Below are 57,671 nucleotides of genomic sequence, written 5' to 3'. Positions count from 1 at the left end.
TGCTGGACGCCGGCTTCGGGGACGACCCCTGGCTCGAGAAAGTCCTTCACGAGTACTTCCCCGAACCCGTCACGGAACGGTTCGGACAGCACTTCGGCGAGCACCCTTTGCGCCGCGAGATCATCTGTACACGCGTTGCCAACGAGATCGTGGATACAGCGGGCATCGTCTTCGCTTTCCGGGTCATGGAAGAGACCGGTGCGTCGGTCGTGACCGTCGCGCGCTCCTTCCTGGCGATCCGGGAACTGTTCGACGTGCGGAGACTGCGCAGACTCCACCGGGAGATCCCGGCCGACGCCGACCCCGAGGCGTGGCGGACGGTCATCCAGGACATTCAGCGGTTCACGGACAGGGCCGTTCGCTGGGTCATTCGCCACGGGCTCGTCGCGAAGGGCGACGATACGCGGGCGGGGCGCGACGTTATCGCTTCCGTCATCGACGAACTCCGCCCCGGCGTCGCACTCCGCGACGACGTGTTGGAGCTCGTGGGGCAGAAGTCCGAGGCCTCGATCCGCCGCCGTTTCGACCAAGCCGAGGAGTGGGGCCTCAACGACGAGCTGGCACGTTCCTGGGCGCAGCTCTGGGAATCGCTGACTCTCCTGGATGTCGGGCTGGTTGCGGAGGAAACCGGCGTCGAACCTCGTGAGGCGGCGTTGGTGTACTTTGCAGTGATGGACCGGTATGCCGTGCACGAATTGTTGAGGGCGGTCACAGAGCTGCCCCGTGTCGGCCGGTGGGAATCGATCGCCCGCGCATCGTTGCGCTCAGACCTTTACCGGGCCACCGAAGAGTTCACGAAGCGGGTGCTCGAGGACCTTCCCGGGACCGCCGGGATCACAGGACCCGAAGAAGCCCGTTCGGCGTTGCTCGAATGGGAAGACGCCCACCCGGCCTATGCTCCGAGCATCGCGAGGCTGACCGACGAGATGGACCTGGAAATTCGGGGCTACTCGGAAGGCTCCCAGCAGGTCGACTTGGCGACGCTCTCGGTCGCGGTTCGAACACTGCTCCACCCGACGGGGGAGTTCTAGAGTGCACCCTTGAGGGGCGTCCCGATGAGGGTGTGCCCCGCAAGCCGATTAATCAGGAGAGGGACAATGACGACCCCAACAGGCTCTGCGGCCAGTATTGACGCGTTGAAAGATCGCCTCGGCGGCCGGCTTCTCACGGATCCGGCAACCCTCCGTGACTTTTCGGACGACCGTTCACTCGCCGTGCCGGAAGGCGCGCCGCTGGGCGTTGTTCTCGCACGAAACGCCGAACACGTTTCCGCGGCCTTGGCATGGGCTAACGAGACAGGCACTCCTGTTTCCGTGCGGGGCGCAGGCTCGGGCCTCTCAGGAGGGGCGGTCTCCTACCCGGAAGGGCTGGTCATATCTCTCGAGGCAATGAACCAGGTTCTGGATATCGACGTCGAAAACAGGTTGGCCGACGTCGAACCCGGCGTCATCACCTCGAAGCTGGACGAGGAAGTTCGGCGGCACGGCCTGTTCTTCGCCCCGGATCCGGCAAGCGTGCATTTGTCCACTGTCGGCGGCAACATTGCAACCGACGCGGGCGGGCTGAGGTGCATTGCTCATGGAACCACTGCCGCGGCGGTTGCGGCACTCGAGGTGGTCCTGGCGGACGGCAGCATCATTCATACCGGTGCACGGACCATCAAGAATGCGACAGGGCTCAACATGACACCGCTTTTCGTGGGCTCGGAAGGGACCCTCGGTGTCATCACGCGGGCCACCGTGCGCCTCAAACCGGTCCCAGAAGGGACACCGCGGACGTTCTTCGCGAGCTTTGACGATATCGAGTCGGCGGGCAGAGCCGTCACCTCGATCGTCTCGACCAACCCGCGACCGGAAGTCCTCGAGCTGATTGATTCCGTCTGCGCTCGCCTGATCGATGAATTCGAGCCGAGTGGGCTCCCCCAGCCCGAGGCCGCGTTGCTTCTAGGCCAGACCGTGGGGCCGACGGCGCAGCGCGACGCGGAAATTCTGTCGGCAACCTGTGAACGCCTGGGGGCAACGCGTACGCACGTGCAGGAGGGCAATGACTTGCTCGAGGCGAGACGACTGGCCAACGGGGCGCTCATGGCGGGGAAATACGCGGTTCATTGCGACGTCGGCGTCCCGGTCGGCCAACTGGTCGAGATGATCCGAGGCGTTGAGGCAATCGCGGAAGAATCCGGGCGTGGAATCAGTATCCTGGCCCACGCGGGGGACGGGAACCTGCACCCGGCCATCGAATCCGATGAGACGCCCGAGGACCGAGCCCGCGCCGAAGAAGTGGTCGACCGCATCACGGAACTCGCGATCAGTCTGGGCGGCGTGATCACCGGAGAGCACGGTGTCGGGTCGATCAAGCACCGCGAGCTTCCTCTCCAGTTCGACGAGCCGACCCTCCGCGCGCAGCGGGCACTCAAAGCGGCCCTCGATCCCAATGGGATCCTCACCCCCGGCCGAGGCATTTAGCGCGCGGCTCCCACCAGCCCTATCGCCAGGTCGCCGAAAAGGCCCCATCGGGTATTCTGATGGGGCCTTTTCGGCGACCTGGCGAGCGAAGTGCGGCGCTAGATGAGGCTCTCCGCGGCCCGCTCGGCGACCATGATGGTCGGAGCGTTGGTGTTGCCCGTAGGAATCAACGGCATCACCGAAGCGTCCACGACGTGCAGACCCTCCGTGCCCTTGACCGCCAGACGATCGGGGTCCACGACCGCGCCCTTGCCGTTGCCCATGGCGCAGGTTCCCACCTGGTGGTGGTACGTCACGACCGAGTCGCGAACATATTCCTCGAGGTCTTCGTCGGCGACATCGGGACCCGGCCATATTTCTTGAGCGCCCCACGCGTCCGCGAGAGCCGGTTGCCGCCCGATCTCCCGGCAGTGGCGTACCGATGCGACAAGGGCATCGACGTCGGTCTTCTGACTCAGCGCGCCCAGATCTACTTCGACCGGGTCATCGAGGCCCGAGCCGGTCAGGGTCACAGACCCTCGGCTGACGGGCCGCACGAGTCCGCCCAGCAGGCTGAACGCCTTCTCCGGCCCGTTCATCGTGCCCTTGCTGTACCCCTCCGAATACATGGGAACCGAGAAGAAGATCGGTTGCGTGTCCGGAACCGCCAAATCCGGGCGAGACTTGGCGAACAGGTGAACCTCTGCCGGAGCCACATTCGGGTCCGGGACGGGGTGCGAGTCTTCCGTCGTGAAAATTACGGGGGACAACAAATGGTCCTGAAGGTTCTTCCCGACCCCGGGAACATCAGTGACGACGTCGACCCCCAGGTCTTCGAGCTCTTCCCGCGGCCCCACGCCCGAGCGCAGGAGGACTTCGGGGCTTCCCAAGGCTCCCGTGCACAGTATGACCGTGCCGCCGTGAACTTCCTGTGTGGCCCCACCCTGGTCGTACTCGACCCCGACCGCCCGCGTTCCCTCGAAGAGAACCCTTCGAACACGGGCACCGGTGATCAGAGTCAGCGATTCGTGGGAAGCCACGGGCTCGAGGTATGCCTGCCACGTGTTGTAGCGCTCCCCGTCCCGGACGTTGAGCTGCATGCGGGAAACGCCCTCAGGGTCACCGGAGTTGTAATCCGGGTTCAACGGGAAACCTGCCTCTTGGGCGGCGTCGACCATGGACTCCTGGATAGGGTTCCGCTCGAACTCCGTCCGAACGTCCAAGGGGCCGTCCGTCCCATGGAGGTCCGAGGCTGCGCCGTCGAAGTTCTCGATCTTGATGAAATACGGCAGGACATCGTCCCATGTCCACCCGGGACATCCCAGGTAGGCCCACGTGTCGTAGTCCTGCCTGGCTCCTCTGACCCAGATGCAGGCATTCAATGCGTGCGAACCGCCCATGACCTTGCCGCGCGGTAAATGTATTCGGCGTCCCGAGCAACCTTCCTGGGGGACCGTGAAGTAGTCCCAGTCCTGGGGGCTGTGCCATATCTTCCCCAGGTCGTAGAGGTGCCTAATATCAGGGTTGGTCTCTTCGCCTCCGGCCTCGAGAAGAGTCACGGAATGACCGGCGTCGAGAAGCCGGCGGGCCAGAACGTTGCCGGCCGATCCGGCGCCAACGATCACATAATCAGTGGTACTCATGATTTCTCCTAACCGTTGATGACCTGGGGGACGCCCAGAGCTTTGAGCCCTTCTACCCCGAACTCGAGGCCGTAACCCGACTTCTTGATACCGCCGAACGGAATCCTGGGGTCCACGCCGCCGTGTCCGTTGATCCAGATCGTGCCGGATTCGATGCGGGAAGCAACCTCGCGGGCCTTGTCCGTATCGGAGGACCACACGGAAGCTCCGAGTCCTACGTCGACCGAGTTCGCGGCCTCGATCGCTTCCTCGACCGTGGAATACCGAATGATCGGCAACGCCGGCCCGAATTGTTCCTCGGTGACCAAAGGATTCTCCGGGTCGATGTCCGCGACCAGAGTGGTGGGATAGAAATAACCCGACTGGTCGGCAGCGGGGTCACCGCCCATCAAGACGCGGCCGCCGCCGTCCTTTGCGGCCTCCACGAGTCGGTGCACGACGTCGTACTGTGCCTTGTTCTGCAACGGACCCAGTACATTGCCTTCGTCGAGCCCGACGCCCATCGGCATCTTGTGTGCGATGTCCACGAGGGCCTGGCAGACGTCGTCGTAGATCGAATCCGGAACGTAGAGGCGTTTGAGGGCGGCGCAGGTTTGGCCCGTGTTGATGAATGCGCCCCAGAACAGTCCTTCGGCGATTTCGGACGGGTCGACGTCGTCGAGCACGATGCCCGGGTCGTTGCCGCCCAACTCGAGGGTGAGACGCTTGACGGTTTCGGCCGAGGACTCGATGATCTTTTGCCCGGTCGCCGTGGAACCGGTGAACATGATCTTGTCGATATCCGGATGGCCGCTGAGGGCAGCTCCGACCTCCCGTTCACCCGAAACAACCTGGAGCAGACCGTCGGGCAGAACGGAATTGAGGACAGAGCACAACGCCAGGACGCTGAGGGGCGTGTATTCGGACGGTTTCACCACGACGGTATTTCCCATGCGCAGGGCCGGGGCAATCTGCCATACGGTGATCATCATCGGCCAGTTCCAGGGACCGATCGCTCCGACGACGCCGATCGGCCGATACCGCAGGATGGCGTGCGTATCCTCGTCGTCGACCAAGGTGGCCTCGTCGAGTTCGAAATTCGCGTTGGCGCGCAACCAGGATGCGGCGGCACCGACTTCGAAGCGGGCATTGGGACCGTTCAACGGCTTTCCCTGCTCTCGGGAGAGCAGCTCGGCCAATGGCTCTGCGCAGGAGTCGACCGCATCGGCGGCCCGTAGAAGGAGGTTGCTGCGCTCTTGGTGACTGACACGGCCCCAATCGGGCTGCGCCTTTCGTGCCGTGGATACTGCGCGGTCGAGATCGTCGGTGGTGTGCCGAGGAGCATGACCGACCAGCTCCCCGGTGGCCGGATCATGGATTTCGCGGCCTGGGGGGCCCGCGTCGACACTCGACAGAAGCTCATTGTAGGTGGACGGCAGCTTACTCATGGAGGTTCCTCGCTTCATTGGGATGAGATGTTTCCATGCTCTCGGTATTCCCGTGCCGACCAGTTGCTTTACAGTGCAGGCTTTTTGGCCTGAAGCGTGTTCCAGGTCACTGCGATGATAAATTCGACAAGGAATGGCCGGCGTGCAGACTCCGCCGCAGCGACGGGCAATGAGGCATCGTCGGAGAGCTTGGAAGGTGATGAGGTGACCCAATATCCGGCAGATGCGACCCGTGCTTCACGATCCGGACTGACGAAGCAGGAGTGGCGGGAATTCGCGGCCGAATTCTTCGCCCCGCTGCGGATGTCATTTCCTCCGGGGCATGACTTCCGTGCCGAAGTCCATCAGGTTGCGGTGGGGGATGTGCACCTGCATGACATGGTGACTGACCCGCACATCGTGACCAGGAGCCCCGACCTCATTTCCGGCAACGAAGCGGCCTTCTGCAAGTTGAGTCTGCAGCTCGCGGGGACGTCGAGGCTAGCCCAGGACGACCGCGAGTGCGTCCTGTATCCGGGGGACTTGGCCCTGTACGTCACGCAACGGCCTTATGAGCTGTCCTATACGGAGCCTCAGCACGGATTGGTGGTTCATTTCCCGGCATCGTACGTCCAGATGCCTCCGGACCAGATGAGCATGGTGACCGCGCGGCCCATCAGCCGCGATCAGGGGCTGGGAAAAGTGGCGGTACCGCTCTTCGAGCAGTTGGCGCAGAATATGGACCTGCTCCATGGGGCGCACGCGATGAATCTCATTCGTTCGGCCTTGGACATGTTGGTCACGGTCCTGTCGGCCGAATCCCAGGAGCACGGTCAGGACCTGGCGGACAGTTTCCTGCTCCACGAGGCGATGTCCTTTATCGAGCACCACCTCTCGGACCCCGATCTCGGGCCCAGCCGGATAGCCGCACATCTTTACGTTTCGGTGCGTCAGCTGCACAGTCGATTCGCGTCGCACCGGCTGACGGTTGCCTCGTACATCCGCAATCGACGGTTACAAGCGATTCGGCAGGATCTCGCGAACCCGCTGTTGAGCAACGAGACGGTGCACACCATCAGCGCCCGATACGGGTTGTTGGATCCCTCGCACGTCAGCAAGGCGTTCAAGGCCGAATACGGAGAATCACCGTCGGTCTACCGAACGCGTGTCCTCCAGGACGACGCCGCCTGACGAGGCCGGCCGCCTGGCGGGCACTCGCCGCAAAGGACCCGGTTTCGGAAGAAAACGGGTCCTTTGCGGCGTCTCGATCGGACGGGACGGCAGCGGTGAGAGCCTCTATGCGGCGTTCAGGCGTTCGAATGCGAGGGTTGCCAGTGCCGCGGATTGGGTCGGGAGGACTGCGTCGTCGAAACGGACTTCTGCTGAATGATTCATCGGCTGGGTCATGGGGTCCACCCCCGGGTAGCTTGCGCCGACGAACATGAACGTCCCCGGTATCTCTTCCAGAACGAAGGAGAAGTCTTCCGAGCCCATGCGGGGTTCGGGGATCTCCCGGGTGGAGTCCTCGCCCAGTGCATTCCGGAGGGCTTCGGCGGCCCACTCCGTCTCGGCCTGGTTGCATACCGTCGGCGGATAGAGGGTCGAGAACTCGACCTCTGCCGTGCAACCGTGTGCCGCGGCAATGTTTTCTGCCAGGCGGTGAACGACGACGCCGAATTTGTCACCTGATTCGCGGGACATGGCGCGGACCGTTGCCCCGAGGCGGGCGTCGTCGCCGATGACGTTGACCGCCGCAGTTCCCGCTTCGAGCTGGGTGATCGTCGCAACCACCGGATCGAATACGCTGAACTGCCTGGTCACTGCATTCTGAAGGGCCGAAGCGATCTCGGTGAGCGGTGGCACGGGGTCCAGGGAGGATTGCGGGGCCGAACCGTGACCGCCTTTGCCGTGCACCGTGATGCTCAAATTGTAGGCGCCCGCCATGACCGTGCCGGATCGGTATGCGAAAGTACCGGGTTCGCCCGGGGCCACATGGAAACCGTAGGCGGCGACCGGGCGTTCACCGGTGACCTCGAGGAGCCCCTCGTCCAGCATGGGCTTCGCGCCGCCTGGGCCCTCTTCTCCGGGCTGAAACATGAAGACGACCTTGCCGGGCAACTCGTCCTGATGCGCGCTGAGCAGTTTGGCGGCTCCCACCAAACCTGAGGTGTGGAGGTCGTGTCCGCACGCATGCATGTTTCCGTTGGTGGATGAGAACTCTTCGCCTGAGTTCTCCCGGACGGGCAGGGCATCCATATCGCCCCGGAGGAGAACGGTCGGGCCGGGCTTTCCTCCCTCGAGGACCGCGACGACGGAAGATACGTTCTTGCCGCGGTGGACCTCGAGCGGCAATCCGTTCAAGGCTTCGATGACGGTCGCCTGGGTCTGGGGCAGATGATTGCCGAGCTCCGGGTTCTGGTGAAGGGTCCGTCGGAGATGGCTGAGCTCGTTGGCGATCGCGTCTGCTTCCGAAAGGAAGTTGGGGGATTTGTGTTGCGGATTTCGGCTCTCGGCCATGTTTCACTCCGTCGTGTACAGACATTGGATTATCAGTCCATCATGTCCACGTGCGCCGGACGTGTCCACCAACTCGCCGGTCGGGGCAGGCCGTCAGAATTTGATCAGACGCCTATCGGCAGGATTGAGGGGCAGAGGAACGGAACTGCCTGAAATGTTAAGCGTAGCTATGTTTCTGGCATGGTCGTTTTGCCTTCGGCAGTTTCCGATTCCGCCCCTCGAAGTGCTCGTGGAACCAAGCCTGACCCGGGAGACCCCGTGCCCCGTCGGATCGCCCGGGTCGGCTTCGGCCCGATCAGCGTTCCACGAGGATCTGCTCGAAGAAGGCCGCAAGGCCTTGCCTGTCGTTCAGAGGCAGAACTGCGGACACGTACTGGTCCGGGCGCACGATGATAATCGCTCCGTCCTTGCTGATCCCGCGTTCGACGAAAATGTTGTCGTCCGGGAGCGTCGCATAGACCTTCTCCAAGCTGGTCAGACCAAATTCTCCGACCGACGGTTTGAAGATCTGGGGAACCCGCATGATGTCGACCTCCGTGTGAGGCTGCTGGTACACGACCTTGGTGTCGAAGACCGCGTCATCATCACCGGTCCGCGGTGTGTACCTGGCCTGGGGCGAGGCCGGATCGTGAGCGAACCAGTCCGCGAATTCGGTGAGCTGGGAATCCTCGCCAGCGGCCGGTGAATCGGCAAAAACATAGATGCGCCACCGTCCGTCCGCTTCGGCCAGGTGCCCCAAGTGCAGCGGGTTGGCATCGCAGACTCGGTTGACCCTGGCCGACTTGAAGCGCTTGCCGATCGGGAAGCCACTGGCCAGCTCCTGATGATCTCTCCCTGCCGTGACCATCGACGGGGCATACTCCGTCATGAACCCCGCGGGGAACTCTGCCGTTTTGACGTAGAAGTCCTCCAGAGAGGATTCGTCGGGAAGGTCCTCGGGTTTGGCGGCCATGAGGGTCGACCACTCTTTGTCGAAGTCGATGAGGTTCTTCGCGATGACCTGCCGTTCCTCGGAGTAGGTGGACAACAGCGATTCCGGACTCAGGCCCGTCAAGACGTGCCCGAGCTTCCAGCCCAAGTTGAACCCGTCCTGCATCGAGACGTTCATGCCTTGACCGGCCTTGGCCGAGTGCGTGTGGCAGGCATCGCCGGTAATGAACACGCGAGGTGTGCGCTGACCCGTTTCCTCGTCGGGGACGTCGTCGAACTTGTCCGTCAGTCGATGGCCTACCTCGTACACGCTGTGCCAGGCCACAGACTTCACGTCGACCGAATATGGGTGCAAGATCGCGTTGGCTTTGGCGATAATCTCGTCCAAGGTTGTGTTCCGCACGGCGTGGTTGTCGTCCACGGGTACTTCGCCCAGATCCACGTACATCCGGAACAAGTGTCCGCCTTCGCGGGGGATGTGCAAGATCGAACCGTTCACCGACTGAATTGCACATTTGGTGCGAATGTCCGGGAAATCGGTCGTGGCCAGCACATCCATGACGCCCCACGCGTGATTTGCCGCGTCTCCGGTGAGCTTCCGACCGATCGAGGTGCGGACAGGGCTGCGCGCGCCGTCGCACCCGACAACGTATTTGGCGCGGACCGTGTGCTCCTGGCCGTCACGCTCTCCGGCGGTATACCGCAACCGGGCGGTGAGGGGGTATTGCCCTTCGCCCGTGTTCTGGAGGTCCAGGAACTCGATGCCGTAATCGGGGGTTATGCGTCCCGGGGCCTGCCGCGCGAAATCCGCGAAGTAGTCGAGTACCCGTGCCTGATTGACGATCAGGTGAGGAAATTCGCTCACGCCTTGGGGATCGTCGCTGGGGCGGGCGGCGCGAACAATGTTCTCGGGATTCTGGGGATCCGGTTTCCAGAAGCACATTTCGGTGATGTGGTATGCCTCGTCGATGATCTGACGGGCGAATCCGAAAGCCTGGAAGGTCTCGACGCTGCGTGCCTGAATGCCGTCCGCTTGGCCAATCTCGAGACGCCCGGGGCGGCGCTCGATGATGCGGGTATTGACCTCCGGGAACTGCGAGAGCTGAGCAGCGAGGATCATCCCGGCGGGCCCCGTTCCGACAATGAGAACATCCATCTCGTCGGGCAGTTCCTCGGATCGGTCGATACCGTAACCGGCTGGTTCCTTGATCTTCGGATCCCCCGAGACGTATCCGTGATGGTGGAACTGCATGTGAGACGAACTCCTTCCCCAACCACGCTGTTGGAGTTTGATTGATATTCGATGTTCTATATGCGAACGTAATGTTCACATAGCGAATCTGGAGCAAATCATATACGAGCTGCGTCACACGTGGCAAGGATCTCAGCGAAGGTGAAATATGCCCGTTTCCTCCGCACCGAATGGAGCCGGATCGCAAACCCTCAGCAGGGGGCTGAGGGTCCTGGAGATCCTCGCGGATGCCTCTGGACCCCTGAGCATCGACGACGTTGCCCGGCAGCTCGAGGTGCACCGTTCGGTGGCCTATCGTCTCATTCGCACGCTTGAAGAGCACGGACTAGTGGTTCGAAAAGGTGCCGGCGGATTGGCTCTGGGGGCTCGGCTCGCGGCGCTCGCGGCCGGCGTCGAGCGGGACTTGCAGGCAGTCGCCGTGCCCGAGCTGACCCTCGCCGCGCGCGACCTGAGGATGACGTGTTTCCTGGCGGTTTACGATCGGGGCGAATGCCTGACGTTCGCGAGCGTGGAGCCGCCCCAGACCGTCGCCGTTGTCGCCCAGCGCCCAGGAACCCGCCACCCGGTGACGTTGGGTGCTCCGGGCAAAGCGATCCTTTCGATACTCCCGGAGGAGCAATGGCCCGACGGAATCACTCGGGAGCAGAGAGTGCAGGTGGAGAACGCAGTGGCCAAAGGCTGGGCCGAGACGACCGATGAGGTCATTATGGGGCTGCATTCCGTGGGTGTGCCCCTCACCTTGGACGATGGTCAACCGGCTGCCCTTGCGGCAGTTTTTGTGGGGGAAGGCGACCGAGCGGAAATCGCCGCCAGGCTGGCACGGGCGGCGGCCGTGATCTCGCACGGAGGGGCTCGGATTCCCGAGGCGGGCTTGCGCGAGGCGATAGTCGGCAATCGCACGGGACTGCCTTCTTGATGCTGTCGTGCGGCGCGGTTGCACAATCAGTCGGAAAGGCCTATGTTAGGCGTGTCCGACATCACAGGTTATGTCCGGTGTTCGAAAAAGGGACACTCAGCTACGGCGATCCCGGAGCGAGACATATATGGCTTACAAGTTCATATGTGGTTCCGGAGGAACATATGCAATCCGTATCCGAAACGGTTGCGCGCGCCCTGACGCGCTATGTCGATCATTTTTTCTGCCTCATGGGCAACGGCAACGCCTATTTCATCGACGCCCTCGAACGTCTGGGCGTTCCACCCATCCCCGTCCGCCACGAGACCGCTACCGTGGCTTCGGCCGATGCCTATTACCGGATGACCCGCAAAGTCGCGGTTGCGACCGCCACCTACGGGGCAGGGTTCACCAACGCGTTGACCTCCTTGGCCGAGGCCTCGCTGGCCAAAATGCCGCTTGTCCTGGTCGTGGGTTCCAAGCCGACCACGGGCCCGCGGCCGTTGGACATCGACCAGACCATGACCGCCGAATCCATGGGCGTGCCCACATACACGGTGGGGGTGCAGGACGCGGGCAGCGTGACCATTGAGGCGCTCGCGGACGCGATCAACAATTCGCGCCCGGTCGTCCTGGCGATCCCCTACGACCTCGCGCCGGAATTGATCGGGGAACGTGGTGAAATCATTCCGGATCTTCCCGAGGCAGAGACGTTGCCTCGGGCCGACCAGGTGCTTGCAGCCAAGATCGCCCACACACTCGCCGACGCACAACGTCCCCTGATTCTCGCCGGACGTGGGGCTCTGGAGGCTCGTTCCGATCTCCGATCGCTCGCGGAAGTCCTCGGGGCCGACGTCGCAACGACCGTCCCGACGCAGGGGTACTTCTCCGTGGCGGCAGACCGGGTCCCCAATTATCGTGACCTCGGCGTATGCGGCGGATTCTCCGCTCCGTTGGCGGCCCGGGAAATCGCGGCGGCCGACGTCGTCCTCGTGGTCGGTGCGGGGCTCAACCAGTTCACGATGGCTCTGGGGAATGCGTTCGGGGAAAAGGCATTCGTGATTCAGATCGGCATCACCGACGAAGCCACGAACTCCCGGGTGGACCAGTATTGCCGGTCCGACTCCCGCGATGCTATTCGTTCAATTCGCGAGAACCTCGACCAGCTGGGCGTCTCCGGGCGTAAGCCGATCAGTTCCCCCACATCGGATGAGGCGCAGGAACGGACCGACGGGGTCGAGATCGCACCGGATGGTCGGCTCGATCCTCGACGCATCATGAGCCGCCTCAATGAGGTTCTGCCCGAGGATCGCGTGATCTTCACGGACGGAGGTCATTTCATGCAGTGGCCGCTGACCTATCTCCGCGTTACCGAGCCTGACAGTCACATCACCGTGGGCACGCAATTCCAGTCGATCGGGTTGGGTTTCCCTTCGGCTGCTGGCGTCGTGTCCGCCGCTGGCGACCGTTTCCCCGTGCTGGTCTCTGGTGACGGCGGTGGTCTCATGGGGATCGCAGATGCGGAGACTTTCGTGCGAACGACCCGTCGCGGTGTCATCGTTTTCCTGAACGACGCCGGATACGGAGCCGAGGTGCATCAATATGCAGCGCGCGGACTGGCCCCGGAGCCCATGCTGATTCCCGATATCGACTTCGCGGGTATCTTCACGGCTCTCGGTGCGCGAGGGAGCACCGTTCGCAACCTGGGCGACCTCGCCGACTTCGAGCGATGGGTTGCCAGTGGCGAGGAAGGAACGTACGTCCTGGACTGCCGCATCACCAATAGCATCCGAGCAACGTGGATCGTCGAGGCCGTCGAAGAATCCCGCCGGACCTCGCCGCACGTCGAAGAAATGTTGGGAATGGACCGGCCTTCCACGGAATCGCCAGAATCAGCCGGAAGCGCCGCCCCGCGACGCGACGACGAGGGGAGATCGGACGGGGCCGGTGACCGGCGCATGCACGTCTAGTCCGCTACGACACGCGCCTTCATGAGCAGGCGGCCAGGAGCCTCGAGTTCCTGGCCGCCTTGTTCTTGCCTGCCCTATCTGCGCTCGGCCGTGATCGGGCGGTCCTTGTGCCAAGTCACGGTTCCGTGCTGGAACGTTTGCCGGACACCGCCGTCGCCCGTGGGGGACTCTTCACCGGTCGGGTAACCGAGCCAACCGTTTTCCCAACCGGAGCCGGCCCAATAGGACTTGATCGCACCGCCGGTGGCATGTGCGCCCGTGCTCGGCGACCAGTGGATCTGGCCCCCATCGAAGACCTGGGAGGCTCCATTCCTGAGCTTCTGCTCGCCGGTACGGGGGTATCCGAGTTTTCCGGATTCCCACTGATATTGACCGTATCGCCCGAGGATCGCGCCGGTGACAGGGTGTACCGCGCCCGTGCGAGCGTCCCAGAAGAGGGTTCCGTTCTGGAAAGTTTGGGATGCCCCGCCTCCTGCGAGGCCCGTGAACTCATCGCTGGTCGGATATCCGAGCCAACCGTTCTCCCAGCCCTGACCTGCCCAGTACGCCTGAATGGCCCCGCCGCTCGCGTGTCCGCCCGTGCTGGGCGACCAGTGGACCTGACCGCCTTGGAAGCTTTGCGACGCGCCACCCTTCAGCTGGCGTTCGTCCGATGTGGGCAGGCCGAGCAGGCCGCCCGCCGCACCGTGGGCTTCAAAGGACCCCTTGATGCCACCACGGACGGGGTGAGCCCCCGTGGCCTCGGACCAGTAGACCAAACCGTTCTCGAAAGTCTGGACCCTGGACCCCGGTACTTCTGCATCGCGTTCACCCGTCACCGGTGCTCCGAGCCAAGCGGATTCTTTCCACTTGGACTTGATGGCGCCGGTCGGGAAGACATCCTCGCGGGGTGACATGCGAATGTAGTCGACCTTGTCCACTCGTGCAGGGAACGGCCGGTCGGAGCGGGGCGGGTTGATCCAGCTGGTGTCGGTCGGGAAAGCCAGCGAATCGATGATCGCCTGATAGGGGTTCTCGTTCAGGGTCGCGCGGAACTCCTCGTCGCTCATCCCTACCGTGGAACTCGTGGTTTCGGGGGTTTGACCCCAGCTGGAGGGAACCAGCTGACCGTCCAGGTAATACCGGATCGCGTACCCGTCCCACGTCATTTTGAAGTTGTGCCAAGCGCCTGCGATCTGGGTATCGAGCTTGTGGGCATCGCGCTTGGTCCCGCTTCCTCCGTCCTCTTGTTTGGTGCACGAGATGTGTGAGGTGTTGGTCGTGTAGGAGTGCTGGCTGAACACCTCCATGGTGTCCAGCTCCGAAATGGCCGATTTCTCGATCCCTGCTTGCGTGCAATACGGCTGGTTGTTGCGGATCCATGCCGCGAAGTGGAGACCATCGACAACGTCATCCGACATTCGCGCTCGAACGTCCATCTCGAAGGGTGCGTTGTAAATGAAGTCCGTATTGATCCGGCCCGAGGTGTATACCGTTCGGGTTCCGCTGGGACACACGGCACCGCCCGGACTGACGGTTTGGGTCGAAGGCTCCTGCGAACCGGCCAGGCAGTGGCGCTCGGTCCTGATCTCAAGGTTTCCGTCCTTGACCGAAACATTTTCCGGCGTGTACACGGTGTTGCCGTTGTTTCCGAGGTTCGCAGCACGGGTCGTGTAGACCGACCATTGGCTGGATGGCAGCGTGGAGGGGTCGTTGAACTCATCCCCGGACTCGAGGGAATAGGAGGGGCGATCTCGATACGTCGCCTCCCACCGTGTGGTACCGGTCAGGACGGTCGTCGATCCCGCCGATTTGGCAGTTACCGTGATGGGGGCGCCGGGGGCTATGCCCTCATCCTGGGTGTAGGTGCCGGGTTTGGCGTAGGGTAGGCCCTCTTTGGTGATGTTCTTGCCGGCTACGTCGATGTAGTAGCGGACCCCGGCGTCTGACGGGATATAAACGGTTCGAGCGATTTCGTTGAACGTCGGTCCCTTGGGGGTGACTTCGGTGGCAGCGGCGGTAACCGACTCGACGGCTTGGGCAGGAGCGGATACTGCAGGAGCCGGACCGTATGACAGGGTGATGGCAAGGACCGCTGCGACGCTTATGCGCGTGATCCTCCTCGACAGTGGGGAGAAATTCATTGTGGACTCTTCACAGTTTGGCCGTTGAGGCGGAAAAACCTGGGTACTACCAGTGAAGATACCTCAAATTTTGATTTGTCCGGTCTATGCCGGAAAGTTAACGTTGGTAATCGGTCAATGATGTGTATATCGAAGTTACGCCGACGTGTAGCTTCTATTTGCAGGGTCGTGTTCGGAGACATCGTGAGGGCACGTCGCGAAGGGATTTCGAGGGCCAGTTCGCTGAATTTTTGTGGAAAGGACCCTAGTGGCGGTCGACCAGCCTGTGACTATGTGGAGAGTGCGAACCGGAAGAACCATAGTTGTTTTCGTGGTGGTTCTGCTGCTCGTCTCGTGCACAGCTCATTCATCCGACGAGCCCCCACATCTGAGTGTTCAGAATTCCGTCGTGGCGTTGGCCGAACAGCCCGTGGCGGAAAGAAGCGGGCAGCAGGTTGAACGGATCAATTACCCTGTGCAGGGGCAGGCAGATCCATCCCAGAACTGGGGCGACTTGTATCTACCGGGCGGGATTCACAAAGAAAAGACGGTTCCCATGGTCGTTCTCGTCCATGGAGGGGCGTGGCATCATTCCATTGGCGCGGACAAATTCAGCAAGTATGCCCGAGCAATTGCGGCTCGTGGTGTGGCGGTCTACAACATCGAGTACCGACGCGTCGGTTCCGGCGGGGGCTGGCCGACGACCTTCACCGACGTCTCCTCGGCCCTGGATTACGTACCGCAATTGATGAACAATCACGCGGAGCTGTCCGGACGGTCGGAAGTGGTCGGACACAGCGCCGGAGCCCAACTGGCCGTTTGGGCGAGTACCCGCGGCGCCGGTCGCGGGGATCGATTGGGCGGACGGCCGAAGTACCGGCCGGATCGGATTGTCTCTCTGTCCGGACCTCTGGACATGACCTACGCGTCCAAGAGAAGTGGCGAGGACATGTACAACGCATTGGGCGGTCCCCCGTCTCGGGTAGCCGCCCGGTATGCAGAGGTCGATCCCATACAGAATATCGATACGGGAATTCCCGTGGCCGCGGTTCACGGCACCGCTGACTCGGTGGTCGCCTGGCAGAATTCGCAACGGTACATCCAGGCGGTTCAGCAGGCCGGTGGCCTTGCGGGCCTTCATTTGATGTCCGGAGATACTCACGGCTCATTCCTCAAGCCCGGGAGCGCACATTACAACGACGTCCTGGATATCATCACCCAAGGCATGTGAGGTCCGGCGGGCCATCGATCCTATGTGAAGATCCCGGACACGAGGCTCACGCCCGTCGCCAGAATCACGGTACCGAAAACGAAGGACAGCAGCCCGTGGCGCAGCACGATGGCGCGAAGTCTGCTCGTCAGTACTCCGACGTCGGTGGTTCCATAGGTCATGCCGACCATGAAACTGAAGTAGAGAAAGTCGACGTAACAGGGTTTCCCGGGCTCCCCGAAATCCAGGCCCCCTGCCTTGTCGCCGCTGAAATAGAAATGGGCGTACTGGGTCGCGTACATCACGTGGAGCATCGCCCAAGAGAGAAAAACCCCGGCCAAGCCTATGAGGGCGGCGAGGGAACCGCGGCCCGAATCGTCGATGACCATGACCATGACCATTCCTACCATGCTGACGACCGCGGCGATGGTGATCAGGAGCTCTTCCAACACCGGGTTGTACTGCTCGCGCAGTGAATGCCGTTGTGTCTCGTCCGCGTCCATGGGCCACAGGATGGCCCCATTGAGCGTCACGAAAGCCAGTGCCACGACGGTCAGGCCCACCAGGACTCCCCATTTCACGTCCGCGCCGAGCGTCGTGAAGAACGCCGTCAGAACCCCCAGCACCAGGGAATACAGGAGGCGTATGTGGGCGGAGAGCGGAAGGAGCCTGCGCATGGCCTCACCCTATAAGAGGTGCAATCTCGCGGATATCCCCAAGCGGACTTCTAGATGTCCGACATTTCCGGTGGAGCCTTCCTGAAGCCTCGGGTGATGAACCCCAGCACGACGACGCCGAGGCAGAACCAGACGATGCCGACCGTGAGCGCATGGACGTCGAGCTGCGTGATGAGGAAAACGCTGATGATCGCCCCGATGATGGGGAGCAAGACGTAGGCAATGACGTTGTGGTGCCTGCCCTGACGCCGTTGCCTGAAGAAGTAGAAGATCACCGAGACGTTCACTGCGGTGAAGGCAATGAAGGCGCCGAAGTTGATGAACGACGTCGACGTCGCGACGTCCATCAGCATTCCGCCCAGGCCGATCACCCCGGTGATCACGATGTTGATGACCGGGGTGTGGAACTTGCTGTTGAGCCGGCCGAAGATCTTTTTCGGGAGCGTGCCGTCGCGGCCCATCGCGTAGAGCAAGCGCGAGGCGCTGGCTTGTGCCGCTATACCGGATGCGAATTGGGCGATCACGAGCCCGGCAAGGAAAATCGCCGCAAAGAGGGAGCCGCCGATCTGCAGGGCGACGTCGCTCGCGGCCGAGTCGGGATCAGGGAAATTGCCGCCGGGGTGGACCAGCTGCGTGGCGTAGGAGACCACGACGAAGATCGCTCCGCCGATCAGGGCAATCAGGAGGATCGCCCGAGGCATGTTCTTCTTCGGCTCGATCGTTTCTTCGGTGAGAGTTGTGATCGCGTCAAAGCCCAGGAACGAGTACGCCGCGATGGCTGCTCCGCTGGTGATCGCGGTAATGCTGGTAGTCGAGTTCACGAACGGTTGCACGCTGAGCAATGAACCTGCGCCCCGGTCTGAGACGACCGAAGCGATGCACAGTGCCACGAAGAAAAGAATGACCAACATCTGAAAGGCCATCAGAAGGAAATTGGCTTTGTCGGCGACCTTGATTCCGAGGATATTGAGCGCGGTCGTGATCGCCATGTACATCACGATCCATATCCCGATCGGCACCGACGGGAACTGCGCCGTCAGGTACGACCCGCCGATGAGCCAAATGACCAGTGGCAAGAAGAGGTAATCCAGCAACATGGTCCAGCCGACCAGGAATCCCGTGCGGGGCTCGATCGAGCGCCGCACATACGTGTACGCGGAACCCGCAACTGGGTGAGCGATTGCCATGCGACCGTAACTGTGGGCGGTGAACATCATGGCCACGAGGGCCACGAGGTACGCGGACGATGCCGCCCCACCCGTCGTCTCGGCGATGACGCCGAAGATGCCCAGAACGATCAAGGGCGCCAAGTAGGCGAGCCCGAAAAGGACAAGCGAAGGAAGGGTGAGGGTTCGCGTCAGGTGTGTGCCTTCGCTGGATGCTGTGCTCATGGGATAACTGCCTTTGTGCCGGGACAACAAACGTGACCTGAGCGATACTAAACCACGCCGTGCAGTCGGACCGCATCGAAGGCCCTGGTCCCACGCGCTCAAAACGCCCCGCTTCTGCTCGGAAAACGGGGCGTTTCGGGGACTCGTCGGGTGTTACTTTTTGGCGAAGACGAGCGGGCTGACCGACTGTTCCTTTTCGCTGCCGTGACCCAGGGGAATGCCCGTGCGGTCCCGGAGCAGGAGCGTGGCGAGCATTCCCAGGACCACCATGATGCACAAGTAGATGGTGATGGAATGAGTACTGCCGGTTGCGTTCAGCAGTGCTTGGGCGATGGTCGGTGCAAAGGCGCCGCCGACGATCGCGCCGATCGCGTACGAGATCGAGACTCCTGAGAACCTCACGGAGGCGGGGAAGAGCTCGGTGTACGTCGCCGACTGCTGGCCGTAGGTGAATCCGAGCCCAATCGTCAGAATGGTCAGGCCCAAGAACAGCATTCCGATGCTTCCGGTGTTGACGATGGGGAAGAGGGCCACAATTCCTGCGAAGAGGAGGATCCAGCCCAGGATGTAGGAGTTGCGTCTACCCATCTTGTCCGACGCCCACCCGGCGATCAGCGTGAAGATCAGCCACGTGACCGCGGATCCGGTGACGGCAAGAAGTACTGGGCCGCGTTCGAACCCGAGGGGACCGTCCGGATTCGTCGCGTAGCTCTGGATGAATCCGCCGGTGGTCATGTATCCGGCGGCGTTGTTGCCCGCGAAGATCAACGCGGCGAAAATGACGAGGACGCCGTGCTTCTTGAACAAGACACCGATGGGGGCCTTGCGCTCGTCCTTGAGCTCAGCGATTTCCGTGAAAACGGGTGATTCTTCCACCCCGTGACGAATCCAGTATCCGATGGCAATGAGCACCACGCTCAGCAGGAACGGAACGCGCCATCCCCATTCCATGAAGGCATCACCCGGGGCGATGGCTGACATGAGGCTCAGCATTCCCGACGCCATGAGCAGTCCGAGGGGGACGCCGATCTGCGGCGAGGAGCCGTAGAGGCCGCGGCGATCCACGGGCGCATGTTCCACGGCCATCAAGGCAGCTCCGCCCCATTCGCCACCTGCGGAGACGCCTTGGAGCAGGCGCAGAAGGATCAACAGAATGGGGGCGGCGACGCCAATGCTCGCGTGCGTCGGAAGAACTCCGATCAATGTGGTCGAGGCGCCCATTCCGATCAGGGTGACCATCAGAACTCGCTTGCGGCCCCACTTGTCGCCCAAGTGACCGGCGATGAATGCGCCGAGAGGTCGGAAGAGAAAGCTGAGGCCCACGCTCATGAAGGACACGATCACGGAGGCTTGCGGGCCCAGTGGTCCGAAGAACAGTTTGCCGAAGACCAGTCCGGCGGCCGAGGCGTAGAGGAAGAAGTCGTACCACTCGATGCTCGTTCCGATCACCGTTCCGGCAATCACACGACGTTGTTCCTTGGCTTGCTCGACGGTGCGCAGTGCGGCCGTGGTTGTGGTTGGGTCATGTTGGGCCGTCATCTCAGACTCCTTTGTCTTACGGTGCGGGGTTGGTGCGGCACTGAGTGTCAGCGTGGTAATCCGGGAGGTAATGTGATCCAGGATACGAAGTATATGATTTCGTATGATATACGATCCCATCATCGGGTCAAGGTGAGACGTCGATGACGTCGAGTTCTCGCGCTGGCGGTTCCGGGTGGGTGATCGATTGGGTGGTGGTTTTGTGCGGAATGACGCGCTTCTGGTCGTCAATGGCGTCGCCTCTGCCGGGCGTCCCGGCCCCGAATTCCACCGCGAATGTGACGCGGGGTACTTGTTGCCAAATCTGAAATGATATACGATCTGACATGAGTTAAGCGTCAATGAGGAGGCTGGATGTCCACCCCGTATGAGGTCCCCGAGCAGGCGGCGAACCGGCAGAAGAGCGGCGTCGCCGAGGTTCCGGTGCAACCCGGCAAGATCATCGCGGTTCACGTCGCGTACGAGTCGCGCGCTGCACAACGAGGCCGACGTCCCGCGAATCCTTCCTATTTCATGAAACCCGCGAGCTCCCTGGCCGGATCCGGCGCCGAGATCGAGCGTCCGGCAGGAACTGAGCTCTTGGCTTTCGAAGGCGAGATCGCCCTGGTGATCGGCCGGCAAGCGCGCAATGTGGCGCTCGAGGAAGCCTGGAATTACGTCGCCTCGGTCACGGCCTCCAACGATTTCGGTATTTACGATTACCGCGCGGCGGACAAGGGTTCGAACCTTCGGAATAAGGGTCGTGACGGTTATACACCGCTCGGCCCTGACCTGATCGATGCCCGTCAGGTGGATCCGACGGCGCTCCGGGTGCGTACCTGGGTCAACGGAAGCCTGGTCCAAGAAGATGGCACCTCTCGCGATCAGTTGATTTTCCCTCTCGCACAATTTGTCGCCGACCTTTCCCAGCACGTCACGCTCGACCCCGGCGACGTGATCCTGACCGGAACGCCCGCAGGATCGAGCGTTGTGCAGCCAGGTGACGTCGTCGAGGTCGAGGTGGATGCGCCGAGCGCCTCCGGTGCCCCCACCTCCGGGCGGCTGTCGACGCGCATTGTTGAAGGAACAGGACAATTCGACGAGACCCTGGGCGCTCTGCCCTCCGTGGACGACAAGCAGCGCGAAGAAGCTTGGGGCTCCCGCGAAGCGGCCGGACTCCCCGCGCCGGCGGATTCATGTGAACTTCCCGGCGACCTGCGAGAACGACTCGCTGAATTGCCGACCGCGGGCCTCTCGGCCCAACTTCGGCAACGTGGGCTGAACCAGGTCAGCATCGAGGGTGTTCGGCCCTCGATCCCTGGAAGCAAGCTCGTGGGGGTGGCCAAAACCCTGCGGTTCGTCCCTGCCCGCGAGGACCTGTTCACAAAACACGGCGGCGGTTACAACGCTCAGAAGCAGGCGTTCGACGCCGTCGGTCCGGGTGAGGTCATCGTGATCGAAGCGCGCGGAGAATCCGGTTCGGGGACCCTCGGAGACATCCTGGCGCTGCGGGCCAAGAGCCGCGGGGCCGCAGGCGTGGTGACCGACGGTGGGGTTCGTGATTCGGCTGCCGTCCGGGACATCGGTCTACCGGTGTTCTCAACCGCATCCCACCCGGCAGTGCTGGGTCGAAAGCACGTTCCGTGGGAATCCGACGTCGCGGTGGCATGCGGCAACGCGACCGTCTTGCCTGGAGATGTGATCGTGGGGGATGACGACGGAGTCATCGTGATCCCGCAGGATCTGGTCGAAGACGTGGTGTCCGGGGCCGAGGCCAAGGAGACCCAGGACGCCTGGGTTGCAGAACGGGTCGCCGAGGGCAATCCGGTGGACGGTTTGTTCCCGCCGGTCGGACAGTGGAAAGAGCAGTACCAGACATGGCTGTCCTCCCGTGAGGATTCCGCCACTAACCAGGAAGATCGCGCATGATCCAGACCCAGGAGACCCGGGCTCCGTCGAGCGGCTTGAGCAAAGCGCAGCGGGCTTACCAGTGGCTCAAACAGAAGATTTCGCGGCAGGAATTCACCCCGGGATACCGGCTCGTTCTGAGCACCATCGCCCAGCAACTCGATATGTCGGTGGTGCCGGTACGAGAGGCCATTCGGCAGCTCGAGGCGGAAGGGCTGGTAACTTTCCAGCGCAACGTCGGTGCCCAGGTGGCCATGGTCGATGAATCCCGGTACCGCTCGTCGATGGAGACCTTGGGAATTCTGGAAGGTGCGGCAACCGCGCTCGCCGCACCGAACCTCGGCAAGGAGGACCTTCGTCGAGCACGCGAACTCAACGACCGCCTCGCGGCTTCCTTGGACGACTTCGATCCTCATGCATTCACCCAGACCAACCACGAGTTCCACCAAGTTCTCTTCGCCCGGTGCCCCAATGAGCGACTCACCGAATTGGTCAGTGCCGAATGGGAGCGACTGGGTCACTTGCGCGATTCGACGTTCTCCTTCGTTCCCGGGCGTGCTCGCGAATCCGTCGAAGAACACGCCCACGTGCTCGAACTCATCGAGAACGGGGCCAGCAGTGTGGAGATCGAGCGGGCCGCACGCGGACACCGCCAGAACACCCTGACGAGCTACCTGAAGAACAAGCACTCGACCACAGATTCCGAAGACTTCACCACGAATTCCTGATCGAAGGGAGCAATATGACAACCGAAAACACCACATCCACTGCCCAGCCCAAGGATCTCCCGGAGACCATCCGCCACTACATCGGCGGGACATCGGTTGATTCCAAGGACGGCGAGACCTTCGACGTGATCAACCCCGTGACGAACAAGCCGTACATCACGGCCGCCGCGGGCAAGAAAGCCGACATCGACGACGCAGTCGCCGCGGCGAAGAAGGCGTTCGACGAAGGCCCCTGGCCCAAGATGCTCCCTCGGGAACGTGCGCGAATTCTGAACAAGATCGCGGACATCGTCGAGGAACGCGGCGACCAGCTGGCAGAGATGGAGTGCTACGACACGGGCCTGCCGATCACGCAGGCCCTGAGCCAGGGGCGGCGCGCTGCTGAGAATTTCCGTTTCTTCGCGGACCTGATCGTTGCCCAGCACGATGATGCCTTCAAGGTCCCCGGACGCCAGGCCAATTACGTCAATCGCAAGCCCATCGGTGTCGCGGGCCTGATCACGCCGTGGAACACCCCGTTCATGCTGGAATCCTGGAAGCTCGCGCCCGCGATCGCTACGGGCAACACCGTGGTCCTCAAGCCGGCAGAGTTCACCCCGCTTTCGGCTTCGTTGTGGGCAGGAATCTTCGAGGAGGCCGGTCTTCCTGAGGGGGTCTTCAACCTGGTTAATGGTTTCGGCGAAGATGCGGGCGATGCCCTCGTCAAGCACCCGGACGTTCCCCTGATCTCTTTCACGGGCGAGTCCAAGACCGGCCAGTTGATCTTCTCCAACGCTGCACCGTACCTTAAGGGCCTGTCGATGGAGCTGGGCGGTAAGTCGCCAGCGGTCGTCTTCGACGACGCCGATCTGGAAGCCGCGATCAACGCGACCGTCTTCGGCGTGTTTTCCTTGAACGGCGAGCGGTGCACCGCCGGTTCTCGCATTCTCGTGCAGCGCGGCGTCTACGACGAATTCGTCGAGCGCTATGCCGCACAGGCCAAGCGGGTCAAGGTCGGCCTGCCCTCCGAATCCACGACCGAGGTCGGTGCGCTCGTGCACCCGGAGCATTTCGAAAAGGTCATGAGCTATGTGGAACTCGGCAAGTCCGAGGGCCGCTTGGTCGCCGGTGGGGGCCGTCCCGAAGGCTTCGAGGAGGGAAACTTCGTGGCTCCCACGGTATTCGTGGATGTCCCCTCGGACGCGCGGATTTTCCAGGAAGAGATCTTCGGCCCGGTCGTCGCGATCACCCCCTTCGATACCGAGGAAGAGGCTCTGGAGCTGGCCAACAACACCAAGTACGGGCTCGCCGCATACATCTGGACCAACGACCTCAAGCGGGCGCACAACTTCTCTCAGGCCGTCGACGCCGGGATGGTGTGGCTCAACTCCAACAACGTGCGTGACCTTCGCACGCCGTTCGGGGGTGTCAAGGCTTCCGGTCTTGGACACGAAGGCGGTTACCGTTCGATCGATTTCTACACCGACCAGCAGGCCGTTCACATCAACCTCGGTGAAGTGCACAACCCGGTCTTCGGCAAAGCCGAGTGACCCTTTCGGCCGCAGAGCTTGCGGCCGCCCGAATGGCCTGGCACGTGCGCCCGGCCTCCTAACCAACCCATCGATAGAGCAAGGACGCTTGAGATGACAGAAACAGTCGATAACCCGATTCCCGCCCCCTCGGTCCCGGCGCCGGACATCCTTCGTTGCGCGTACATGGAACTGATCGTGACCGATCTGAAGAAGTCCCGCGAATTCTACGTAGACCTCTTGGGCCTTGTCGTGACGGAAGAAGACGACGAGGTGATCTACCTCCGGTCCATGGAGGAGTTCATCCACCACAATCTGATTATCCGTCAGGGTCCGGTGGCCGCGGTGCGCGCGTTCTCCTACCGTGTGCGCACGCCCGAAGACGTGGACAAAGCCGAGGCCTACTTCAAGGAAATGGGCTGCCGTACCGAGCGACGTCGCGACGGCTTCGTCAAAGGCATTGGTGACGCGGTCCGCGTCGAGGACCCCCTCGGTTTTCCGTACGAATTCTTCTACGAGGTCGAGCACGTGGAGCGTCTCGCATGGCGTTACGACCTGTACGGGGCCGGTGCGCTGGTGCGTCTGGATCACTTCAACCAGGTCACGCCGGATGTTCCGCGGGCCTGCCGGTACATGGAAGGCTTGGGATTCAGGATCACCGAGGACATCTCGGATTCGGAAGGCACCGAATACGCCGCGTGGATGCGTCGCAAAGCGACTGTGCACGATACTGCCATGACCGGCGGAAACGGTCCGCGGATGCACCACGTGGCCTTCGCAACCCACGAGAAGCACAACATTCTCTACATCTGCGACAAGATGGGCGCCCTCCGTCTTTCGGACCGGATCGAGCGCGGCCCAGGCCGCCACGGGGTGTCGAATGCGTTCTACCTGTACATCCTTGACCCGGATGACCACCGCATCGAGATCTACACCCAGGACTACTACACCGGCGACCCGGACAACCCCGTGGTCCACTGGGACGTCCACGACAACCAGCGACGTGATTGGTGGGGCAACCCCGTTGTGCCCTCGTGGTACACCGAGGCGTCCTTGGTTCTGGACCTCGACGGCAATCCGCAAGAAGTCCGTGAGCGTGACGACAAGTCGGAGATGGACGTGACGATCGGCGCGGATGGATTCTCCTACACGCGGTCCGACGACGAACAAGGCACTTACCGTGGGCAGGCGTCCAAGGGCTTCAAACTGGGGCACCAAGTCTAAAGAAACTCGCTCCGATGGGCTCCGCCGCCCGCCTATGTTGCCGGCGGCGGCGCCCGTGCACCATCCACGGAATGCATCGATACGGAATGCATTGAAGGAGAGAAATGCTCGAGAACGAACAGCTCACGTCGATCGCGGACGAGCTCGCTTCGGCGGAGGAATCCCGCGGGATGATTCCGCGGCTGACCGCTCGGTTCCCCGATATGACGGTCGAGGATGCGTACGCGGTACAGAACGAATGGCGACGTCGCGGTGAGCAGGCGGGTCGCCGACTCGTCGGCCGCAAGATCGGCCTGACCTCCAAGGTCATGCAACAGGCCACCGGGATTACCGAACCGGATTACGGCACGATCTTCGGCGATCAGGTTTATGAGAACGGTTCGGTGATCGACCACGGTCAGTACTCCAATGTCCGCATCGAGGTCGAGCTCGCATTCGTGCTCAAGGATGACCTTGAGGGTCCTGACGTCACGATCTACGACGTCCTCAGGGCCACTGAATACGTGACTCCGGCTCTGGAGGTTCTGAGTTCGCGCGTCGAGATGGAAGGTCGCACGATCGTCGACACCATCAGCGACAACGCGGCCCTCGGCGCCATGGCCCTGGGCGGTCGCCCGGTGGCCCCCGATGCCGTGGACCTGCGGTGGGTCTCTGCGATGCTGTACCGCAACGAGACGATCGAAGAGACCGGTGTCGCGGCGGCGGTGCTGAACCATCCGGCGGCCGGCGTCGTCTGGCTCGCACGGAAACTCGCCGATCACGGGGATTCGCTCAAGGCGGGGGAGATCATCCTCGCCGGTTCCTTCACTCGCCCGATGTGGGTTGAGAAGGGAGATACCGTTCATGCCGATTACGGAGATTTGGGGTCCATCACATGCCGTTTCGCGTAGAACTTCCGGAAACCTTCGCCAGCGCGCTGGACGCCGCGGACCGGCCCCTTGTGGGCATGTGGGTTTGTTCGGGCTCCCCGGTCGCGGCGGAAATCGCCGGGTGCTCGGGATTGGACTGGGTCCTGCTGGACGGGGAGCATTCTCCGATCGGGCTGGAAACCACCGCTTCGCTGCTCCGAGCACTCGCCGCATATCCGACGACGCCGATGGTTCGAGTCCCCGAGCTGAATCCCGCGCTCATCAAGCAATTCCTCGATCTGGGTGCGCAGAACCTCCTGGTCCCCATGATCGATACCGCCGAGGAAGCGCGGCGGGCCGTCGAAGCCGTTCGATACCCCACGGGCGGGGTGCGCGGCGTCGGCTCGGCCCTGGCCCGGGCCTCTCGCTGGGGAGCCGTTGAGGGGTATCTCGGCAGGGCAGAGGAGACCATCTCGCTCACCGTGCAGATCGAATCCGAGACCGCCGTGGCCAACGCCGAGGAGATCGCGGCGGTCGATGGCGTGGACGCGATTTTCGTGGGCCCGTCCGACCTGGCCGCGTCGATGGGGGTACTGGGGGAGCAGACCCACCCGGACGTCACCGCCGCCGTTCTGTCGGTCTTCGACAAGGTGCGTGCCGCGGGCAAAAGGGTCGGCGTCAACGCGTTCGATCACGAGCAGGCACAGAAATACCTCGACGCCGGTGCGTCATTCGTACTGGTCGGCGCGGATGTTCAACTGCTGACACAGGCCTCTCGGGGGCTGGCGGAGAAGTTCATCGACTAAGGGCCCGCTCTTCGGCCTTTCCGAGCCAACATCGCGGTCCCGCCTTTGAGCACCCATTGCTCCGGGTGATTTGCCTTGAAGACGCGAGAAAGAAACCGTCGAAAACATTCTTGCCGGGATAATGCCCGCATGCTGTGTCCGTAGCGGTGGCTTTGATCGCAGAAGTATTCGCTCGGTGGACGCCCTGGGCCCGCGCCTGGAGTGATTATGCCCCACAGCTGCTCCGCGAGCTCGCGGGTGATCTGGAGTCGTCGCACCAGAGTCGAATACGGACGTCGATTCTGTGTGTTTGGGGGTCGTGCGAGTGTGCCGTTTCCTTCTGCCGCCCGGCCCTCATCGATATCCCGAATTGTGTTTCATTCCGATATAATTCCAAAGCTATTCTTTTGATTTTAACTTTTCTCTGCAAGTGTTGTACTTTTCTTTTTGGACGTGACGAACCTATCTGTCCGTCCGATACCGCTGCGAACCAGTCCGGTATTCCGCAGCGGTTTCGTCATCAGTCATCGCTTAGCTGAGGATAAGAAATGCAAAACTCTGACAAAGTCCCTTTGGACAAGATAAAACGTAGGCGTTCATTCATTGCTGTCCCCGGATTTGCCCGCCGGTGGGCATGCACGCTGACCGCCGCGACCATGATCGCGGGCTCGTTCGGTGCGGCCACGGGGGTGACGACGGCAGCCCGAGCCGTCGACGCCCCTTCGTCCGCGTCCGCGGAGTCGCTGATTGAGGACAGCCGGCTCGACCTGAATCAGGGCGAGGCCGACAGGTTCGTCGTCAAGTACAAAGACGGCTACCACCCGGCCGAGGAGCGTGACCGGATCCTCAGCGACGCGGAACGGTCCACGGGCACGGAAGCGACTGAGATTCGCGAGGGTGCCGACAACCGCTTCGTCGTCGTCACCGAAGAGAAACTGGACCAGCGCGAGTCCGGCGAATTCATCCGCTCCTTGGAGAGCGATGCCGCCGTCGACTACGTCAAGCGGGATTCGCGGGTGACTATTGACGAGGACGCACTGAAGACGTCCGAAATCGCGAAAGCCACCGACGCGCCGAAGACCCCGGGACCAACCGACGACGAGTTCTACACCAGCCTGTGGGGCCTTCACGGCGAGTGGGGTGCGAACGTTCCCGACGTATGGGAGAGGTCTACGGGCAAGGACGTCACCGTGGCGGTGCTGGACACGGGGATAACCGATCACCCGGACCTTCAGGACAACGTGATTCCCGGTTATGACTTCATTTCCGACCCTGGCTCCGCTCGGGATGGTGACGGCAGAGACTCTGACCCTCATGACCAAGGGGACTGGTACGGCGCGAACGAATGCACGGGAGACAACAAACCCAGGAGCTCCTCGTGGCACGGCACGCACGTCGCCGGGACCATAGCCGCCCTACAGAACAACCGCCAGGGGATCTCCGGGGTTGCGCCCCATGCGAAGATCCAGCCTGTGCGTGTTCTGGGCAAATGCGGTGGGTGGACCTCCGACATCGCCGATGCGATCACGTGGGCTTCCGGAGGTAAGGTTCCCGGCGTCCCGATGACCAGTAAGCCCGCTCAGGTCATCAACATGTCTCTGGGTGGCCGCGGACAATGCGGAAGGATCTACCAGGACGCCGTTAACGGGGCCGTTGCACGTGGGACCACTGTGGTCGTCTCCGCAGGGAACAGCACAGCCGATACCGCAGGGTTCTCGCCGGCGAACTGCGAGAACGTTGTGACGGTAGGGGCGAGTGACGCCAAGGGTGAGCTGGCCTACTACTCGAACTTCGGATCTACCGTGGACATCACGGCACCGGGTGGCGACGTGCGAACCCGGGGAGGCGGCATTCTTTCTACGCTCAACTCCGGAACGACGACGCCCGCTGCGCCCGTCTACAGCTGGTACCAGGGAACTTCGATGGCCGCGCCTCATGTCAGTGGGGTTGTTGCGCTGATGAAGTCGGTGGCACCCGAGCTGACGCCAGCTCGCACCAAGGAAGTCCTGAAGTCTTCCGCCAGGCCGATGGGCGTGGCCTGCGAGCGTGGGTGTGGCACCGGGCTGATCGATGCCCAAAAGGCGTTCGATGCCGTTGCGCCTGCCCCGGAGAAGCCCGCACCAAAACCCACTCCGGAGCCCAAGCCGACTCCCGCCCCAGTGGTGCCTGCACCCCCGGCTCCCGCACCTGAAAAGCCGAGTCCAGGACCTCAGCCGGTAAAGCCGACGCCTGTGAAGCCGAAGCCGACGCCTGTGAAGCCGAAGCCGACGCCCGTGAAGCCGAAGCCGACGCCCGTAAAGCCGAAGCCGACGCCAGTGAAGCCCAAGCCGGATAAGCCGTGGTACGCCTCCTGGTGGGAGCGGATCGTCGACTGGTGGAATAACCTGTGGTACCGCCTGAGCTGATCTAGAATCACGCTCTCTCATTCCCTGCGCGTCGAGGCAACGAGTCCGTATCCCGGACGCGGGCCTGCACATCGGGTAATCAGGTTGCCTGATATGCACGCCCCTCGTGTTGCCCGGCGCGCGGGGACCATGAGTTTCGGGTAGGGCGGCCCGTCTCCGGCCGCTAGCGCCACCCCAATGCCGGGGCGACGTGGGTCAGGATCGACTCGATCACGTGGGCGTTGTAATCCACGCCGAGCTGATTCGGCACGGTCAGCAGGAGAGTGTCTGCGGCCTGGATCGCTTCGTCGCCGCGCAACTGCTCAATGAGGGCCTCGGGCTCGTCCGCGTAGGAGCGGCCGAACACGGATCGGGTGCTGTCAATGTACCCGACCTGGTCATCGCGTTCTCCGGTACCCAGGAAATAGCGCCTGTCCTGGTCATTTGTGATCGCGAAGATCGAACGGGAGACGGAAGTGCGAGGCTCGAAGGCGTGGTCGTGCTGGACCCACTCATCTCGGAAGGCATCGATCTGCTTGCGCTGTTGCACGTGGAAGGGCTCGCCCGACTCGTCGTCCTTGAGCGTAGAGGACATGAGGTTCATGCCGTTCTTGGCTGCCCAGCGTGCAGTCGCATCGGATCCGGCGCCCCACCACATGCGTTCGCGGAGCCCTTCGGAATAGGGTTCTACGCGCAGAAGGCCGGGCGGATTCGGGAACATCGGCCGCGGGTTGGGGCGCGCAAACTGTTTGCCCGACACAGCCGCGAGGGCGACCTCGGTGTGCCGGCGTGCCATGTCCGCGTCGGATTCGCCGTCCTCCGGTTCGAAGCCGAAATAGCGCCACCCATCGATGACCTGTTCGGGCGAGCCCCGCGAAATGCCGAGTTGCAGACGTCCGCCGGCGATGAGGTCCGTTGCCCCGGCGTCCTCGGCGAAAGCGAGAGGATTGACGTATCGCATGTCGATCACACCCGTACCGAGCTCTATGCGACTCGTCCTGGCGCCTGCGGCGGCCAAAAGTGGAAAAGGCGAACCCAATTGGCGCGCGAAGTGGTGGACGCGGAAGTAAGCGCCGTCGGCCCCCAGCTCTTCGGCGGCCACGGCCAAGTCGACGCTTTGCACAAGGGCATCGGCCCCGCTCTGAGTGGCCGAAGTGGGATGCGGCGTCCAATGGCCGAAGGAAAGGAAACCGATATTTTTACGAGTGCTCACATTTGGATCAACCGGCCGGCGAGAGTTTCTATTCCGGACTTTCCACCCCGCAGCTCATCACGTGCAAGGGCAATCTGCTTTCACCGGTGTCAGTGCTCGTAGGCCTCCAAATCGTTGTTCTTCGACTCACGGGTCAGAAGAATGAAGAGCCCGGAGACTCCTCCCAAAGCGATCAGGTACCACAGCACCGGTGCGATCTCGCCCTGGGACTTGGCGAAGATCGAGGTGATGATGGTGGGCGTAAAACCCGCCCCGATGAGTGTGGCCAACTGGTAGCCCATGGACGCGCCCGTATACCGCGCTGAGGTTCCGAATTGTTCGGATACGAACGCTGCCAGCGGCCCGTAGATCGCCGCGTGAGAACACAGGCCGACGACCATGGCGAGGAAAATCAACCCAGGGTTGCCCGACGCATACCAGTCGAACATGGGAAAAATCAGCACCAGGTAAATGACGGTTCCCGCGATCATGATCGGCTTGCGTCCCACCACGTCGGAGAGTCGGGCCCAGCCGACCACGCACGGAATGCTGATCACGGAGGCAAGAGCGAAAAGATACAGAACCAGGGAACGATCGGCGCCGTTGTCGACCGCGTACCCGATGGCGAAGATCGAGATCACCGCCTGCAGGGCGAAACCGCCTGCCCCGCCCAGCATTACCAGAATCAGGTTCTTCGGGCGACGGAGAATTTGCCAGATGGGCAGTTTAGGCTTGTCGCCCAGCTTTTCCTCTTCCTCCACCGCTTCCTTGAAAATCGGGGATTCGGAGACTTTGGACCGGATGAAGATTCCGACCGCAAGCAGAACCACGCTCAGCAGGAACGGGATTCTCCATCCCCACTCCAGAAAGGCATCCCCGGTCCAGTGGTTCGCAAGTCCCATCACGGTGGTGCCCAGAGCGGCGCCCATGGGCGCTCCGGCGTTGGTGAAGGAGGCGGCGAAGCCTCGCTTTCCCCCTTTTGCATGTTCGAGGGCCATCAACGCGGCACCTCCCCATTCACCGCCGATTGCGATTCCCTGAAGGACCCTCAAGACGATCAGAATGATCGCACCCCAAGAGCCGATACTTGCCTGGCCGGGTACCAACCCGATCAGCGTCGATGCCGACCCCATGGACAGCATCGACAGTACGAGCATCCTCTTTCGACCGAGACGGTCACCGAAGTGACCGAAGACGGCTCCGCCCAGGGGCCGCGCAATGTAACCCGCGGCGAATGTGCCGGCCGAGGCGATAGCTCCGGCCAGTGGGTCCAAGTTCGTGAAGAAGACATGCGGGAAAACCAACGCTGTCGCCGTCGCGTACAGCAGGAAATCGTAGAACTCGATCGTGCTGCCGATGAAGCTCGACGCAATGACTCTTCGAGCTTCGCGTTGTTTGTCCCTTGTGCCGAGTCGCTCTGCTCGGGCCTCCGAAGCGGTGGTACTCATTTTTCATCTGGCCTCTCTGCTGTCTGACGCCGTGGCATCACGAGTAGAACCTCAAGACGGACCGGGCGACGACGGACGGTTTGGACGCGCCCTCGGACGTCACCGCGTTGTCGATCTCCACCTGGACCCCGCCCTCGATGTCCTTGACCTCCGCGAGAGTCGAGGTCATGGAGACCTGGTCTCCGACTTTGACGGGAGAAGGGAAACGAACCTTCTCCAAGCCGTAGTTGATCTTGGTGGAAACGTCCGTGACGTCGAGGATTTCGGCAAACATCGGCAGGGTGAGGGACAGCGTCAAGAATCCGTGGGCGATCGTCGTCCCGTACGGGCCGTTCTTGGCGCGCTCGGGGTCGACGTGGATGTACTGGTGGTCACCGGTGGCATCCGCGAACGTATTGATCTGCTCCTGGGTGATTCTCTGGGCCTTGCAGGGGCCGAGTTCTTTCCCCACGAGGTCTTTGAGCTCGGCGAGAGTGGTGTTAACGATGGCCATGGTGGTCTCCTGAGGTTGTGCTGTTGTCGTGATCCCGTGGGGATCAGTAGGTCTTGCGCAAAATGTTCTTCTGGATCTTTCCCGTGGTGGTCCGAGGCATCTCTCCGACCACCAGGACTTCGCGGGGGATCTTGTACTTGGCCAGGCGCTTTGCCAAGCGTTCGCGGATTTGGTCCCCGGTGTGGCTTGCCGCGGATTCTAGAACCACGAAGGCCACTCCGGATTCACCCCATCGCTCGTCCTCGACGCCGATCACGGCCGCTTCCGAGACAGCCGGGATGTTGAGCAGGGCGTTCTCCACCTCGGCCGGATATACGTTTTCTCCGCCGGAGATGTACATGTCCTTCATGCGATCGTGCACGCGCAGATAGCCCTCGTCGTCTACGCTTCCGACGTCGCCGGTGTGGTACCAGCCGTCCTGCAGCACCGAGGCGGTTTCCTCCGGCTTTCCCCAATAACCACTCATGAGGTTTGGGCCGTGGGCCCAGATTTCCCCTGCCTCACCGGATGCCACATCCCTGCCGTCCAGATCGACGATGCGCGACTCGGTGAAGAAGTGCTCTTTGCCCGCCGTGCCGGCTTTGACTATGCCGTCTCGCGGATCGAGCATCCTCACGCCAGGGGCCGTCTCGGTCATCCCGAATCCTTGGCTGATGGAGATCCCCTTGGCCGCCCACGTGCGGAACATGCGTTCGGGCAACGGAGCGCCACCGACCATGAGATTTCGCAGCATCGACAAGTCCGCTGCGTCGAACCCTTCTTCGTGGGACAGCGCATCGAGCATCGCCGGAACCATGAACGCCGTGTTCACCCGGTGTTCCGTGAGGGCTTTGAGTGCATCGGCCGCTTTGAACCGTCGATGGATGAGAATCCGTCCGCCCATCATGAACGTGGGGACTGCCAGCATGTTCAAACCAGCGATGTGGAACAGCGGGGCTGCAGAGAGGTTGACGTCGTTCTGCCGAAAGTCTTCCCCGATGAGCGCGTTGAGATATTGGAAGAGCAGGGCCCGGTGACTGAGCATGACTCCTTTGGGTCTTCCGGTGGTCCCCGAGGTGTACATGATCAGGGCCGTATCGTTCTCGTCGAGTGGAATGGCCGCGTCGTCGGTCCCACCGCTGGCGACCAATGGCTCGTACTCACCCTCGTCTACCCCGAACCACGTGATGTCCGGGCCCAGAGGCGTGCGCAATTGGTCCGCACTCTGGGCCTGGTCCTCGCCGTAGAAGACCACCGTGGGCGTGCAATCGCGCAGGATGTATTCGACTTCGGGAGCCGCGAGCCGCGGGTTGATCAGCAGACATGCGGCGTCGATCAGCGTCGCCGCGAAGAAGACTTCCAGCAGTGCCGGGTGGTTGAACCCGGCGTACGCGACGCGGTCGCCCGGGCCGATGCCGAGAGACTTGAGAGCGTTGGCCAGCCGGTTGACCCGCTCAGCGACTTCCGCGTACGTCGTATCGGTTCCCTCGAAGCTGAAGGCGGTATCTTCCCCGCGGATCTTGGCGCGGCGCGCGGGGTACGTTCCGATTCCGTATTCAATGGTGGTCATGAGAACTCCTTCGTCCTGGAGACCGGTGATGCTATTTGTTGGTGCGAGGCAGAAACGAGCCGATGCCGGTCAGCGCGCGCCCCACGATCAGGCTGTTGATCTCGTGCGTCCCTTCGTAGGAGTAAATGGCCTCGGCATCCGCAAAGTACCGGGCGACGTCGGCCTCCAACGTGATTCCGTTTCCGCCGCAGACTTCTCGGGCCAGGGCAACGGTCTCGCGCATGCGCAGACACACGGTCGATTTGGTGAGGGCCGAATGCTCGTCTCGGTAGGTGCCGTTTTCCTGCGCCTCGGACAAGGAAGCGCACAGTGACAGTGCTTGTGCGACGTTGCCTTGCATCCGGGCGAGCTTCTCCTGGACCAGCTGGAAGGACCCTAGCGGTACCCCGAACTGCCGGCGCCGGTCCACGTAACGCAGTGCCGCCTCGAACGCCCCTGCGGCAACGCCGGCTGCGATCCACGCGACGTCCGAACGCATCAGGCGCAGCATCCTCGCCACGTCTTTGAAGGAACGGACGTTCTTCAGGCGCAAGGATTCCTGAACCGACACGTCCTCCAGCGTGATTTCCGCATTCTGCACGATGCGCAATGCGCTTTTTCCGGAGATGGTCTCCATACTGACACCGGGCGCATCGCTGGGAACCAGGAAACCCTTGACCTGGCCATCGGCGTCGTCACGGGCGAAGACCGCCAGCCAATCGGCCTGAGTGGCCGCGCCGATCCACCGTTTGGTCCCGTTGAGTCGCCAGGTCTCGCCCTCGCGCCGGGCGGAGGTGGCCAATCCGCCTGCGACGTCGGAACCGTGCTCGGGCTCGGTGAGGCAGAAGACTCCGAAGCGTTCCCAGGAAGCAATCTTGGGACGCCATTCGGTGACCATCTGATTGTCTCCGCCTTCGAGCACAGCGGTTCGGAACAAACCTGCTTGAGCCGTGTGGAACGTTGCCACCGAGGCGTCTGTTCGCGCCAGTGTGAAGCATCGGAATCCGCGGAACAGGGGGCGGGGGTCGGCGTCGAGGGCCGCCGGTTCCACCAGATCCAGGTCCACGAGCGGTTGCACGATGTCCTGTGGGAAGCGCGCCTGGTCCCATGCCTCGTTGACAAGGGGTGCGATATCGCGCTCGAGGGTTTTCTGAAGGGTCAGGAGGAGCCCGCGTTCGCTATCGTTCAGCGAGGCGGAGACTCCCAGCGGGTCGGACAGCGGAAAAAGCGTCCGAGTCGGATCTGCGGTCATTGACATCTCAAGCCTCCTGCCCGGGGTTCTCGCGCGGCGTCAATCCCAGAAGGCGAGCCGCATTGTTCTTGAGGATGTCCTCGCGGATGTCCTCGCGGAATTCCCGTTTCTCGAAGGCTTTGAGCCAAGCATCGGGTTGGATAAGGGGGTAGTCGGTGCCGAAAAGTACGCGGTCCGGAAAGAATCGGTTGGTGGCCCGGACGAGGGATTCCGGGAAATACTTCGGCGACCAGCCGGACAGGTCGATATGAACATTGGTCTTGTGCGTGGCAATTGAGTTGGCTTCCTCCTGCCATGGAACCGACGGATGGGCCATGATCACGTCGAGATCGGGAAAATCCGCTGCGACGTCGTCCAACAACATCGGATGGGACAGTCGCGCTTTGACTCCGCCGCCCCCACGCATGCCTGCGCCGATACCGTTCTGGCCTGTATGGAAGAGCGCCGGGACGCCGAGCTCCGTGATCGCGGACCACAGAGGATAGAAGCTCTCATCCGAAGGATCGAAGTCCTGGAGCGAGGGATGGAATTTGAAGCCCATGACACCGCGGTCGTGCACGAGCGTGCGGGCCCGCTCTATTGCTGCTTCACCCTTGCGGGGGTCCACCGAGCCGAAGGGGATCAGAACGTCAGCGTGGTCCGCGGCCTGCTCAGCGATTTCTTCGGAGCTGATGGGGGCGTGATGAAGTGCGGTTTCCGCATCAACGGTGAATACCACGGCCGCCATGCCCCAATCCCTGTACCTCCGGGCGATGGTCTCCAGACGCGGAGTACGGTCCCCGGACCTGAAGTACTTTTCCGAGGCAGCGATGAATTCCCGTGGCATCGACTGGTGTCCGTGAGAGTCTTCCTCGATATGGGTATGGATGTCGATGGCCGAGACGTGTGCGGGGTCCACGGCGCATTCGTAGCGAGACATGATCAGCTCTCCTCGGGTCGGAGGTCTTCGGGCAAAGGCAGAAACTCTTCGCCGACGGGCTGGCGGTGTGCACTGACTAGTGTCGGAAGGTCCTTGGCCAGATCGTCGTAATTCCAGCCGCCGTCGTGGTACTCGGTGGCCTCTGGCAGCGGGTGCGTCCACACCTGCAACCGGTCACCGCCGATGCCTAGTACCTGGCCGGTCTCGCCCAGATCCCCGCCGACGAGGTACGCCACCAGGCCGGCGACGTCCTCCGCGGTGCCGAACCCTAGGTCATGGCGGAAGAACGCGGGCATCGGGCGCTGCCGATCCTCGGCCTCGATGGCTTTCTGGAAATAGGGGACGGTGCGGGTCATGGCGGTCGAGGCCACAGGTATTGCGGCATTGATCTGCACGCCGGCTTTCTTCATTTCCAGGGCCCAGGTTCGGACCATGCCGATGATGCCTGCTTTGGCGGCGGCGTAATTCGTTTGGCCGAAGTTGCCGCGCTGACCGGTTGGAGAGCCGATGCAGACGATGGAACCTTGGACACCGTTTTCCTTGAAGTGTCGGTAGGTCTCTCGAACGCAGGTAAACGTTCCGCGCAGGTGAACTTGAATCACGGAGTCGAAGTCGTCGTCGCTCATTTTGAGGACAGATTTGTCCCGGAGTATTCCGGCGTTGGTCACCAGTCCGTCCAGACGGCCGAAGGCCTTGAGTGAGGCAGCGACCAACAGCCTGGCGGCGTCGGTGGTGCCCACCGGTACGGCGCACGCGACGGCTTTCCCGCCCTCTTCCCGAATGCGGGAAACAGCAGTGTCCGCAACGTTCTGGTCCACATCGTTGACGACCACGCTGGCCCCCTCGCGTGCGATCTCACGAGCGTAGGCCAAGCCCAGCCCGGCTCCCGCTCCGGTCACGATGATGGCTTTGTCCTGCAACGTCATATCCACTCCTCATGTGATTTGGCTGACATCTGCAGTCACCTAAACGCAATTAGTTGAAAAAGTCAATCATTGGTTCGTTCTATGATGTCCTCATGAACAAGCGACGTGATGTGCAACGAACGGACGGTGAACCCCGACATGGAGGGCAGACGCCCCTGGAATCCACCGAAATCGCGGGCGACGCAGTATTTCTGCTGGAGAAGCTGGGCGCGATCGGCACCCTCGATGCGAATCGCGAGCTGAAGGACTTTGGCTTGAACGCGAGATCGTTCAGCGTTCTCAGCCTCGCCGGGGAAAATGAAGCACCAACACAGAAGGCATTGGCTGAGATGCTCACGCTGGATCCCAGTCAGATCGTGGCTTTGGTCGACCGTTTGGAGAGCGAGGGGCTGGTGGAGCGCGTTCCCGACGCCCGGGACCGGCGCATTCGGCGCATTCGGGCCACGGCGCAGGGGGATGCGGTGCGCAAGGGTGCGCGGGCGCAGGTCCTTCGTGCCCAGGAGCGGACCCTCGGCCAGTTGGATGCCAAAGAGGTCCAGCAGCTGGTCGGTTTATTGGGGAAGGCCCTCTTCGGTCGCGACCAGGGTATCCGGATGTCTGTCGTCGATTCCGCCTGAGTGTCCGAGGGCTCGCTCCTCGGACCGCAGGCCCGTCTCGGATTCTCGCTTCTGGGCGCTCATCTTTTACAGCGCCGTAACATGATCGCCTTCACAGTATTCCAAATCACATGTACTCTTGCTGAGAACGTAAACGAACCATGTTCGTTAAATGGACTCACGAGATGCCTTCGCCGGCCGTCGATACACGTTGGGACGTGGCGCGAAGAGAAAAGAGAAGGACTCATGGCCTGGAACATGCCGGCCGAGACGGCTCCCCACGAGCGGACCTGGATGGCCTTTCCGTGCAGCGGAGAAACGCTCGGTTCCTCGGAGACCCAACGGGAAGAAGGGTACGAAGCCTGGGCCGCGGTCGCACGGGCGATCGCCGAATTCGAACCCGTGACAATGGTCGCTGACCCCTCCGAAACTCAGCGCGCTCGGCGGATGCTGGGGGCCCACATTGACGTCGTCGAGGCGCCGGTGGACGAGTTCTGGATGCGCGACGTCGGACCGACTTTTGTCCAGGATGCCGAAGACCCGCAACGCCTCGGCGCGGTCGACTGGATCTTCAACGGGTGGGGTGCCCATGAGTGGGCTGAGTGGGAGAAATCCGCTGGCCTGGCCCGATTCGCGGCGGAAACCGCCGACGTCGAGCGCGTCTCGTCCGTTCTGGTCAACGAGGGCGGGGGAATCCACACTGACGGACAGGGAACTGTCCTCGCGACCGAAACCGTGCAGCTCGACCCCCGCCGCAATCCGTACGCGGATCGACAGCGCGTCGAGTCCGAATTCGCCCGGGCCCTGGGCGCACGGAAGGTCATCTGGCTTCCTCGGGGACTGACAAGGGATTATGACGACTTCGGAACCAACGGCCACGTGGATATCGTCGCGTGCTTTGCCTCCCCGGGAACCGTGCTCGTGCACTCTCAGGAAAATCCGGAGCACCCGGATCACGCCGTCTCGCAGGAAATCCGCCGCTCGCTCGAAGGGCAGAGAGACGCCGAAGGGCGCCCGCTGAACATCGTGAACGTTCCCGCGCCGAGCCGGATCAGCGACGATTTCGGGCCCGTGGACTGGAGTTACATCAACCATTACGTCGCCAATGGGGCCGTCATCGCGTGCTCCTTCGGGGATGGTCGCGCCGATGGGCGCGCACGTGAAATCCTCTCCGAGGCCTATCCCGGCAGAGACGTGGTGTCCGTCGAAGCGCGGCCGATCTTCGCCCGTGGCGGAGGAATCCACTGCATCACCCAACAGCAGCCCGCGGCGGGTGATCGGCCGTGACAAGAGTGGACGTCGTAGAAGCCAGCATCCGCGAACTTCGAGCGGCCATGGAGACGGGACAGGCCACGTGTGAGCAGATTCTCGACGAATATCTCGCCCGCATCGATGCCTATGACTCCGCGGGGCCCGGTCTGAACGCCGTCGTCGTGCGGAACCCGGAAGCCAGAGCGGAAGCACAGGCTTCCGACCGACGCCGTGCTCGCGGAGAGGCCCTGGGGCCGCTCGACGGAATCATCTACACGGCCAAGGACAGCTATCTCGTCAAGGGTCTGACCGCCGCGGCGGGGAGCCCCGCATTCGTCGATTTGGTCGCTCAGAAGGACGCCTTCACGATCGAGAGGCTCCGTGCCGCGGGAGCCATCTGCATCGGCCTGACCAATATGCCGCCGATGGCAAACGGGGGAATGCAGCGCGGCGTCTACGGTCGCGCCGAAAGCCCGTACAACGCCGCGTGGCTGACCTCGGCTTTCGGCTCGGGGTCCTCCAACGGCTCGGGGACCGCCACCGCGGCCAGTTTCGCGGCCTTCGGGCTAGGGGAGGAGACCTGGTCGAGCGGCCGGGCCCCCGCCTCATGCAATGCTCTTTTCGCCTATACGCCTTCCCGCGGAGTCATCTCAGTGCGAGGCAATTGGCCGCTTGTGCCCACGATGGACGTCGTGGTCCCGCATACTCGTACCGCCTCGGATCTCGTCGAGGTCCTTGACGTCATCGTCGCGGACGACCCCGATTCCCGTGGCGATTTCTGGCGGTCCCAGGACTGGGCCGGCATCCCCACATCCTCGAGCGTGCGGCCGGACTCCTACCTGCCTCTGGCCGCACGGAACGCGACCGAAGCGAAAGACCGCCTGAACGGCCTGACCCTGGGCGTTCCCCGGATGTACATCAATGCTGATCCCGAAGCGGGAACCGCCCGAGCGCCGGGAATCGGGGGCTCGACGGGCCGTCGGATCGAGACACGGGCGAGCGTCGTCGAACTGTGGCAGCAGGCAAGAGCAGATCTGGAGGAAGCCGGGGCGCGCGTCGTCGAGGTGGACTTCCCCGTGGTGAGCCGGTACGAGGGCGACCGCCCCGGAGCGCCCACAATTCGGACGCGTGGACTGGTCAAACCTGAGTACCTGGATCGCGAGATCCTGGATCTTTCCGCGTGGGCATGGGACGACTTCCTCCGCGCCAACGGGGACGAAGCGATCTCCGAACTCGCGGCCGTCGATGGCGAGACGATCTTTCCCCCGCCCGAGGGTGCCCTGCCGGACAGATACGACGGGTTCGACGACGACATTGCCGAATACCCCGCATTCATTCGCGAAAACCCCATTGATTCCTTCCGGGACATCCCCGAATTGGCGCAGGGGGTCGTGGGGCTCGAGGAAACGCGCCGAGTCGACCTGGAGAACTGGATGGAGGAGAGAGGCCTCGACGCCGTTCTGTTCCCCGCCATGGCCGATGTGGCCCCTGCAGATATGGATGTGGATCCGGGATCCGCGGACCTGGGCTGGCGCAACGGTGTGTGGGTAGCCAACGGAAACCTGGTCATGCGCCACCTGGGTATTCCGAGCGTCACCGTCCCCATGGGGACCATGCCGGATACCGGGATGCCCGTTGGGCTGACATTCGCTGGGCGCGCGTATTCGGACAACGATCTCCTGGGCATTGGTCTTGCCTTCGATGCTCTCGGCCCTCGCCGGACCGCTCCACCCCGAACGCCTCGACTTCAGGGCTGACCGCATCCTGGCGCGGAAGCGCCCCATCCATCATTCGAATCCAATGACTCACCAGGAGGAACTCATGTCCTCGTCCTCGCAGCGGAAAAAAGACCCCGGCCGTTCCGGTAGCTCCGGTGTCACCATCCACACGTCCACGTCGCCGATCGTCCAGCGTTCGGACTCCGCCGTCACCATTGTCGGGGAAGGCAAGAAGAAGCAAGCGAAAGGCCTGAGCGCCGCCAGTATTGGTCTGGTGGGCGCGACCGTCATCGGTGTCTCCACGATCGCTCCCGCCTACACGCTCTCCGGTGCGTTGGGGCCCACAGTCTCAGTCGTGGGTTTTCATCTGCCGGCGATCTTCTTGCTCGGCTTCATCCCGATGCTCCTCGTGGCCCTCGGATACCGGGAGCTCAACTCCGCAATGCCCGATTCCGGAACCACCTTCACTTGGGCTACCAAAGCGTTCGGCCCGTGGGTCGGATGGATGGGTGGCTGGGGGCTCTTGGCCTCGACCGTGCTGGTGCTATCCAATCTTGCGGGGATCGGCGTCGATTTCTTCTATCTGCTGTTGTCGCAGATTTTCCGCAACGATGCGATCGCCGACCTGACACGCAACGTCCCGCTCAACGTGGTGACGTGCCTGGTTTTCATGGCCGGTGCCTGTTTGATCTCTTACAGGGGAGTCGAGGAGACCAAGCGCTTCCAGATTTTTCTCGTGAGTTTTCAGCTGTTGATCCTGATCGGGTTCTCCGTCGTCGCAATCGTGCACGTCGTCAACGGAACCGCATTCGACGGGAATATGCCCAGCATCGAATGGTTCAACCCATTCGGTGTGGACTCCTTCTCGGCATTCTCCGCGGGTGTCTCTCTGTCGGTCTTCATCTATTGGGGCTGGGACACCGTGCTCACGCTCAATGAGGAGACCGAGGGCTCGGACAAGACGCCGGGCAGGGCGGCTCTGCTCGTCATAGCTATCGTCGTCGTGCTGTACCTTCTGGTTGCCTGTGCGACCCTCGCATATTCGGGCGTCGGGGACGGCGATTTGGGACTGACCAACGGGAACATCCAGGAAAATGTCTTCGCTGCCCTGGCAACCCCTGTTCTGGGCCCGCTCGGTATTCTCATGTCGATCGCGGTGCTCATGTCCTCGATTGCCTCTCTGCAGTCGACCATGGTTTCCCCGGCCCGCACCATGTTGTCCATGAGCTTCTATGGGGCCCTTCCCAAGGGGCTGTCCCGGATCCATCCGAAATTCCAGACACCCAGTACAGCAACCGTGACCTCGACCGTCGTCGCCGCCGTCTTCTACGCGATCATGCGATTCGTCTCCGAAGACGTCCTCTGGGATACGATTTCGGCTCTGGGCCTGATGGTGTGCTTCTACTACGGGCTGACGGCGCTCGCGTGCGTGTGGTACTTCCGCCGGTCTTCCCGGCGGTCCCTGCGGACTTTCTGTACCCAGCTTCTGGGGCCGTTGCTGGGTGGGATCCTTCTGCTGATTTTCTTCGTGCGCACGACGATCGATTCTTTCGACCCGTCGTACGGTTCCGGATCATCGCTGTTCGGAATCGGTCTGGTCTTCTACTTGGGCGCCGGCATGATCGTGCTGGGCCTCGTCGTCATGGTTGTGCTCTCGCGTCTGATTCCGTCCTTCTTCCGCGGTGAGATCGAAGTGGCTCCTGGGGCGGTGGACCGTGCGTAATGGGCATTTGCCCTTGCACACCGTTGATTCAGGCCACTGGGAGATGGGTTCGCAGGCGTTGCTCCAGACCGTCCAGGAGGCTCGGAAGCCCGAGGTCGAGAGCTTGCTCAGCGGCCATCGGGCCGCTGAGGTGCTCTCTGTCCTTCTGCAAGCGGGCCATGAGTGTGAACTCCGGGCTGAGCTTTCCCGGGTTGAAGATGTCTGCGGGAGCCGCGGCGTCCAGGGCCGTGCCGAGGAGGAAGGACTCGAGGGTTTCGATGACCCTCAGTATTTCGGCCTCGGGCCAGCCGGCCTTGAGGAACGCCTGTGCCACTGCTTCGTACATCGCCAGCGTCTGGGGTGCCTCGGCCACCGGGGTCAGGGCGAGCGTCGCGACGACGTATGGCTGAGCCGCGAACGCTTCGAAATAGGACCGTGCCCAGGCCTCCGTGGCCGAGCGCCACTCCGAGGCCGCCTCGGCCCTGCCTCCCGTGCTGTCCGTGCGGTTGCCGAGTTTTGCCAGTTCGGTGATGTCGATTCCGCGCACCACATCGTCCGAGATCTTGGCGAAGACCTCGTCTCGGGAGGCCACGTGGTTGTACAGCGACGAGACGGCGACTCCGAGCCGCTTGGCCAGCATGGTCATGGTGAAGCTCTCCCCGTGGGATTCCAGAAGTTCCCGCGCGGCGTGCACGATGTTCTTCGAGGTCAGGATCGTCTGGGCAGGCCTGCCAGGCCTTCTCGTAGCTTTTTCCATCACGCAGACGACATTACCCGCGCGCCGCTGCAACGCCCGACAGGCCTCTGGCGTGCGGCACACTTCACAAAATTCTTCTTCACCGTTACCATAAACGAAAGACATTCGTTTATTCACTCCCCACCTCACGAAAGGTCTGAACATGAGTGCCAACCCTCACAATCCTCAGCAATCCGAGTGGCCCGTCCGCGAGTCCGAGGTTGTCGTGATCGGTGCCGGACCCTCCGGCTTGGCCGCCGCAACTGAACTGCGCAAAGCGGGCAAAAGCGTAACGGTGCTCGAGGCTCGCGAGCGCGTGGGAGGACGCACGTGGTCGCAGGTCATCGACGGCGCGTTCCTCGAGATCGGCGGCCAATGGATTTCCCCGGACCAGACCGTGCTCACCGAATTGGTTGACGATCTAGGGCTCAAGACCTTTTCCCGGTACCGCGAGGGGGAGAACATCTACCGTTCCCCTAACGGCACCGTGACCCGGTACACGGGTGAGATGTTCCCGGTTTCCGCGGAAACCGAGCGCGAGATGGAGCGTCTGATCGAGATTCTCGACGGCCTGGCCACGGAGATCGGGCCGACCGAGCCGTGGGCTCACCCCAAGGCGCGCGAATTGGATACGATCTCCTTCCATCACTGGCTGCGCGAGCAGTCCTCGGACGAAGAAGCCTGCAACAACATTGGCCTGTTCATCGCGGGCGGCATGTTGACCAAGCCGTCTCACGCTTTCTCCGCGCTCCAAGCTGTCCTCATGGCTGCCTCTGCCGGGTCCTTCTCGCACCTCGTGGACGAGGACTTCATCCTCGACAAGCGCGTCCTCGGCGGAATGCAGTCCGTTTCTCTTGCCCTTGCCGAACGGCTGGGCAGCGACGTCATCACGGGGCATCCCGTGCGCGTCCTTCGGTGGCAGGAAGAGGACCCCGAATACCCGGTTCTGGTGGAGGCGGAAGAGTTCTCGGAAGACGGCCGGGCCAGTGGTTCGGGCGTCATTGTGCGGGCGAAGCGGGCCATCGTTGCGGTTCCGCCGAACCTATACAGCCGCATCTCCTACGTCCCGGCCTTGCCTCGACGCCAGCATCAGCTGCACCAGCACCAGTCCCTGGGCCTGGTCATCAAGGTTCACGCGGTGTACGAGACGCCTTTCTGGCGGGAAAAGGGCCTGTCCGGTACGGCGTTCGCCGCGAACTCGTTGGTCCAGGAGATCTACGACAACACCAACTACGACCCCGAAACCGGCAAGGAAGAATCCCGCGGAACGCTCGTCGGTTTCGTCTCCGACGAGAACGCTGACCGCATGTTCGAGATCTCGGCGGAAGAGCGCAAGGAAGCCATCCTGGCCGCGATGGCCGAATTGCTGGGCGAAGAAGCCAAGAATCCCGTGGTCTACTACGAGTCAGACTGGGGCGCCGAGGAATGGACCCGCGGAGCCTACGCGGCCAGCTACGACCTGGGTGGTCTCCACCGGTACGGCAAGGACCAGGGTGAGCCCGTGGGACCGATCCACTGGTCCTGCTCGGATATTGCCGCCGAGGGGTATCAGCACGTGGACGGAGCAATTCGTATGGGTCTGAAGACAGCTGCGGATATTGTGGACTCACTATGAGATACATCGTTGGTTATTCCGCAAACCGCCGCGGTAGGGAAGCTCTGAACCTGGGCGTCGCGTTGGGTCGCTCAATGGGTGCCGAACTCGACGTGGTTCTCGTTCTGAAAGCCGAGGATGCGTATGCCGGGGCCCTGCGCGGACCCGGCAATTACGCCGACCTCGTCAAGAACCAGGCCAAGGAGTGGCTCCAGGAGGCCGCGGAAATGGTTCCGGACGACGTCGTCGCCAGATACCACATTCGCCGTTCAGTGAACGCCGCGACCGGTCTGATGGAAATGGCCGAGGTCGTCAATGCCGGTGCCATAGTCGTCGGAAGCTCTTCGAAGAGCTCCTGGCTGTGGCACGGCATTGGCTCCGTCGACAACGCGTTGCTGCACCGTGCCGCATTGCCCGTCATTATTGCGCCTCGTAATTACGAGAATTCCGCGTCGATCACCTCGATCGACTGTGCGGTGAGTCCCAAATACGACTCGATCGGTTTGGTTGAGGAAGCCATTGCGACGCTCAATCGGACCGGAATCCCCGTGCGATTGGTGTGCATGGTGGATGGTTCTGCGGAAGACGACGAGGGTCGGGTGCAGGAAGCCGTCGAGGGGTTGGTTGCCGACTCCAGCGTCAGGCCGGATGAGCCCGAAAAGCTACGGGTCGTCGTCGGACACGGCCGAGGAATATCGGAAGCCGTCGAATCTCTCGATTGGGAGCAGGGCGCGGTCCTCATGGCCGGATCCTCCAAGCTGGCCCAAAAGGGAGAGCTTTTCCTCTCCACGACTACGTCGAAGATCCTGTCGAAGCTGCCCATTCCCATCGTCGTGGTGCCGCGGGACTACCACCCCGGACGGTACGGTTCCGAGGCCCAGCCCTGGACAGGTCAGCTCAAAGCGGTGAATCCGCAACAGTCCCGGAACGGCGGGAACTGAGGGGCATGAAACAAAAATTGAGTATTGGTTAACTACGGTAGACTTCGTGCCGTAGGACACGTGAAAGAGGTGTGGTTCCATGGCCATCGATATTGATCAGTTATTGGCCCAAGTTCCCACAGGATTATTGATCGGTGGCCAGTGGCGCGAAGCGTCTGACGGTTCCACGTACGAGGTCGATAACCCCGCAACCGGCGAGACGATCGCAACCCTCGCGTCCGGTACGAGCGATGATGCCCGTGCCGCGATGGACGCAGCGTGCGCAGTCCAGGCCGAATGGGCCGCGACGCCCGCTCGTGAGCGCTCGAATATCCTCCGTCGTGCTTTTGACCTGGTTCAGGAGCGCAAGGAGGAGTTCGCGACTCTCATGACCCTTGAAATGGGTAAGCCATTGCCCGAGGCACGTGGTGAGGTCGCCTACGGCGGCGAGTTCCTTCGGTGGTTCTCCGAGGAGGCCGTGCGCGATTACGGCCGGTACGCGCCAACTCCGGAAGGAAACCTCCGGATGCTAACCGTCCGCAAGCCGGTTGGGCCCTGTTTACTCATTACGCCGTGGAATTTCCCCTTGGCGATGGGCACTCGCAAGGTTTCCCCGGCCGTGGCAGCGGGCTGCACGATGGTGCTCAAGCCTGCCCGGCTAACCCCTTTGACCAGCCAATACTTTGCCAAAACCATGATCGACGCGGGCCTTCCCGCAGGTGTCCTCAATGTGGTTTCCGGAGCCTCGGCGTCGACGATCTCCAATCCGATCATGGAAGATCCGCGTTTGCGCAAGGTATCTTTCACCGGGTCCACCCCGGTCGGCAAACAGCTGATGGTCAAAGCCGCAGACAATGTTCTGCGCACGTCCATGGAGCTCGGGGGGAATGCCCCGTTCCTCGTCTTCGAAGACGCAGACATCGACGATGCCGTCCAAGGCGCGATGGGCGCAAAGATGCGCAATATCGGGGAGGCCTGCACCGCGGCGAACCGGTTCATCGTCCATGAGTCCGTGGCCGAGGAATTCGGAAAGAAATTCGCCGAGAAAATCAGTGCCCTCAAGGTCGGAAACGGTCTCGAAGACGGAGTCACCTGTGGCCCCCTCGTCGAGAAGAAGGCCCAGGAATCCGTGACGGCACTGGTGGAAGATGCGACCCAGCGCGGAGCCCGCATTCTGGTCGGCGGAAAACCTGGCGAGGGCGCGGGATACTTCTTTGAACCCACGGTCTTGGTGGATGTGCCGCGGGACGCCCGGGTCATCCAGGAAGAGATCTTCGGACCGGTGGCCCCGATCATTACCTTCTCGACGGAAGAGGAGGCATATGAGTTGGCCAACGACACCGAATACGGCCTCGCGTCTTACGTGTATACGCAGGATACTTCGCGCATGTTCCGCGTTTCGGATCACCTCGAGTACGGCCTCATGGGCTTCAATGCAGGAGTCATCTCGAATGCTGCCGCACCGTTCGGCGGTGTCAAACAGTCCGGACTGGGACGTGAAGGCGGGGCCGAAGGCATCGCCGAATACACGACGACCCAGTACATCGGCATCAAGGATCCCTACGCCGGTCGGTAACGGCGACGGAGCCTGATCCGACCCTGAAAGCACACCCCAACAAGAAGGAGCCGACATGGTCAACCGCCTTAAGAACTTCATCAACGGAGAATTCGTCGAGTCTTCCTCGACGGATGTGCTCGATATCGTCAGCCCGGTCACGGGCGAAAAGGTCGCCGAATCGCCGATTTCCACGTCGGAAGAGATCGACGCAGCTTTCGCTGCTGCTTCGGAAGCGTTCAAGAGCTTCAAACGCACCACTCCGTCCGATCGCCAGAAGATGCTCCTGGACCTCGCCGATGCGATGGAGGCCAACGCCGACCGCCTTGCCGATGCGCAGTACCGCAATACCGGCCAGCCCCGTGAGGCGATCAAGTCCGAGGAAATCGTCGGCGGTGCGGACCAGTTCCGGTTCTTCGCCGGAGCGGCCCGTACGCTCGAGGGCAAAGGTGCCAGCGAGTACGTCGAGGACCACACCTCGTACATCCGGCGCGAGCCGATCGGCGTGGTCGCGCAGGTGACCCCGTGGAATTACCCGCTGGACATGGCCGTGTGGAAACTCGGACCTGCCCTGGCCGCGGGCAACACCGTCGTGCTCAAGCCCTCGGACACCACTCCTGAGTCAACGCTCGTCCTCGCGGAGCTGATCTCGGAGATTTTCCCCGCAGGGGTCGTGAACATTGTCCTGGGCGACGGCAAGGTCGGTGCCCAACTGGTCTCGCACAAGACCCCGCAACTCGTGGCCATCACGGGTTCCGTCCGTGCGGGGCGTTCCGTCGCGGAGTCCGCGGCCAAGGATCTGAAACTGACTCACCTCGAGTTGGGCGGCAAGGCCCCGGCCATCGTGTTCGCCGACGCCGACCTCGAGCGCACCGCGCAGATGCTGACCGAATTCGGATACTTCAACGCCGGTCAGGACTGCACCGCCGTCACGCGGGTTCTCGTCGAGGAATCTGCGGCCGAGGAATTCACTCGGCTCCTGGTCAAGGCAGCCAAGGCCACCAAGACCGGCTCCGAGAACGACGCCGAAAACTATTACGGTCCTTTGAACAACGTCAATCACTTCGACACGGTGATGGGCAAATTGCAGAACCTGCCCGACCACGCAACCGTCGAATGCGGTGGTCGGCAGCTCGGCGACAAGGGGTTCTTCATCGAGCCGACCGTGATCTCGGGCGTGCACCAAGACGACCCGATCGTTCAGGAGGAAACTTTCGCGCCCGTCCTGACGGTGCAGACCTTCTCGAGCGAGGAGGAAGCCTTGGAACTGGCCAACGACGTCGATTACGCTCTGGCCTCCTCCGTGTGGACCAGCAATCACGGTACGGCCATGCGTGTTTCCCGTGACTTGGATTTCGGTTGCGTGTGGGTCAATACCCACGTCGTGCTCGCCGCCGAAATGCCGCACGGCGGATTCAAGGATTCCGGCCACGGCAAGGATTTGTCCTTGTACGCGGTCGAGGAGTACACCCGTGTCAAGCACGTCATGCATGACATCAGCGCTTAATCATTCCCCCTCGTCAAAAGGATCATCCACTTATGACTGAAATCAGCTACCGGCTCCCGCAGGAAATTCGCCTCACGGGTGAATTCCCCGGACCCAAGTCCAAAGAACTTGCCGAGCGCCGCTCCAAGGTCGTTCCGGGAGGCGTGGCCTCTTCCGTCCCCGTGTACGCTGCGGATGCGGACGGAGGCGTGATCGTCGACGTCGACGGCAATTCGATTGTTGACCTCGGGTCGGGAATCGCGGTGACGTCCGTGGGCGCCTCGGCTCCCAAGGTCGTGAAAGCCGTGCAGGAGGCGGCCGAGCACTTCACTCACACCTGCTTCATGGTTACTCCTTACGAGGGGTACGTGGCTGTGGCCGAGAAACTCGCCGAAGTAACCCCGGGCGATTTCGAGAAGCGCTCCGTGCTGTTCAACTCGGGTGCCGAGGCCGTTGAAAATGCGGTCAAGGTGGCTCGCGCTGCGACCGGCCGTAACGCCGTCGTCGTATTCGACCATGCGTATCACGGCCGGACCAACCTCACGATGGCGCTGACCGCCAAGGCCGCGCCGTACAAGCGCGGATTCGGTCCTTTCGCCTCCGAGGTATATCGCGTGCCGATGAGCTACCCCTATCGCGAGCCTGCCGAGATCGACGGCAAGGAAGCCGCAGAGCGCGCGATCTCGCAGATCGAGAAGCAGATCGGCGGCCAGGATGTGGCCGCGATCCTGATCGAGCCGATTCAGGGTGAAGGCGGGTTCATTGTTCCCGCCGAGGGATTCCTGCCCCGTTTGTCCGAGTGGGCTCGCGAAAACGGCGTTGTCTTCATCGCCGACGAGGTTCAGGCGGGTTTCTGCCGCACAGGCAAATGGTTCGCCGTGGACCACGAGGGAGTTCAGCCGGACCTGATCACCCTGGCCAAAGGCATCGCCGGCGGTATGCCGCTTTCTGCCGTGACCGGTCGCGCCGACCTGCTCGACTCCGTAGGCCCCGGTGGTTTGGGAGGCACCTACGGTGGCAACCCGGTCGCTTGCGCCGCGGCCCTGGCCTCGATCGAAACCATGGAGGAGTGGAACCTCAACGACCGGGCCGTGGCGATCGAAAAGGCGATCCGCTCCGCGCTCGAACCGTTGGTCGATGAGCTCGACATCGTGGGCGAGGTGCGCGGTCGTGGCGCCATGATGGCCATCGAGTTCGTGGCGGACTCGGGTTCGAAGAAACCCCACCCCTCCGCCGCGAAGGACGTCGCCGCATACTGCCTCGAGCGCGGCGTCGCCATCCTGACCTGCGGAACCTACGGCAACATCGTTCGTCTGCTCCCGTCGCTTTCCATCAGCGACGAGCTGCTCGACGAGGCGCTGGGGATCCTGGTCGAAGGTATTCGTTCGGTCTAGTTCCGAACCGTCACGTGCGAGCTCGGTGCTCGGTCCATGGTGAAATGGGCCGAGCACCGCTTCATGATCACTCAAAGAAAGCCAACCAAGCCATGAGTCACTCACCCTACGACGACCGGGTATCGCCCCAGACATCCATGGGCTCGACGGTCCATCACGGCAAAACATCACGCGGTTCGAACGGTCCCGACGCCGCATCCTCTCCGCGCAAGCTGCGTTCTCGGCACGTCACCATGATCACTCTCGGAGGGATCATCGGCGCGAGCTTGTTCGTCGGGTCAGGAAACGTGATCCGGGCCGTCGGGCCCGCTTCCGTGCTGTCTTATCTCATCGGCGGGCTCCTGGTGTTCTTGGCGATGAGGATGCTCGGGGAAATGGCTGCCGCCCGTCCCGCAATCGGTTCGTTCATGGAATACGCCCGAGAAGGGCTGGGCGATTGGGCGGCGTACCTGGTCGGCTGGTTGTACTGGTATTTCTGGGTGGGGGTTCTCGCCTATGAATCAGTGCTCGGCGGCGAAACCCTTCACGGTTGGTTCCCTGCCGTACCTGCCTGGGCGGCCTCGTTCTTCCTGTTGGCATTGTTCGTAGGAACCAACTTGATCTCGGTGCGAACCTTCGGCGAGGTCGAATTCTGGCTCGCGAGCATCAAAGTCATCGCGATCGTGGTGTTCCTGGGCGTCGGAGTGCTGTTCGCCTTCGGGTTGTGGCCGCATGCCGAGTTCTCCGTCGGCAACCTGTGGGAGCACGGCGGTTTTGCGCCCCATGGGTACGGAGCGGCACTGACCGGCGTAGCCCTGGTGATTTTCTCCTACTTCGGAACCGAGATTGCTGTAATGGCGGCGGCCGAGTCCGAGGACCCGGCCAAGGGTATCCGCCAAGCAACCTCGACCGTCATTTGGCGCATCCTGTTGTTCTTTGTCGGTGCGGTCCTGGTGATTACCACCGTGATCCCGTGGAACGAGCTGCCTGCTCCGACCGACGTGACGCAGGCGCCGTTCACGATCGCGTTCGCCAAGTTCGGTGTTCCGGGCGCAGCCCTGGTCATGCAGCTGATCATATTCACGGCCGTGCTCTCCGTGCTGAACTCGGGTCTGTATTCCGCGTCCCGAATGTTTGCGGCCCTCGCGGACCAAGGATTTGCCCCGAGAGCGATTACGGCGCGTTCCCGTCATGGTGTTCCGTACATGGCTCTTCTTGCTTCAACGGTGGGCGGGGTGGTGGCCACCATCGTGAATTTCGCGGCACCCGAATCGGGCGTTTTCGACTTCATCATGAACTCCGCTGGCCTCGTGGCGTTGTTCGTCTACGTATTCATCGCCCTGACGCAGCTGAATCTGCGTCGAAAAATGACCCAGGAAGAACGGGACGGCCTGAAGCTCAAGGTGTGGCTGCATCCCGTGTTGAATTACGTGCTCTTCGCTGGCGTCGCCTTCGTCCTGACCGTCATGCTGACCACGGCCGACGGCCGGACCCAGGTGTGGACAAGCCTGATCGCGGTCGTCATCCTGGTTCTGTTCTGGCCCGTGGTGCGTCGAGGACTCAAGCAACGACGCGCCTGACCCGAAAGGGGCAGGTCCGCGTTTGCTTCGACGACGTGGCGATTGCGCACCGCATTGTGCGATCAAGCGGGGCGCAATCGCCACGTCATGCCTTTACTGGAACCGGTCGGCCTATGACCAGCTTTTCGTGTTGGAGCCTTTGGACAAGCGCCACGCGTAGTACGCGGCCCAGCCCGCATTGAGGACCAGAGGGCCGACGGCCTTGGTCAACCGCGGAGCAATCGAATGCGAGATGCTCCCGAGTACGGCGACGCCGTTGGTGACGATCCCAATCCGCGTCATGCGGCTCGCGGCGGACCAGAACAGGAACTCGCCCATTGGGGCTTGTTGGATGCCCAAAGCGCTGGCGTGAACCTTGTACGGGAGATCTTCGACCGCGCCCGACGCCAATGCCCGAGCGCCGTCTTCTTTGACTTCGGCGTTCGCGTGGCGAAGAGTCTCTGCGGAAATGCCGGGGATGCGCAGCAACCGTTGGGCATTCTCGCGCTTTCCGACCTCTTGAGCGATTCTGTACGTGCAGACCCCTCCCGCGAGGGTGCCGGCGAGGGCGCCCCACGTGATGGCGCCGCCCCGGGCCAGATTCTTGAGGGCGACATTGGACGTCCACACCTCTGGGGAAATACACCACACCGTCGCATCCGCGAAGCCCCAAGCGAAAGCGATGGTCGAATCGCGGAAGAACCCTCCCGTCTTCCGGGCCGGGCGCTTGTCCGACCCATCGTGCCGGCGGGTATCAGTCGTGGGGTTGGGCCCTCGGCTCCGGCCTGCGGTGACGGCCGAACTGGGAGCAACCCGTCCCGCCCGATTCCGGCCGCGTCGCGCGGTTCCGCCACGCTTGCGCTCGCGCGCCTGGGACTGACGTTTCTTCTTTTCTTCGGGCGACAGCGAGAGCTGCCATTCCGGACGACGATTGTTCTTGTTCGGGAAGAACTTCATGGTCACTCCTTCAAGTCGATGTTTTGCCCCACACTACTTGGCCCACCTCGTCGGCTCAGGGGTAGCACTCTGTGGACACCGACGGTTTAGTGGCCACCGCACCCGCAGGATCCGCCGCAACAACCGCCTGAGGCGTGCTCAGCGCCCGCGGAATCGGCGGTGGTCGATGTCGGTACCCCGTCGCCGATGTCTCCGCCCATGAGGTTGCGCCGGGCGCCCATATCGGGGCCGCCCCGAGGGGTTTCGGGGACTCCGGCCAGAACAGCAGCAAAACCCGCTGGGGCGGGTTTCTCCGAGGGCTGCCCGCCGCCGGGAACCTGGCGGCCGCCTGGGCCGCATGCGGCCGCGGCGGCGCTGAAACGTGGGTCCTTGCGCTTGGGCTCCTGAGCTTTCGCGAACCTGCGCATCTGCTCGGACGTTGGGTACATCCAGGAAGCCACGATCTGTGGTCCCAGAAGGGTGATGGGCAGGACCATGTCCCCGGATGCCTCGAGCATGTCCGCCACGTGTTCGCATTCTTCGAAGGCCCATTCGTCCTCGCCACGGACGTACACCGTGATCGGGTACCCTTGTTCCGCGAGTTCGGCCGCCGCGTCGAGGAACTCTTCGCGTTCAGTCTCCTCGGGGCCCCCAGCCGGGATGAAGACCTCGACCTCGGTCAGGTCCGACATGTTCTCCTCCATCTACGATTCGATCCCATCATTCCGTGCAAACAGGCTGAATGCCACCGCTGTTCGCACGGCGTCCATCTTTCGCATTGGGGCCGATGGAGTCAATGAGCTCATGCATCTAACGGATTGCCTTCCGGAATTGTTCCGTGAAGGGACCGGCCATGTGATCATGACCGGCGTCCGTGAAGTGGATATGGTCTGCCGAGAGCAACGGAGCACCCTGGTAGATGGTGGTCCACCCCTTCAGGGGGAGGAATCGGATCTTCTCGGACTCGGCAACTTGTTCGTAGACGCGGGACAGCTCATCCCTGCTCCTGTGCTCCGGAACGTCTTCGGTCACGATGCCGCTGAGGACGACCGTCGAGCGGGGGTACAGCTCCTTCAACTTGTGAACTGTCCGGGTGGCGTCACGTCTGACGCGTTCGTTGTCTCGCACGTAGACGTCGTTCCCGGAGCCTTGGAGGTAAATGACCTCCGGGTCCCCGAGGGGAAGAGTCCAATAATTGTCCAGGACGCCGCCGGAATAACTCCCCGATGGTTGTTTTCGAGTGAAACCAATGCTCGGGTATGCGGTTTGGCTCGCCTCGACCGTGAACCCGGCCCTGGAAATGCCCTGCCGGATCCAGCTGTTCTCCGGAGCGACCTGGGAATCGCCGAATACCAGTGCGTCACCGGTTCCCAAGGTTCTGTCCACTCGGCGCACCAGGTCATGGTCGACGTCGAAGGCCAGCGCGTCATGTTGGAACGCTGTTCGGCGAGTATCGCCGTCCCCGGAATGACTGTGCGGCAGGCCGTGCGGGTTCGGATTGGCGGACCAGACGTCGAAGACCCGTTTGGACAGGGCGACGCCCCCGTAACGGTCCGAATACACCATGACCGCACGCTCGTACTGCTTCGAATAGGTATCCAGAGCGCTCTTGGCCGCAGCCCCGAGCGCTCGCCCGAGCCCGAGGGCGGAGGCTTCGGCGTCCATGGTCTTGCTGATCCCGTCGGGCTGGACTTGCTCATAGGTCCGGAACGTGACGGAGTCGTTCTCGTACTTCCGGGCGATACCGCCCTGGAAATTCTGCTGGATCCCAAATGGGGTCGAGTGCTCGTCCGAGGTGGGATAACCCCATCGACCTCCTTCCCCTCCATCCTCGTCCCAGGCTTGTTGGATGGTATTCGAGGCGACCGTCCACGTACCGGTTGCCGGGGAGGAATACGTCCGGCCGCCTTGGAATTCCTGGTACCTGCCCCCGTAGGGCAGGTTGCTGAACACCTCCGAGGTTGGGAGTCCCAAAGAGCCGCCAGCGGCTCCCAGCTCCGTCCACTTCTTGCCGATCGCGCCGGTGGTCTCGACGGCGTGCGCCCCGGTCGAGCTACTCCATGCGACCAAGTACTGCTTGTCGTCCGCCTGGTTCCAAAAGGTTTGTGTTGTCCCGGAGTCCCCGGCCGGTTCTTCCGCCGAGACCGGAATCCCGAGTCGCCCTTCCGCGCTGTGCTCGCCGTCGTAGAACTTGCGAATGGCATCCGAAGTCAGGACCTGAATGCCATGGGTAGAAGACCATGCGATCTCGGCGTGGTCGAAGCTCTGAATGCAGGTCCCGCGGTGCGGGCAGCGCTCCGGCCCTCGGGGGTAGCCATACCGGCCCGCATGGCCCCCGTGCTGGTTGTAGAACTCAGAGATTTGCCCTTCCCGGACATGAGCCGCGCCGGCGGTGGGAGACCAATAGATGCGGCCATGGTCGAATTCTTGGAAGCATCCGCCCTCCGCCTGATCGCACTCTTGAGGTTTGAGCGGATGGCCGAGCTCATTCTGTACGGACTCCGAGGAGTGGTAATAATCGCCGATCGCTCCTCGCAGATCGGGCCCCTGAGGCGAGCACGCGGTCAGAGACAATGCCGTGGAGAGAATGAGTGCCCCAGTTACACGATTCAGTTTTCCGCCCAATGAGATGTTCTTTCGTGAAAGGAAAAGAGTGTGATTCCCATACCCATTATGGCGATCCTGCCCCGAGAACAAAGGGCGTATTCGCGGAGTCAAGAGGGGTATGCCACCTGCCGGAAGGCAGAAAGGCCTCCTGACATTGGCATACCCCTTCGACGAGCCGTGAATATCAAATATCCACTATTTTTTGGCGGGCTGGCGCATGGCCTCTCGATCGATCCAGAACTGACGGGTTGTGACCTCGTCTCCGCCGTCCCAGGTCTCCAATCCCGTAATTTCCGGCATGTCCGATGCGTGGAAGATCGGTTCCTTGCCCGCCTTGCGCTGACGCTCGTAGTGCTTCAAGACCTTCGAAGCCACACCCCCCAGCAGGAGGATGGCTATGAGGTTCAGCAACGCCATGACCGCCATGAAGACGTCCGCGAGCGACCAGACCAGGTCCAGAGCGGCAATGGTTCCGCCGAAGACGCACAAGAGCACGACGATCCGGTACACCTGCAAGACCCATTTCCGTTCGGTCAGGAACTGGATATTGGATTCGCCGTAGTAGTAGTTGCCGATCACGGAAGAGAAAGCGAACAGGAATATCGCTACGGTCAGGAAGTGAACGGCCCAACCGCCCAACTGGTCTGCCAAGGCCGTCTGGGTCAGTGATGCGCCGGCTGCTTCGTCTCCGAAGGTCGGTTTTGAGAGGAGCACGATGAACGCGGTGATCGAGCAGACGAGGATCGTGTCGAAGTACACGCCCAAGGACTGCACGAATCCTTGCTTGGCAGGGTGGGAAACGGCCGCGGTGGCTCCGGCATTCGGGGCAGAACCCATGCCGGCTTCGTTGGAGAACAACCCGCGGCGGACGCCCTGGACGATCACGCCCATGAGGCTTCCCGTCGCGAATTCCCGGATGCCGAAAGCGCCTTCGATGATCTGCATGAAGACAGCGGGAACCTCGGTAATGTTCATGACTACCACGATCAGGCCGAGTCCCACGTACATGACGGCCATGACCGGAACAATCACCTGGGTGAATGAGGAAATCGAACGCACACCGCCGAAGATGATGACCGCGGTCAGCACGGCCAGGATCGCGCCAAGGACGATTTTCAGGCCCATGCTCTCGGCAAGGCCCGGAGCGAAGGAAGCGGTGGACTGGGAGATCGCGTCGACGATCGAATTCGACTGAACCGTGTTGAATACAAAGCCATAGGTCAGGCAAATGATGATTGCGAAGGCGACGCCCATCCAACGGGCACGAAGCCCGCGTTGCATGTAATAGGCGGGGCCTCCGACGTAGGCATCCTTGCCGGGATGCTTGTAGAGCTGGGCGAGCAACGACTCGACGAACGCGCTGGCCGCGCCGACTGAGGCGATGACCCACATCCAGAAGACGGCTCCCGGCCCGCCGATGCTGATCGCCAGGGCGACACCGGCAATATTGGCCGTTCCCACTCGCGAGGCCGCTGAGATCGTGAAAGCGCGGAACGAGGAGATCTGAGTTCGGCCTTCGGAGTCCTTGCCGCTGGGTTCCCCCAGGATCCGGAACATTTCAGGGATCGACCGGAACTGTACCCCGCGTGTGCGGATCGTCAGGTACAGACCTATGCCGATCAGGACAATGAACATGCCCTGCCAAATGAAGTCACCAACGTTGGTGACGAGGTCGGTCAATGCGTCCATGGTGAATACTTTCGAGTGATGAGGTGCGGTTACGGTTGATAGGTCTTGCGGCCCGGATGCTTGATCCGAGAATCCTCGGACCCGAGGGCATGCAAGCTGTCGCATGCGCGGTCGATCGCTTGGTGCGCCGCTTCCGTATAGCTTGTCATGACTGCAAGTTACCTGACCATTTGACCCGCCCCTTGACGGACAGCGGGACCCGTAGAAGGTAGTTTCGTGTTCACGCCAGTCAGCCGGTGTTTTCCGGCGACTGCGGACAAATCGAGGTGGATCGCTCGAAGCCGGATCCACCTCCGGAACACGACGGAAGGTACGCACCCATGAACGTTGACGGATGGTCGCAAACCCTTGGTGCCGGCCCGTTATTGCTCATCGCGTTGGGGGCAGTCGTTCTTCTCCTTCTCCTCATCATCGGGCTCAAGGTTCACGCTTTTCCCGCTCTGATTCTGGTCAGCCTGTTGACAGCGGCGGCGGCAGGAATACCCATGGGGAGCATCGTCGACGTGCTGACCCAGGGGTTCGGAACCACCTTGGGGAGCGTGGCTCTTCTGGTCGGGTTGGGAGCGATGCTGGGCGCATTGCTCGAATCATCAGGCGGTTCGCGGTCCTTGGCCCACCGGTTGGTTCACGTTTTCGGAGAAAAACGAGCGCCGTTGGCCCTTGGCATCGCCTCGTTGCTGTTCGGATTCCCAATATTCTTCGATGCGGGTCTCGTGGTTATGCTCCCGGTGGTCTTTTCAGTGGCACGTTGGGTCGGTGGATCGATGCTCCTGTACGGTATCCCGGCCGTGGGCGCGTTCTCCGTGATGCATGTTTTTGTGCCGCCCCATCCGGGACCGGTTACGGCGTCC

45 protein-coding genes (2 of these 45 only partly in view) are annotated in these 57,671 nt (G+C 62.3%); 24 read left to right on the top strand and 21 right to left on the bottom strand.

Annotated features, from left to right (window positions below; all coding sequences use genetic code 11):
• Both EWV35_RS11085 and EWV35_RS11080 read left to right on the top strand, forming a co-directional pair.
• Nucleotides 1-1,031 carry the 3' portion of an NAD-glutamate dehydrogenase domain-containing protein gene (locus EWV35_RS11085; protein ID WP_129661851.1) on the top strand. Its footprint begins 2,362 nt before the window's first position, so only the last 1,031 of its 3,393 coding nucleotides appear in the window; its start codon lies beyond the left edge, outside the window; its stop codon occupies nucleotides 1,029-1,031.
• Nucleotides 1,032-1,097: 66 nt separating this feature from the next.
• Nucleotides 1,098-2,465, top strand: a complete 1,368-nt coding sequence (locus EWV35_RS11080; protein WP_129661849.1) for an FAD-binding oxidoreductase — start codon at nucleotides 1,098-1,100, stop codon at nucleotides 2,463-2,465.
• A gap of 98 nt (nucleotides 2,466-2,563) precedes the next feature.
• On the opposite strand, the gene EWV35_RS11075 is transcribed toward EWV35_RS11080, so the two are convergent.
• Nucleotides 2,564-4,087 (bottom strand): GMC family oxidoreductase, encoded by a 1,524-nt coding sequence (locus tag EWV35_RS11075; RefSeq protein ID WP_129661847.1) that lies wholly within the window; start codon nucleotides 4,085-4,087, stop codon nucleotides 2,564-2,566.
• Between the two features lie 8 nt (nucleotides 4,088-4,095).
• Entirely contained in the window at nucleotides 4,096-5,514 is a 1,419-nt protein-coding gene (locus EWV35_RS11070; RefSeq protein WP_129661845.1) for an aldehyde dehydrogenase family protein, read from the bottom strand.
• A gap of 204 nt (nucleotides 5,515-5,718) precedes the next feature.
• Between EWV35_RS11070 and EWV35_RS11065 the strand changes: the two genes are divergently transcribed.
• Nucleotides 5,719-6,684, top strand: a complete 966-nt coding sequence (locus tag EWV35_RS11065; RefSeq protein WP_238654426.1) for an AraC-like ligand-binding domain-containing protein — start codon at nucleotides 5,719-5,721, stop codon at nucleotides 6,682-6,684.
• Nucleotides 6,685-6,789: 105 nt separating this feature from the next.
• Here EWV35_RS11065 and EWV35_RS11060 read toward each other — a convergent pair whose 3' ends face one another.
• Both EWV35_RS11060 and EWV35_RS11055 read right to left on the bottom strand, forming a co-directional pair.
• Nucleotides 6,790-8,010: a M20 metallopeptidase family protein gene (locus EWV35_RS11060; protein WP_129661841.1), complete on the bottom strand. Its 1,221-nt coding sequence runs from the start codon at nucleotides 8,008-8,010 to the stop codon at nucleotides 6,790-6,792.
• A gap of 295 nt (nucleotides 8,011-8,305) precedes the next feature.
• On the bottom strand, nucleotides 8,306-10,192 hold the full coding sequence (locus EWV35_RS11055; protein ID WP_129661839.1) for an FAD-binding monooxygenase: 1,887 nt from the start codon (nucleotides 10,190-10,192) through the stop codon (nucleotides 8,306-8,308).
• Between the two features lie 148 nt (nucleotides 10,193-10,340).
• Between EWV35_RS11055 and EWV35_RS11050 the strand changes: the two genes are divergently transcribed.
• The gene (locus tag EWV35_RS11050) at nucleotides 10,341-11,108 is read left to right on the top strand and encodes an IclR family transcriptional regulator (protein WP_129661837.1); all 768 of its coding nucleotides are present in this window, start codon (nucleotides 10,341-10,343) and stop codon (nucleotides 11,106-11,108) included.
• A gap of 164 nt (nucleotides 11,109-11,272) precedes the next feature.
• Nucleotides 11,273-13,057 carry a thiamine pyrophosphate-binding protein gene (locus EWV35_RS11045; RefSeq protein WP_129661835.1) on the top strand — a complete coding sequence of 595 codons (1,785 nt, stop codon included), beginning with the start codon at nucleotides 11,273-11,275 and terminating at the stop codon, nucleotides 13,055-13,057.
• A gap of 74 nt (nucleotides 13,058-13,131) precedes the next feature.
• On the opposite strand, the gene EWV35_RS11040 is transcribed toward EWV35_RS11045, so the two are convergent.
• On the bottom strand, nucleotides 13,132-15,180 hold the full coding sequence (locus EWV35_RS11040) for a family 16 glycosylhydrolase (RefSeq protein ID WP_129661833.1): 2,049 nt from the start codon (nucleotides 15,178-15,180) through the stop codon (nucleotides 13,132-13,134).
• Nucleotides 15,181-15,451: 271 nt separating this feature from the next.
• Between EWV35_RS11040 and EWV35_RS11035 the strand changes: the two genes are divergently transcribed.
• The gene (locus EWV35_RS11035; protein ID WP_129661831.1) at nucleotides 15,452-16,390 is read left to right on the top strand and encodes an alpha/beta hydrolase; all 939 of its coding nucleotides are present in this window, start codon (nucleotides 15,452-15,454) and stop codon (nucleotides 16,388-16,390) included.
• A gap of 20 nt (nucleotides 16,391-16,410) precedes the next feature.
• Here EWV35_RS11035 and EWV35_RS11030 read toward each other — a convergent pair whose 3' ends face one another.
• The 4 genes from EWV35_RS11030 to EWV35_RS11015 all read right to left on the bottom strand — a co-directional run bounded on the left by EWV35_RS11030 (nucleotide 16,411) and on the right by EWV35_RS11015 (nucleotide 20,304).
• Nucleotides 16,411-17,046, bottom strand: a complete 636-nt coding sequence (locus EWV35_RS11030) for a DUF1345 domain-containing protein (RefSeq protein WP_129661829.1) — start codon at nucleotides 17,044-17,046, stop codon at nucleotides 16,411-16,413.
• A 50-nt stretch (nucleotides 17,047-17,096) separates the two neighbouring features.
• Entirely contained in the window at nucleotides 17,097-18,437 is a 1,341-nt protein-coding gene (locus EWV35_RS11025) for an APC family permease (RefSeq protein WP_129661827.1), read from the bottom strand.
• Nucleotides 18,438-18,590: 153 nt separating this feature from the next.
• Nucleotides 18,591-19,976 carry an MFS transporter gene (locus EWV35_RS11020; RefSeq protein ID WP_129661825.1) on the bottom strand — a complete coding sequence of 462 codons (1,386 nt, stop codon included), beginning with the start codon at nucleotides 19,974-19,976 and terminating at the stop codon, nucleotides 18,591-18,593.
• Nucleotides 19,977-20,103: 127 nt separating this feature from the next.
• A complete protein-coding gene (locus EWV35_RS11015; protein ID WP_129661823.1) occupies nucleotides 20,104-20,304 on the bottom strand; it encodes a hypothetical protein in 201 nt (66 codons plus the stop codon).
• A 26-nt stretch (nucleotides 20,305-20,330) separates the two neighbouring features.
• On the opposite strand from EWV35_RS11015, the gene EWV35_RS11010 reads away from it, so the two are divergent.
• The 7 genes from EWV35_RS11010 (at nucleotide 20,331) to EWV35_RS10980 (ending at nucleotide 29,361) form a co-directional block, all read left to right on the top strand.
• Nucleotides 20,331-21,884: a fumarylacetoacetate hydrolase family protein gene (locus EWV35_RS11010; RefSeq protein ID WP_129661821.1), complete on the top strand. Its 1,554-nt coding sequence runs from the start codon at nucleotides 20,331-20,333 to the stop codon at nucleotides 21,882-21,884.
• The gene (locus EWV35_RS11005; protein WP_129661819.1) at nucleotides 21,881-22,591 is read left to right on the top strand and encodes a GntR family transcriptional regulator; all 711 of its coding nucleotides are present in this window, start codon (nucleotides 21,881-21,883) and stop codon (nucleotides 22,589-22,591) included. The genes EWV35_RS11010 and EWV35_RS11005 overlap by 4 nt, the downstream gene beginning before the upstream one ends.
• Nucleotides 22,592-22,605: 14 nt before the next feature.
• Nucleotides 22,606-24,120: a 5-carboxymethyl-2-hydroxymuconate semialdehyde dehydrogenase gene (gene hpaE, locus EWV35_RS11000; RefSeq protein WP_129661817.1), complete on the top strand. Its 1,515-nt coding sequence runs from the start codon at nucleotides 22,606-22,608 to the stop codon at nucleotides 24,118-24,120.
• 93 nt (nucleotides 24,121-24,213) lie between these two features.
• The gene (hpaD, locus tag EWV35_RS10995; protein ID WP_129661815.1) at nucleotides 24,214-25,323 is read left to right on the top strand and encodes a 3,4-dihydroxyphenylacetate 2,3-dioxygenase; all 1,110 of its coding nucleotides are present in this window, start codon (nucleotides 24,214-24,216) and stop codon (nucleotides 25,321-25,323) included.
• Nucleotides 25,324-25,427: 104 nt separating this feature from the next.
• Entirely contained in the window at nucleotides 25,428-26,213 is a 786-nt protein-coding gene (gene hpaH / locus EWV35_RS10990; protein WP_129661813.1) for a 2-oxo-hept-4-ene-1,7-dioate hydratase, read from the top strand.
• Nucleotides 26,198-26,977, top strand: coding sequence for an HpcH/HpaI aldolase family protein (locus tag EWV35_RS10985; RefSeq protein ID WP_129661811.1), 780 nt, complete (start codon nucleotides 26,198-26,200; stop codon nucleotides 26,975-26,977). Before hpaH ends, EWV35_RS10985 begins: the two co-directional genes overlap by 16 nt.
• A gap of 527 nt (nucleotides 26,978-27,504) precedes the next feature.
• Nucleotides 27,505-29,361 (top strand): S8 family peptidase, encoded by a 1,857-nt coding sequence (locus EWV35_RS10980; RefSeq protein WP_238654424.1) that lies wholly within the window; start codon nucleotides 27,505-27,507, stop codon nucleotides 29,359-29,361.
• Between the two features lie 163 nt (nucleotides 29,362-29,524).
• Here EWV35_RS10980 and EWV35_RS10975 read toward each other — a convergent pair whose 3' ends face one another.
• The 7 genes from EWV35_RS10975 to EWV35_RS10945 all read right to left on the bottom strand — a co-directional run bounded on the left by EWV35_RS10975 (nucleotide 29,525) and on the right by EWV35_RS10945 (nucleotide 37,098).
• Nucleotides 29,525-30,553: an LLM class flavin-dependent oxidoreductase gene (locus EWV35_RS10975; protein WP_129661809.1), complete on the bottom strand. Its 1,029-nt coding sequence runs from the start codon at nucleotides 30,551-30,553 to the stop codon at nucleotides 29,525-29,527.
• Between the two features lie 89 nt (nucleotides 30,554-30,642).
• Nucleotides 30,643-31,980 (bottom strand): MFS transporter, encoded by a 1,338-nt coding sequence (locus EWV35_RS10970; RefSeq protein WP_129661807.1) that lies wholly within the window; start codon nucleotides 31,978-31,980, stop codon nucleotides 30,643-30,645.
• A 37-nt stretch (nucleotides 31,981-32,017) separates the two neighbouring features.
• Nucleotides 32,018-32,473, bottom strand: a complete 456-nt coding sequence (locus EWV35_RS10965; RefSeq protein ID WP_129661805.1) for a MaoC family dehydratase — start codon at nucleotides 32,471-32,473, stop codon at nucleotides 32,018-32,020.
• Between the two features lie 43 nt (nucleotides 32,474-32,516).
• Nucleotides 32,517-34,022, bottom strand: a complete 1,506-nt coding sequence (locus tag EWV35_RS10960) for an acyl-CoA synthetase (protein WP_129661803.1) — start codon at nucleotides 34,020-34,022, stop codon at nucleotides 32,517-32,519.
• Between the two features lie 31 nt (nucleotides 34,023-34,053).
• A complete protein-coding gene (locus EWV35_RS10955; protein WP_129661801.1) occupies nucleotides 34,054-35,259 on the bottom strand; it encodes an acyl-CoA dehydrogenase family protein in 1,206 nt (401 codons plus the stop codon).
• A gap of 1 nt (nucleotide 35,260) precedes the next feature.
• Complete coding sequence (locus EWV35_RS10950) at nucleotides 35,261-36,172, bottom strand: amidohydrolase family protein (RefSeq protein ID WP_129661799.1); 912 nt, start codon at nucleotides 36,170-36,172, stop codon at nucleotides 35,261-35,263.
• A gap of 2 nt (nucleotides 36,173-36,174) precedes the next feature.
• Nucleotides 36,175-37,098 carry an SDR family NAD(P)-dependent oxidoreductase gene (locus EWV35_RS10945; RefSeq protein WP_129661797.1) on the bottom strand — a complete coding sequence of 308 codons (924 nt, stop codon included), beginning with the start codon at nucleotides 37,096-37,098 and terminating at the stop codon, nucleotides 36,175-36,177.
• Nucleotides 37,099-37,190: 92 nt separating this feature from the next.
• Here EWV35_RS10945 and EWV35_RS10940 point away from each other — a divergent pair, with 92 nt between their 5' ends.
• From EWV35_RS10940 to EWV35_RS10925, 4 genes are all read left to right on the top strand, one after another.
• A complete protein-coding gene (locus EWV35_RS10940) occupies nucleotides 37,191-37,715 on the top strand; it encodes a MarR family winged helix-turn-helix transcriptional regulator (protein WP_129661795.1) in 525 nt (174 codons plus the stop codon).
• 225 nt (nucleotides 37,716-37,940) lie between these two features.
• Nucleotides 37,941-38,981 carry an agmatine deiminase family protein gene (locus EWV35_RS10935; RefSeq protein WP_129661793.1) on the top strand — a complete coding sequence of 347 codons (1,041 nt, stop codon included), beginning with the start codon at nucleotides 37,941-37,943 and terminating at the stop codon, nucleotides 38,979-38,981.
• Entirely contained in the window at nucleotides 38,978-40,702 is a 1,725-nt protein-coding gene (locus tag EWV35_RS10930; protein ID WP_129661791.1) for an amidase, read from the top strand. The genes EWV35_RS10935 and EWV35_RS10930 overlap by 4 nt, the downstream gene beginning before the upstream one ends.
• A gap of 43 nt (nucleotides 40,703-40,745) precedes the next feature.
• Complete coding sequence (locus EWV35_RS10925; protein WP_238654422.1) at nucleotides 40,746-42,386, top strand: APC family permease; 1,641 nt, start codon at nucleotides 40,746-40,748, stop codon at nucleotides 42,384-42,386.
• A gap of 28 nt (nucleotides 42,387-42,414) precedes the next feature.
• On the opposite strand, the gene EWV35_RS10920 is transcribed toward EWV35_RS10925, so the two are convergent.
• Nucleotides 42,415-43,122, bottom strand: a complete 708-nt coding sequence (locus EWV35_RS10920; protein ID WP_238654452.1) for a TetR/AcrR family transcriptional regulator — start codon at nucleotides 43,120-43,122, stop codon at nucleotides 42,415-42,417.
• Nucleotides 43,123-43,264: 142 nt separating this feature from the next.
• Here EWV35_RS10920 and EWV35_RS10915 point away from each other — a divergent pair, with 142 nt between their 5' ends.
• From EWV35_RS10915 to EWV35_RS10890, 6 genes are all read left to right on the top strand, one after another.
• A complete protein-coding gene (locus EWV35_RS10915) occupies nucleotides 43,265-44,716 on the top strand; it encodes a flavin monoamine oxidase family protein (RefSeq protein WP_129661787.1) in 1,452 nt (483 codons plus the stop codon).
• A complete protein-coding gene (locus EWV35_RS10910) occupies nucleotides 44,713-45,636 on the top strand; it encodes a universal stress protein (protein WP_129661785.1) in 924 nt (307 codons plus the stop codon). Before EWV35_RS10915 ends, EWV35_RS10910 begins: the two co-directional genes overlap by 4 nt.
• Before the next feature lie 79 nt (nucleotides 45,637-45,715).
• Complete coding sequence (locus tag EWV35_RS10905) at nucleotides 45,716-47,191, top strand: NAD-dependent succinate-semialdehyde dehydrogenase (protein ID WP_129661783.1); 1,476 nt, start codon at nucleotides 45,716-45,718, stop codon at nucleotides 47,189-47,191.
• Between the two features lie 55 nt (nucleotides 47,192-47,246).
• The gene (locus tag EWV35_RS10900; protein ID WP_129661781.1) at nucleotides 47,247-48,677 is read left to right on the top strand and encodes a gamma-aminobutyraldehyde dehydrogenase; all 1,431 of its coding nucleotides are present in this window, start codon (nucleotides 47,247-47,249) and stop codon (nucleotides 48,675-48,677) included.
• 32 nt (nucleotides 48,678-48,709) lie between these two features.
• The gene (gene gabT / locus EWV35_RS10895; protein WP_129661779.1) at nucleotides 48,710-50,050 is read left to right on the top strand and encodes a 4-aminobutyrate--2-oxoglutarate transaminase; all 1,341 of its coding nucleotides are present in this window, start codon (nucleotides 48,710-48,712) and stop codon (nucleotides 50,048-50,050) included.
• A 92-nt stretch (nucleotides 50,051-50,142) separates the two neighbouring features.
• Nucleotides 50,143-51,609 (top strand): amino acid permease, encoded by a 1,467-nt coding sequence (locus tag EWV35_RS10890; protein WP_129661778.1) that lies wholly within the window; start codon nucleotides 50,143-50,145, stop codon nucleotides 51,607-51,609.
• A gap of 111 nt (nucleotides 51,610-51,720) precedes the next feature.
• Here the strand turns inward: EWV35_RS10890 and EWV35_RS10885 are convergent, their stop codons facing one another.
• The 4 genes from EWV35_RS10885 to EWV35_RS10870 form a co-directional block, all read right to left on the bottom strand.
• Nucleotides 51,721-52,545: a hypothetical protein gene (locus EWV35_RS10885; RefSeq protein WP_129661776.1), complete on the bottom strand. Its 825-nt coding sequence runs from the start codon at nucleotides 52,543-52,545 to the stop codon at nucleotides 51,721-51,723.
• An 86-nt stretch (nucleotides 52,546-52,631) separates the two neighbouring features.
• On the bottom strand, nucleotides 52,632-53,216 hold the full coding sequence (locus EWV35_RS10880; RefSeq protein WP_238654420.1) for an arsenic metallochaperone ArsD family protein: 585 nt from the start codon (nucleotides 53,214-53,216) through the stop codon (nucleotides 52,632-52,634).
• Nucleotides 53,217-53,334: 118 nt separating this feature from the next.
• On the bottom strand, nucleotides 53,335-55,149 hold the full coding sequence (locus tag EWV35_RS10875) for a GDSL-type esterase/lipase family protein (RefSeq protein WP_129661772.1): 1,815 nt from the start codon (nucleotides 55,147-55,149) through the stop codon (nucleotides 53,335-53,337).
• Nucleotides 55,150-55,326: 177 nt separating this feature from the next.
• Nucleotides 55,327-56,820 (bottom strand): alanine/glycine:cation symporter family protein, encoded by a 1,494-nt coding sequence (locus tag EWV35_RS10870; protein ID WP_129661770.1) that lies wholly within the window; start codon nucleotides 56,818-56,820, stop codon nucleotides 55,327-55,329.
• 320 nt (nucleotides 56,821-57,140) lie between these two features.
• Here EWV35_RS10870 and EWV35_RS10865 point away from each other — a divergent pair, with 320 nt between their 5' ends.
• Nucleotides 57,141-57,671 carry the beginning of a GntP family permease gene (locus tag EWV35_RS10865; protein WP_129661768.1) on the top strand. It continues 870 nt past the right edge of the window, so the window shows 531 of its 1,401 coding nt (coding positions 1-531); it begins with the start codon at nucleotides 57,141-57,143; its stop codon lies off the right edge, out of view.

It is taken from the genome of Rothia uropygialis, from assembly GCF_004137765.1.
Classification (GTDB): Bacteria; Actinomycetota; Actinomycetes; order Actinomycetales; family Micrococcaceae; genus Rothia.
This window is presented reverse-complemented; position numbering and strand designations above follow the sequence as displayed.

Coding starts and splice junctions, on each gene's coding strand:
- EWV35_RS11080 (WP_129661849.1), top strand. CDS start 1,098: ATGACGACCCCAACAGGCTCTGCGGCCAGTATTGACGCGTTGAAAGAT.
- EWV35_RS11075 (WP_129661847.1), bottom strand. CDS start 4,087: ATGAGTACCACTGATTATGTGATCGTTGGCGCCGGATCGGCCGGCAAC.
- EWV35_RS11070 (WP_129661845.1), bottom strand. CDS start 5,514: ATGAGTAAGCTGCCGTCCACCTACAATGAGCTTCTGTCGAGTGTCGAC.
- EWV35_RS11060 (WP_129661841.1), bottom strand. CDS start 8,010: ATGGCCGAGAGCCGAAATCCGCAACACAAATCCCCCAACTTCCTTTCG.
- EWV35_RS11055 (WP_129661839.1), bottom strand. CDS start 10,192: ATGCAGTTCCACCATCACGGATACGTCTCGGGGGATCCGAAGATCAAG.
- EWV35_RS11050 (WP_129661837.1), top strand. CDS start 10,341: ATGCCCGTTTCCTCCGCACCGAATGGAGCCGGATCGCAAACCCTCAGC.
- EWV35_RS11045 (WP_129661835.1), top strand. CDS start 11,273: ATGCAATCCGTATCCGAAACGGTTGCGCGCGCCCTGACGCGCTATGTC.
- EWV35_RS11040 (WP_129661833.1), bottom strand. CDS start 15,180: ATGAATTTCTCCCCACTGTCGAGGAGGATCACGCGCATAAGCGTCGCA.
- EWV35_RS11035 (WP_129661831.1), top strand. CDS start 15,452: ATGTGGAGAGTGCGAACCGGAAGAACCATAGTTGTTTTCGTGGTGGTT.
- EWV35_RS11030 (WP_129661829.1), bottom strand. CDS start 17,046: ATGCGCAGGCTCCTTCCGCTCTCCGCCCACATACGCCTCCTGTATTCC.
- EWV35_RS11025 (WP_129661827.1), bottom strand. CDS start 18,437: ATGAGCACAGCATCCAGCGAAGGCACACACCTGACGCGAACCCTCACC.
- EWV35_RS11020 (WP_129661825.1), bottom strand. CDS start 19,976: ATGACGGCCCAACATGACCCAACCACAACCACGGCCGCACTGCGCACC.
- EWV35_RS11015 (WP_129661823.1), bottom strand. CDS start 20,304: ATGTCAGATCGTATATCATTTCAGATTTGGCAACAAGTACCCCGCGTC.
- EWV35_RS11010 (WP_129661821.1), top strand. CDS start 20,331: ATGTCCACCCCGTATGAGGTCCCCGAGCAGGCGGCGAACCGGCAGAAG.
- EWV35_RS11005 (WP_129661819.1), top strand. CDS start 21,881: ATGATCCAGACCCAGGAGACCCGGGCTCCGTCGAGCGGCTTGAGCAAA.
- hpaE (WP_129661817.1), top strand. CDS start 22,606: ATGACAACCGAAAACACCACATCCACTGCCCAGCCCAAGGATCTCCCG.
- hpaD (WP_129661815.1), top strand. CDS start 24,214: ATGACAGAAACAGTCGATAACCCGATTCCCGCCCCCTCGGTCCCGGCG.
- hpaH (WP_129661813.1), top strand. CDS start 25,428: ATGCTCGAGAACGAACAGCTCACGTCGATCGCGGACGAGCTCGCTTCG.
- EWV35_RS10985 (WP_129661811.1), top strand. CDS start 26,198: ATGCCGTTTCGCGTAGAACTTCCGGAAACCTTCGCCAGCGCGCTGGAC.
- EWV35_RS10980 (WP_238654424.1), top strand. CDS start 27,505: ATGCAAAACTCTGACAAAGTCCCTTTGGACAAGATAAAACGTAGGCGT.
- EWV35_RS10970 (WP_129661807.1), bottom strand. CDS start 31,980: ATGAGTACCACCGCTTCGGAGGCCCGAGCAGAGCGACTCGGCACAAGG.
- EWV35_RS10965 (WP_129661805.1), bottom strand. CDS start 32,473: ATGGCCATCGTTAACACCACTCTCGCCGAGCTCAAAGACCTCGTGGGG.
- EWV35_RS10960 (WP_129661803.1), bottom strand. CDS start 34,022: ATGACCACCATTGAATACGGAATCGGAACGTACCCCGCGCGCCGCGCC.
- EWV35_RS10955 (WP_129661801.1), bottom strand. CDS start 35,259: ATGTCAATGACCGCAGATCCGACTCGGACGCTTTTTCCGCTGTCCGAC.
- EWV35_RS10950 (WP_129661799.1), bottom strand. CDS start 36,172: ATGTCTCGCTACGAATGCGCCGTGGACCCCGCACACGTCTCGGCCATC.
- EWV35_RS10945 (WP_129661797.1), bottom strand. CDS start 37,098: ATGACGTTGCAGGACAAAGCCATCATCGTGACCGGAGCGGGAGCCGGG.
- EWV35_RS10940 (WP_129661795.1), top strand. CDS start 37,191: ATGAACAAGCGACGTGATGTGCAACGAACGGACGGTGAACCCCGACAT.
- EWV35_RS10935 (WP_129661793.1), top strand. CDS start 37,941: ATGGCCTGGAACATGCCGGCCGAGACGGCTCCCCACGAGCGGACCTGG.
- EWV35_RS10925 (WP_238654422.1), top strand. CDS start 40,746: ATGACTCACCAGGAGGAACTCATGTCCTCGTCCTCGCAGCGGAAAAAA.
- EWV35_RS10920 (WP_238654452.1), bottom strand. CDS start 43,122: ATGGAAAAAGCTACGAGAAGGCCTGGCAGGCCTGCCCAGACGATCCTG.
- EWV35_RS10915 (WP_129661787.1), top strand. CDS start 43,265: ATGAGTGCCAACCCTCACAATCCTCAGCAATCCGAGTGGCCCGTCCGC.
- EWV35_RS10910 (WP_129661785.1), top strand. CDS start 44,713: ATGAGATACATCGTTGGTTATTCCGCAAACCGCCGCGGTAGGGAAGCT.
- EWV35_RS10905 (WP_129661783.1), top strand. CDS start 45,716: ATGGCCATCGATATTGATCAGTTATTGGCCCAAGTTCCCACAGGATTA.
- EWV35_RS10900 (WP_129661781.1), top strand. CDS start 47,247: ATGGTCAACCGCCTTAAGAACTTCATCAACGGAGAATTCGTCGAGTCT.
- gabT (WP_129661779.1), top strand. CDS start 48,710: ATGACTGAAATCAGCTACCGGCTCCCGCAGGAAATTCGCCTCACGGGT.
- EWV35_RS10890 (WP_129661778.1), top strand. CDS start 50,143: ATGAGTCACTCACCCTACGACGACCGGGTATCGCCCCAGACATCCATG.
- EWV35_RS10885 (WP_129661776.1), bottom strand. CDS start 52,545: ATGAAGTTCTTCCCGAACAAGAACAATCGTCGTCCGGAATGGCAGCTC.
- EWV35_RS10880 (WP_238654420.1), bottom strand. CDS start 53,216: ATGTCGGACCTGACCGAGGTCGAGGTCTTCATCCCGGCTGGGGGCCCC.
- EWV35_RS10870 (WP_129661770.1), bottom strand. CDS start 56,820: ATGGACGCATTGACCGACCTCGTCACCAACGTTGGTGACTTCATTTGG.